Below are 53129 nucleotides of genomic sequence, written 5' to 3' on the forward strand. Positions count from 1 at the left end.
GCAAAATTATATTAATAAAATTATATCAGCATACTATTAGAATTCTATTGACAACTACTAGCTGGACTGAAGAATATATATTCTTATATTCTTCGGAATATGCTGGCAAAGTATGAAAATAAAGAAGAGTTGGACAAGTATATAGGCATGATAAATAGAAAAGGATTTAGAGTTAGATTTACAGATTATAAGCAAAAAGCAGTATATTAATGCTGATAGTGAGCTCATGGCGAGATCTATATATAATATTTTTTAAGTATTCTAAAGAAAAAACTAAAGTGAAAATTATTATGAGTGAAAAAATTATAACAGAATTTTTATATTAAAAAGAACACAAAAACACCTTTGCAGGTGTTTTGAGTCCTTTAAGCTAATTTTTTAGTATTAGACATAATTTTATTGAATTCTTCTGTTCTAAGCCTGTCTTCTTCTACTTGTTCAGGGGTAAGTCTTAAGGAAGGTATAACATTTAATATATCATGAACATTCATAGTTCTATTTATATTTAATTTTTTTGAAAATACCATATTCGCAGATCTATTAGAAGTTATAGCAGAGCTTAAATCTTTGCAGATACTTATATGTTCAAATTCATATAAATTCAAAGAATCTTCATTCATATCATATAAATAGATATAATCTATATCATCATAAAAGCCATCGTATTTATTTGCCAGTTGTAGTTTCTTATTTCCTTTATCATCAGTAATTATATTATTATGCATATTATCTTCTATAGAAATAATATGCAAATAACCTCTGTATTCAAAGTCAATCACAGGACCAGAAGATAAATGATGATACTTTTTTAAAGGTTGATAAACCTTAGAGGCTGTTATAACATCTTTGCTTTCAAGTAAAGATAAAATTTGATGTCCTTTCCCATCTATATTATCTTTTTTTATAGCCACTTTCTTAGCTTCATTAAATGATAGTGTTTCTAAGTTAGGTATATCAACCCAAGATATCATATCTAAACACTCATTTATATCATGTTTATCATTATTTAAATAAGCTTGTACAAATCTACTGCCAATTTCATTATAACTTCCATTTGATTCAATATAAGCTCCATTAATTTTATTACTTAAATCTTTAAAACATAGTAATGCTGATCTACTCATAAATTTCCATCTCCCTTTAATTAATTATATTTAAATTGTTTCCAAGAAAGATATATTTTAATCAACAGTAAGATGATTTTTTTGTAAATAGTTTTAGTGTAAATTGTTACTATACTTCATATTATTTATATATTAAAAAAGATTTTAATTTTTATATAAGTATAGATGTTAAAAAATAAATTTTAAGAGTACTTAAAGCTTTCATTACCCTTTAATGTAAGAAGTAATGTCTACAATCCTTTAGTAGAAATGTAGTATATAAAAGAGAAAACTGATATAATATTAATTAAAAATTTAGAGAAAAATTATATTTAATTTTGAAAAAAGACTAATTAAAAGGAATATTTTTTGAAGAATAAAAGCCTAAGGATAATTGCTAGATTAGTTAAGAAGCATGGAATTCTTGAAAGTGGTGAGAATATGGATTATATGGATTATGCAATAGAACAGGGAGAAAAAGCTTTAAAAAATGGAGAAATCCCAATTGGAGCAGTTATTATAAAAGATGGTATAATAGTTGGAACAGGATATAATAAAAAAGAAATGAATAATGACCCCACTGCCCATGCAGAAATAATAGCAATTAAAGAAGCTTGCAAGACTATTGGTGATTGGAGGCTTAATGGGTGTGAAATGTATGTAACTTTAGAGCCATGTCCAATGTGTACAGGTGCAATACTTCAAAGTAGATTATCTAGAGTTTATATAGGAACTTTCAATAAGGATATGGGTGCTTGTGGTTCTGTTGTTAATTTAGTCGATAATAGAAGTTTAAATAGTTTTGTAAACACTATTTGGACTTATGATGATAGATGTAGTGAACTATTAAAAAGGTTTTTTTACATTAGAAGAAAAAGATGAGGGAGGAAATTATGAATCCAGTAGCATTTAATTTGTTTGGTTTAGAGATAAGATGGTATGGAATATTAATTGGATTAGGAGTTATATTATCATTAGTCTTAACCTGGTACAATTGTAAAAGAAAAAATTTAAGTTTTGATTTAGTAACAGATTGTTTTTTATGGGCTTTTCCATTTGCAATAATAGGGGCTAGATTATATTATGTAGCATTTGAATTTGATAGTTATAAAGATAATTTAGTAGATATAATTAATATACGTCTAGGTGGATTAGCTATTCATGGTGGGTTAATTGCTGCTTTCATAGTAGTATTTATATTTGCAAAAGTTAAGAAAATGAATTTAATAGAATATGTGGATGTTGTAGCTCCAGCAATTATATTGGCACAAGCAGTTGGTAGATGGGGAAACTTTATGAATAGCGAAGCTCATGGGGGACCTGTTAGTGAAGAATTTATAAATCATTTCCCCAATTTTATTAAACAAGGAATGTATATAAGAGGGGTTTATTATCATCCTACATTTTTATATGAATCAATGTGGAACTTATTAGTTTGTGTAATATTACTATTTATTTTGTATAAAAAGAATGAAAAACAAAGAGGTATAGTTATATGTAGTTATGTATCATTATATTCTTTAGGTAGATTTTTTGTTGAAGGATTAAGAACTGATAGTTTGATGTTTATGGGACTTAGAATAGCACAATTAGTTAGCATTATTGGTGTAGTTGCAGGGATTATTGGAATAATAGTAATTAATATGAAAAGCAAGAAACTGAGATAATAAGATAGATTATTAAGATAATAGGTAAACAAAGCACCTTTTAAAGAAAATGTTTCTATTGAACAAGAATAATATTTATGCTAGAATGGAAAAGTATCAGAACTGAATAATTAGTTTTGATTAGACATATATTATAAAAGTTAAGTAGAACATGGAGAGATGTCCGAGTGGTCGAAGGAGCACGCCTGGAAAGCGTGTATAGGGGCAACTCTATCGGGGGTTCAAATCCCCCTCTCTCCGCCAATGCCGTGCTAGATGGGGAGTTAGCGGTGCCTTGTAACCTGCAATCCGCTATAGCAGGATTGAATTCCCCAGAGAGGCTATAATGAATATGGTCTGACCCATGCAAGTGGTGTTGAGAGTCGGGTCCCACGCAACGGAACCCATGAACCTCGTCAGGTCCGGAAGGAAGCAGCGATAAGTGGTCCATTTCGTGTGCCGTGGATCAACCTGGCTTGAGCTAACTACATGGGTAACGCATACGATTTATAGTCGAACTGGGGTGCACGGTTCATAATTTTGTTAGAAGTGCTTTTCTTAGTAAAAAGGAAAGCTTTTTTTATGAGAAACAAATTTTTAAGGTTACTCTTCAATAGGATTAACAATATAGGACAAGAAAGAGAGGGAATCCAATTTACTTTGGATGCCCTCTTTTTCTCATAAAATGTAATAAAGATTATTACAGATTGTTTTTATTAATAATAAATGTAAGTCTAAAAAGTTATACAACTCTTCTAGCATGCCAAACAGTTCCTAAGTCAGCAATTTTAACAACATCACCAGTATGAGGTGCATGTATAACCTTTCCATCTCCAATGTAAATTTGAACATGTCCAGAAGATGGGAAAATTAAATCCCCAGGTTGTAAATCACTACTAGAAACTTCATATCCTTCATTAACTTGTTCATAAGTAGTTCTTGTTAAGGATACACCTATTTGACCATAACAATATTGAACTAAGCCTGAACAATCAAAAGTATCAGGACCATAGGCTCCATACACATAACTTTTACCAAGTTGTTCACATGCTTTGTCAACTGCTTTTTGCCCTTGAGTGTTGTACCAGTAACCATTAGAGTCAATATAATAACTTCCGTTATCATCAGAGACTACTTGACCCTTTACCATTTCACCACTTGTCGTATTGAGATAACACCATTTATCTTGGTACTGAATCCAACCAGTTTTCATGGAACCATCATCATTTAAATAATACCATTTACTATTTGTATCTTGAAACCAACCAGTTTTCATAGAACCATCATTTGTTAAGTAATACCATTTACCAGAAAGTTGAACCCAGCCAGTCTGCATAGCACCTTGATCATTTAGATAATACCACTTACCATCTAACTTTAGCCAGCCAGTTTGCATAACACCACTTGCGTCCATGTAATACCAGTTATCTGGATGAATCCAACCAGTTTGTTTTGCACCATTAACATAGTAATACCATTTACCATCTAATTTTGTCCAACCGTTTTCATTAATTGTATTGTTAATGGTGGCTTGTTTAACATTTTGAGTAGTTGAATTAACAGTAGCACTTACTTTAGTAGATGGTAACATAGGAATAGAAGTTATACCTAAAACTAAAGATGTTGCCATTATGATTTTTAATTTCTTATTCATAATATCACTCCCCCGAATAATAATTTTTTTGATTACTTGAAATTTGTAAGTGTAAGGCTATATAACTCATATTGAGTGTTAAAAAGTTTGGGTACATTATAATTAATAATAATTTAGATATAATAGCTTTACATATTTTTATTTTTACATATAAATCAATAAATGTAAACATATGTGGACTAAAAAAGAAAAAAGTGGGAATAAACAGAAATTGCATAGATAAATCTTCTGTTTATTCGATAAAACATATTATTAATTCAGACAAGCTGATATAAAATTTAAATATCCAACTTAAATATTTAAATTTTGGGATTTGGGAGAGTATATCTTTTGATAGAAATTGTATAGAATTCTAAAATATTGTATTATATTTATAGAGAATTAAGAAATAGAAATTAATTAGTAGCGCAGTAGAAAAAAACTAATTGCTAAATAGCAGGGATAGGTGGGTGATACTTTTGTATTCTATTATTTTAGTTGAGGATGATTTTATGCAAAGGGATATTTTAAAGAGAATGATTAATTCAATGTATGAATTTGTAGAAATTTATGAAGCAGATAATGAAAGTGATGCTTTGGATATAATTAAAAAATATAATATTAATATGTTTTTAATAGATATTAATTTAAAGGAATCTTCAGGATTGGAACTTGCAATAAACATTAGAAAAATATACAAATATCAATTTAGTCAAATTATTTTTTTGACATCACATGTAGAATATATAACACAAGCATTTAAACAAACTCATTGTTATGATTACATATTAAAACCATATAACAAAAAAGAAGTCCAAGCTATGCTAAATAAAATTATAATGTATGAGAATGAGCATTTAAATAATATTGAGAATGAGGAAAAGGACAAAGAAATTATTATAACTTTAAAAAATGGTATATATTTGAGTATAAAGATAGATGATATTGTTTTTATAGAGGTGAAAGGGAAAAATTGTGAGATAAATACTATTAATAGGATATATGATGTTAATAATATTAGCCTGAAAAAAATGATAAAATTAATTGATTGTAAATACATAATTCAGAGCCATAGAGCATTTATTGTAAATAGAAATTATATACATAAGATAGAAAAGTTAGATAATAAGTTAAGTGTTATACAATTTGATAATTATTCTAAAACTGCTCTTTTAGGGTATAAGTTTAAAGATTGTATTCTATCTGAGTTTAAAAAGGGAAAAGTAGAAATATGTTAACTGATATATTTATTTGTGTTGTTGATACCTGTTTTGATGTATTTATGATGGTTTATTTGTGGATAATTTTAAATAAAATAGATAACAATAGATTTAAATTAATAAGTATTGCAATTATTTCTTCTGTACCCTTTCATTTAATTGATATGTTTCAATTAAATTTTGTAACTTTAAGTATGTTGGATACTATAGAAGGTATAAAAGATATAATAATAATAAAAGTTTTATTTAAGAAAACCTTTAGAGAGGTAGTATTTAATTATTTCACTGTATCGTTTATAGGATTGTTTTGGGAGTTAGTAATAACTGCAATTGTAACTTTTTTTGTTGATAATTATATAATAGAAAAATATGTTGTAGGATTATTATTTATAAGCAGTTTATTCATTTTTTCAAAGACAAATTGGATAAATGAAAAATTTAATTTAATAGATATAAAAAGCAATGTTCTAAATTATTTTATATCATCATCTATTATATATTATTTTATATATAAGGTTATTTGGTATTATGATAATAAAATTATATATAATAATTTATTCATTTTTATGGGAGCATTTGGTGCAATGGCTGTTTTTCAAATTATTACATACTTTAGTGTTTCTAAATTAATAAAGGAGAAAGAAACATTAAAGATTTCAAATGAATATAACAATATTATTAATGAAATAATTCAAGAAATAAAACAAAGACAACATGATTTTATTAATTACAAAAATACAATAATGGGAATAGTAGCAGTTCTTGATGATAAAGATGTGAAAGCAGCAATAAATAATTATATGAAAGACGAAGAAATTTATGATAATAAAATAAATGAACTTATATATATAGATAATGTAGTTATTAGATCTATAATATATAGAAGTATAACTAAAGCAAAAAAATATAATGTTAAAATGAAATATAAAATAGAAAATAATGTTTTAGATAATATATTAAGTTATAATGAAATATCTAATGTATTAGGAAATTTATTGAATAATGCTTTTGATGAAGTGTTAAAAGATGAATGTGATAAGAAGAATATTGAAGTAAATATCTTCAATTTGGAAAAAACATCTCATTTAATAATTAAAAATCAAGTAGTAAATTCAAATGATATTAACTTGAATAAAATATTTGCAAGAGGTTATTCTACGAAAAATTCAATGGACACAAGAGGATATGGTTTATATAATGTTCAGCAAATAGTGAAACTACATAAAGGATATATAAAATTAAATATTGAATGTGAAGAAATTACTTTTGATATTTATTTTAATAACCCTTCAAGTATTAGTTCTTCTTAAATCTATAAGGTTTTATAAAAAACAACATACTTTTAGGAATAAACAGAAATTTTTACACAAGAGTTCTGTTTATTCCTATTTTTTTCACTTTTGTGTTACATATATTTACAAATAAAATACAATATGTAATTATAGGATTGTAAAGTAAATGATTTAGATAAATAAAGGACAAGCTATTAATAGAAAAACAATTATTTACTAATACAATAATCATTGAAAGGAGGTGAAAGAGATGAGAGAACTAAGAATTGAAGAGCAAAAAAATATATGTGGTGGAACAACATGGTGGTTTACTGATAATACTACAGGGTGGTATTACACTGATGAAAATGAAAATAGAATAAAAAGCACATATTATGGTCTTAAGGATCAAAAACATGACTTAACTCGTCTAAGACATCGCAATTAAAATTAATAAAATATAATCATTTGAAAGAAGGTAAAAAATATGAGAGAACTAAGAATTGAAGAGCAAAAGAATATATGTGGTGGTAAAGTAAATTATGTATTTGAAGATTATACTAAAAATCTTCTTCACGAAAGCTTAAGTTTTGATAAGCTATATAAAATAAGAGAAAAATTAATAGCTGAAGGCCATAGTGTAAGTGGTATTTGGGAGGAATAATATCTAAAATACTTAATTGAACCATTGCTAAAAAAGCTGTCTCATATGAGTCAGCTTTTCTAGTAATGTTTTTAAAATAATAAATTTTAAATATATTATAAGGAGTAAATATGAATATTCTAAGAAAATATTGGTGTATTAAACAACACGATATAACAGACTGTGGCCCAGCTTGTGTATGTACTATTGCAAGAAAATATGGATTGAAAATTTCTATTTCTAAGTTAAGAGAAATTGCTGGAACAGATACAGAAGGAACTTCTGTTTATGGAATTGTTGAAGCAGCTAAATGTTTAGGGTTTTCTGCTAAAGCTGTAAAGGTTTCTAATAATGAAGAGATATTTGAAGATTTAAAAACTCCTTTAATTGCACATGTAGTTATTGATAATATATTATTACACTATGTAGTAATATATAAAATTACTAAAGAGAGCATTTTGATTGCAGATCCAGGAAAAGGAATTATTAAATATACACCTAAAGAGTTTTTTCATATATGGACTGGGGTATTAATTTTAATAGTTCCAACAGTTGATTTAAAAAAAGGAGATCAGACTAAAGGTATTTTTAAACGATTTTGGGGATTGGTTAAAGTTCAAAAAACATTATTAATAAAAGTATTTATAGCATCTTTATTAATAACAGGACTTGGTATAATCGGATCATTTTATTATCAATTTCTAATAGATAATATATTGCCAAATGGGTTAACACAAAAGTTATTATCATTATCTATAGCAATGCTTTCACTTGCTGTATTTAAAGTTTTAACTGAATTTTTTAGAAGTGTACTTCTTATACACATGACTCAAAATATAGATATCCCTTTATTATTAGGTTATTATAATCACATAATTAATCTGCCTATGAAGTTTTTCAGTACAAGAAAGGTTGGTGAAATTGTTTCTAGATTTAATGATGGATTTAAAATAAGAGATGCAATTTCATCAGTAACATTAACATTAATGATTGATGTTTTCATGGCAATTGTAGGAGGGATTATTTTATATATTCAAAGTTCAAAACTATTTCTTATTTGTTCAATACCAATATGTTTATATTTAATTTTAGTATTTGGATTTAAAAACAAATTAGAAAAGGTAAATAGAGATGTTATGGAGCATGAGGCAGTATTGACATCTTATTTAGTTGAATCAATAGAGGGAATAGAAACTGTAAAAGCTTTTAATGGAGAGAAAAGAGCAGAAATAGAAACAAAAAATAGATTCATGAAATTTATGAAAAGCTTATTTAAGCATGGATATACATATAATCTTCAAAATACATTAATTAATACTGTTAAAGGTATTTTTGGTATATGTATTTTATGGATTGGAGGTATTTTTGTTTTAAAAGGAGAAATAACAATTGGTGAATTAATAAGCTTTAATGCATTACTTGCATATTATATTGGGCCAATGGAAAGATTAATAAATTTACAACCTCAGCTACAAAGTGCAATAGTAGCAAGTGATAGATTAGGTGATATATTAGATTTAGAGTTAGAAAAGTCAAAAGATGAAGCAAAAAAAATAAGCCCTAAATCATTATCAGGAAATATAGTGTTAAAAGATATTAATTTCAGATATGGAGTAAGAGAATTAGTTTTAAAAAATATAAATATAAATATAAAATCAGGAGAAAAGATAGCATTAGTTGGGGAAAGTGGATCAGGAAAGACTACAATTGCAAAGCTTTTAATGGGATTTTACGAAATAGAAAAAGGCGAAATTATATTAAATGGGGATAATATAAAGGATATAAATAAAGATACATTGAGAAATAAAATTAGCTATATATCACAAGAATCATTTTTATTTTCGGGGACAATAAAAGAAAATTTACAGTTTGCAGATGAAAATTTGACTGATGAAGATATGATATCTGTTTGTAAAAATGTAGAGATACATGATTATATAAATAAACTACCATTAAAATACAAAACTCCTTTAATTGAACGAGGTAGTAATTTTTCAGGAGGACAAAGGCAAAGGTTAGCAATAGCTAGAGCTTTATTAAAAAAGCCTGATATATTAATAATGGATGAGGCAACATCTAATTTAGATTCTATAACGGAAAAAGCCATACAGAAAACATTAGAAGAATGTTCTGGTAATGTAACTTCAATAATAATTGCTCATAGATTGAGTACTATTATGAAATGTGACAAAATATATGTTATGGATGATGGAGAAATAGTTGAAGAAGGTAGTCATATAGAGTTACTACAAAAAAACGGATATTATTATAGGTTATGGAGTGAACAAAGTATTAAAGAATCAGACAAAATTATGCCAGTACCTATTAGTAATTTCTAAAGTGGACATGGCAAGTTTAAATTCATCAAAATCCTTTCCTAATATAAATAATTTCACTAAATATAAAAGATAGTAGATAAATTTGCATCCTTACAAATCTATCTACTATACTTAGTTATAAAAATTTATCTTCTTATTAAGTTAACAAAATTATATTTAAGACTATCTTCAGCATTAATTTTTTCATCAGAAGATTCAACAATAGTCCATTCATTAAAGTCAATGATAGGGAAATAAGTATCTCCTTCAAAATCTTTATTTACTTTAGTTAGATAAAGTTTTTTTGCATAAGGGAATAGTAAATTATAAATTTCTCCTCCACCTATTATAAATGCTTCTTCTTCAGAATGTTCATATCTTTTTATAACTTCACCTAAGTTATGTAATATAGTTACTTGGTCAGAATCAACTGTATAGCTAATATCCCTTGTTATAATAACATGATGCCTATTAGGAAGTACTTTTGGTAAAGACTCAAAAGTTTTTCTTCCCATAATAATTGTGTGGTTAGTAGTTATTTCTTTAAATCTTTTAAGATCTTCTGATATGTGCCATAAAAGTTTATTGTCTCCACCAATTATGTTATTTTCAGCTTTGGCAACTATTATAGATAGCATTAAACCGTTACCTCCATTTTTATAGATTCATGATGTTTATAATCTTCTAATTTAAAATCATCTGGTGCAAATTCATAAAAATCTTTTATATCAGAATTTATCCAAAACTTTGGAGCATCATAAGCATCATTTTCTCTTGTTAATTGTAGTTTTAATCCTTCAACTTGGTTATCATATATATGAGCATTATTAATTACATGAGTTAGTAAACCAGGCTTTAATCCAGCAACTTGAGCTAACATATGTGTTAAAACTGCAAATTGACATGTGTTAAATGGAACTCCTAATCCCATATCGCCTGAACGTTGGATGAGCATACAGTTAAGTTTTCCATCAGTTACATCCCATAAAGTAAGGAAACAACATGGGGCTAGGTTCATTTCTGGTAAGTCAGACCAATTCCATAGATTAATCATCATTCTTCTGTCTTGAGGATTATTTTTTAGAGCTTCAATTAAATTATCTATTTGGTTAAATTTCTTAACTTGATATCCATAAGCTTTTCCTATTGTTCCATCTTCACCTTCCCATTCATTCCATACCTTAACATTCATATTCCTAAGTTCTTCAACAATATTAGATTGTTTTTGGTATATCCAAAGCATTTCTTTTATAGATGTTTTGAAAGCAACAAATTTAGTTGTTAATATAGGAAATTCTTTTTGTAAGTCAAATTGCATTATTTGATGTGGTAATTTGTAAGTAGCTACTGCAGTTCTGTTTTTATCATAATATCCATTTTCTAAAATATCTCTAACTATGGATAAATATTTTTTATCATAAATACTCATAAAAGTATCCTCCTCTAAAAATTTCTTTTATAATTATAATACTTAAATACAAAAAATAATATGTAATTTTGAAGTTTTACTTAAATGTTATTTCACCAGAAAATACAGGCTTTTCATTTCCAAGACTATCCTTAACGATTAGAGTACCATCTTCAGAAAGTCTTAAACATGTTACAAGTTCTTCATTATTACAAGTTATAAGCCTAGCTTTTTTACCAAATAGATTAGAGTTTTCTCTGCAAATTTCTATGGTTTCACTTATGTTTTCATTGTGGACAAATTGCTTATATAATTCTTCAAAGTTATTTAAAAATGCTGATAAAATTTCATTTCTATTGAAAGTTCTATCTAATTCTATCTTTAGGGATGTTGCTATTTGAGATATTTCTTTTTCAAAACTTTCAATATTTACATTTAGACCTATTCCAACAATTAAATAATCTACTGTTTCTAAATCGCATTTAAGTTCTGTTAATATTCCGCAAAGTTTTTTGTCATTTAGAATAATGTCGTTTGGCCATTTTATTTGTAAACTGCCTCCAAGGTTAGATAAAGTTTTATGCATAGCTGCAGCAGTTACCTGGGTGATTTTTGGACATTCTGTTGGAATAATATTAGGCCTTAGAATTAAAGAAAACCATAGTCCACCTTTTGGTGACACCCAAGGTCTTTTAAACCTTCCACTACCTCCTTGTTGAATCTCAGAAACTATAATAGTTCCATCTAAAGCTCCTTTAGAAGCTAGTTCTTTTGCTTTTATATTTGTTGAATCTATTGTGTCAAAATGAATTATATCTTTCCAAAGATTAGAGTTTTGGAGTAATTCAAAAACTTCATTTGAGTTTATTATATCTGGTATAGAAATTAGTTTATAACCTTTATTTGAAACACCTTCAATTATATAACCCTTGGATTTTAAGTTTTTAATATGCTTCCAAATTGCAGCTCTAGAAATATTTAAACTTGAACTTAAATTTTCTCCAGATATATAATCTTTAGCTTGTTTAAGTTCATTTAAAATCTTTTCTTCCATTGAATTCACCTTCCTAAAAGAGATTATAGCATAAAACTAAAAATATATTGTAAACCGATGTATAAATATATGGTTGACAATTGAAAGCCTTTATATTAACATTAAGTTATATTTTACAAATAGACTAATAGATTGGGGCGATAATATGAAAAAGAGGATAGATTTAAGAAAGCAAATTATATGTGCAATATTTGCTGGAGTAATGGCTATATTGGCACAAATCGCAGTTCCATTACCTTTCACCACAGTTCCTATTACAATGGTAACTTTTGCAGTGACACTTGTAGCGGTAGTATTAGGGGGAAGACTTGGAGCAATTTCGGTTTTAGTATATATTCTTCTGGGAGCAATTGGAATTCCTGTATTTGCTGGATTTAAGGGAGGATTTCAGACACTTATAGGAGCAACAGGTGGATATTTAATTTCATTTCCTATAGTAGCAGCTATTATTGGATACTTCTCATACAGATATAAAAAGAATTATTTAATCATCTCATTAGCAAGTATTTTTGCTTTTACAGTATGTTATTTTATAGGAACAGTACAACTTATGTTTGTTGCAAACTTAGGTATAAAAGCTGCATTAATGGCGGGAGTAATTCCTTTTGTTATATTTGATATTATTAAAGTAATTTTAGCAGTATTTATAGGCGTTAGGCTTCAAAGTAGTATAATGCAAACAAATCTTTTAAAAGCATAAAGTTAAGTCTTTGATTATTTTTGTTAAGTAAAAGCTATCTCAATAAAAAGTTATTTGTTGAGATAGCTTTCATATTAAAATTAATTAAACTATATAATAGACATTACCACATATTATCATGTACATACTTGCCCCACCAAGTATAGTTTGTCCAGTTGCTTGTCATATCTAGCCATGCATTAGCAGAGTCATTACCAGTCCAAGACCATGCTAAGAAACCAATTTTATTAGCTTTACAATAGCTTATCAAGTGAGCAACATCAACCTTGCATCCTAAATTGTTATTACCATTATTAGAGTTATAACCAAATTCACCTATTATTATTGGAATTTCTTTATTTTTACAACTACTTAAAAAGGAGTCTATTTTACTATTGTCATTCCAAGAACCATACATATGAATGCTAAAGATAACATTTTTATTGCTATTAACATTATATATATCTTTAGCATATTTTAAGATATCTTGAGAATCTTGTCCCCATCCACCTGAATCAATTACTATTGTTCCACCGAAACCTGAAGAACGTAGTTTACTAACAGAATCTTTATAACCATCTCTCCATACAGTACTATTTTCTGGACCCCATTCATTAGCTATATTTAACCATGCACTAGGATGTTTTTTCATAACATTCATTACATCACTTCTTAACCAATAATCTAAACATTTTTTTAATGATGTTGTATCCATACCCCCAGTAGCATCATGAAGTTCAACAATTGGTTTAAGATTTAACTTATCACATTTTGTAAGATATTCGTCAAGTCTTGAAGTTGATCCTTTAGTTTCCCAAACGATACGAACAGAATTAAATGTTTCACTTTTTATTTTGTCTAAGGATGAGTATGATTGACTATCATACCAAGCTGCTGGTACATTGACACCTCTAATCCATGAACTATCTTCTGTAGCATGAGAAATTTGTGGATTGGAAATTAAAATTGTAGTAACTGCAAGAGTTACTCCGAGAATTAATGATTTAACTTTTTTATTCATAAATATTCCTCCTTAATTTTATTTTCAACTAATTATAACAAATAAATTTTACAAATAATAGATTATATCCTAAAATAAAAAAGATATGTCTTAAAATTAAAGTGTTTAAGAATATTATAATTTACGAATAAATTTGAAGGCTTTAGTATTTTTGCTTGGAATAATTTGTTGAATTGTGACCGGAAATATCTGAGTATGATTAAATTATCTTTTAGAAGGTGATTTCATTAAGCTCTTTTACAGATAGACCTAAGTTCCTAAGCAATTTTCTATCACTACAAGTACCTTCATTAGAATAAGTTGTAAGTAAACTTCCAGAAATGGTTGCATTAGCTTTATCACCACATATTTTTTCTCTTAGTTTATTTGCTGAAATAAAAAGTTCTTCTTTTGGTTGAAAGTATAATTTTAATGCATCATCTTTTGTAATTACATATCCATTTAAAACTTTTTCAGCAAATTTCTCAGAATAAAACATTTATTTATCACTCCAATTCAAATTAATATATATAAATGTTATCATTTGCTTGGTGAATTGTAAACTTAATAAATAGATATAGGTTTACGATAGTGAATCTTTATTATAAGTTTTTCTATTCTATTTTTAAATTGAATAAATTTTTTAGAGTTTAGACTTAAATTATGTATTATAAATCTCATAACATGTATTTAGAACAAATATATTAAATATATCTCAATTGGTGTATAATAAAAATTAAAGTATTTAACATTATAGAGAGGTGAAAGGCCTTGGCGTATACAGCTTTATATAGAGAATGGAGACCAAAGAATTTTGAAGATGTAGTTGGACAAGAACATATAACTACTACATTAAAAAACCAGATATTAAATGATAGAATAGCTCATGCTTATCTTTTTTGTGGAACTAGAGGTACAGGAAAAACCTCTACAGCAAAAGTTATGGCAAAAGTATTAAATTGTCTAAGTCCCGAAAATGGGGAACCTTGTAATGAATGTGAAATGTGTAAAAAGATAAATGAAGGATTAGCTATTGATGTAACAGAACTAGATGCTGCATCAAATAATGGGATAGATAGAATAAGAGATATTATAGATGATTCTAAATATCCACCACAAGAAGCTAAATTTAAAATTTATATACTAGATGAGGTTCATATGCTTTCAATGGGGGCAGTTAATGCATTTTTAAAGACATTAGAAGAACCACCAGCTAATGTAATATTTATTTTAGCAACAACAGATCCTCAAAAGCTTCCTATAACAATTCTATCAAGATGTCAAAGATTTGATTTTAAGAGAATAAGTAATAAGAATATTACAGATAGACTTAGAAAAATTGTTAAAGCTCAAGGTGTACTTGCAGATGATAAAAGTCTAGATTTAATAGCTAGGGTATCAGATGGAGCTATGAGAGATTCATTAAGTATATTAGATCAAGCTATAGCTATGGGAGATGGAAGTGTAGACTATAATTCACTAATTGGAATGCTTGGACTTGTTACTAATGAATATTTATTTGGAATAACATCAGCAATAGTAGAAAGAAATATTGAAAAGGCTATGTCTACTATAGAAAAGATAGTTTTTGCAGGAAAAGATGTTCATTTATTTATTAAAGATTTGATAACACATTTTAGAAATTTACTTATGATTAAGGTTACTAATAATCCTGAAGAAGTATTAGATATGTCCTTAGAAAATATAACACTTATTAAGGAACAAGGATCTAGAATAAGAGTTGAAGAAATAATGAGAGATATAAGAATACTTCAAGAAGCTGAAAATAATGCAAAGCTTAGTAAACAATCTAGATTATATTTAGAATTAGCAACTATAAAAATGTGCAAAATAGAATATGATACTTCAAATGAGGTTATATTAGCTAGAGTGAATAAGCTTGAAGAAGCATTAAAAAGTGGAAAAGTTAAAGTTGTAGCAGCAACAGCAGCTACTTCTCATGAACTTAATAAAGCAACAACTAAAGCATCTTCAAAAGGAAATGAACCAACTACAGCAAATAAAATAGTTTTAGAAGAAAATAAAGATTCTAAAACTTCTATAGCAGATGTTCAAAGAGCTTGGAAAGATATATTAGAAGCATTTAAGGCTAGAAGAGCTATGGTTATATATGCATCAATAGTTACAGGAAAACCTGTGGCGTGTAAAAATGGTATATTAACTATTCAATATGATGATCAATATGCATTTAATAAACAGAGAGTAGAGAAAACTGATAATCATAAGATAATAAATGAAGTAGTCTCTGAAGTTATGAGAGAAAATATTAAAGTTAAGTTTAGTGTAGAAGGGGCAGGAGAAGAAGATAGAAAACCTGAGGACATATTAATTGATGCTCTTGGAGAATCTCTTGTTGAAATAATAGATGAGTAAAATGTTATAAATCTGTAATAGAATTGTTTTATAAAATGCTATATAATAGAAAAATAGATAACTATTAAGGAGGAATTATTTATGGCAAAAGGTGGATTTGGTGGCTTCGGTGGAGGCAATATGAATAACCTAATGAAGCAAGCACAAATGCTTCAAAAGCAAATGCAAGAAGCTCAAAAGGAAATTGAGGTTGCAGAATTTGAAGCTTCAGCTGGAGGCGGTGCTGTAACAGTTCGTGTTAGTGGAAAGAAAGAAGTATTAGGAATTAATATAAAACCTGAAGTAGTTGATGCTGATGACGTTGAAATGTTAGAAGATTTAGTACTTAGTGCAGTAAATGAAGCATTAAGAAAAGCAGATGAAGAAACTACAAATAAGATGGGTAAATTAACAGGTGGAATGAACATGCCTGGTTTATTCTAAAACATGAACATTTGAAGGCATACAAGATTGATTCTTGTATGCCTTATTTACTAGAAAAATGAAATTAATCTGCTTGGAGACAATGAAAGGGATGAACAATATGGATTTTTATCCAGTAGCGATAGAAAAATTAATAGAAGAATTTGCAAAGCTGCCAAGCATTGGACAAAAGACAGCACAAAGATTGGCTTTGCATGTTTTGAATTTACCAGAAGATGAGGTTAAGGAATTTGCAGGAGCATTAGTTAAAGCAAGAGGAACAATTAAATACTGTTCAATATGTGGCAACTTTACGGATAAAGATCCATGTTCTATATGCTCAAATCCTAATAGAGATAATAGTATAATATGTGTTGTTGAGCAACCAAGAGATATAATGACTATGGAGAAGGTTAAGGAGTTTAATGGTACATATCATGTTTTACATGGAAACCTATCACCTATGCAAGGAAGGGGACCTCAAGATATAAGGATTAGAGAACTAGTTTCTAGGATGAAGGAAGAGGTTAAAGAAGTTATACTTGCAACAAATCCTAATATAGAAGGAGAAGCAACTGCTATGTATATTTCAAAAATTTTAAAACCACTTGAGGTAAAAGTAACAAGAATAGCTTCAGGATTACCTGTAGGTGGAGATTTAGAATATGCAGATGAAGTCACTTTATCAAAGGCTCTAGAAGGTAGAAAAGAAATATAAAAGGAGGGCCCAATAAAAAAATGGACCCTTTAATAGATAGATGGGAGTTTTAGAAGTTTTGTTTGATAATGAGTGAAAAGCTTCTTATACAATTAATATATGTAGATATATTTAAAATGTTACTATAAATTACCATAAATGTATAAAATAATTAATTTGTGGCAAGGCTCTAAATAAACTATTTGGAGGCATGTTATGAATAAAAAGAATATTATTGAATATGTTATTGGTATGATTAATAAGAATAAAACAAATGATGAATTAATTATTGAAATTGAATATGCTTTGCTTGAAATAGAAACTGCAAGAAATATTTTTAACAATGTAGAAGATCCTAGGCTTATTGAAGTTGCAATATATTCAGAAGAGGTTGCAATGAAGAGATTTGAACATTTGTTAGCAGTAGCAAAGGAGAGAAAAATTTCAGTAAGTTATGAATACATTGCTGATAAGTTTTTAGAACTAGCAGAATAAAAAGCTTTAGGGGGAGAGAAACATGGAATTATTACAATCTGCAGATAGTCAGTTAATTTTATATGGAATAATAGGAATAGTAGTATTATATTTAGTACTTAAACTTTTCAAATGGCCATTAAAGATATTATTAAATGGTATATTTGGAGTTGTCCTTTTATATATAGTGAATTTAATAGGCGCTTATTTTAACTTTTACATAGGAATTAATCTGGTAACAGCATTAATTGCAGGTACCTTAGGTATTCCAGGTGTCATTGTACTAATAATATTCAAACTATTTATGTAAATATAGAGTCTTCAAAATAATTAAAGTTATTTTGAAGACTTTTTTTATTTCTTCAGAATTCATTAAGAAATTTTTAAGATGTTACTTACAGAAATATTAAGCTTTAAATATTAGTATTGGATATAGAGATTAGGAGGTAAAATAATGAATGTTTTAGAAGTTAAAGGGGTAAAGAAAAAATTAGGAAAAAGAGAAATAATAAAAGGTTTAAATCTTTCAGTAGAAGAAGGAGAGATATTTGGATTCCTAGGACCTAATGGAGCAGGAAAAACTACTACAATAAGAATGCTTGTAGGGCTTATTGCACCAAATGAAGGTGAAATATCTATTTGTGGACATAACGTTCAAAAAGATAAAGAAGAGGCTTTAAGAAATGTTGGAGCTGTTGTTGAAAATCCAGAACTTTATAAATATTTATCTGGAAGAGAAAATCTTATGCAAATAGCAAGGATAAGAGGGGTATCTAAAGAAGAAGTTCAAGAGCTTATTGACCTTGTAGGATTAAAAGATAGAATAAATGACAAAGTTAGAAAGTATTCTTTAGGAATGAAACAGAGACTAGGTCTTGCAGCTGCTCTAATTGGAAATCCTAAATTATTAATTTTAGATGAGCCTACAAATGGGTTAGATCCAACTGGAATATTAGATTTTAGAGATATTGTTAATAAAGCTGCTAAAGAAAAAGGCATATCTGTATTTATTTCATCTCATATTTTAAGTGAGGTACAAAATCTATGTGATAAAGTTGCTTTTATTAATAATGGAATTATACAATCAGTAGAAAAAATTAGTGATAATAATGTTGAAACAGAATTAGATAGTTTAACACTAAAGGTTTCAAATGATGAAGGTAAAGCTATAACATTATTAAAAACATTAGGATGTGTTAAGGATGCACAGATTAAGGAAAATGAAATTCATATAATAATAGATTTTGGAAGTACAAATATTGTATTAAAAGAGCTAATAAGCAAGAATATAGAGATTGAAGAGATATATAGAAATAGAAGTGAATTAGAACAAAGGTACATGGAACTTGTGGAAGGGGGAATGAGATAATGATTTTTAAATTAATAAAAAATGAATTGATAAAATTATTAAGTAGAGGAAAAACATGGGTAGTATTTGGTCTATTCTTTGTACTTATTGGTGGAACTATATTTTTAAGTTACAATAGTTCAAAAGATTCTGAGTATAGAAATTCTCCACAGGGGCAAATTGAATCTTTGAATAAGCAAATAGATTATGCTAATGAAAGAATAAAAAATGCAGAAAAAAGCACTGAATCATGGGCACAAGAAGAAATAATAAATGGCAAACAACAAATAGAACAAGCTAATCAATCTATTAAAATTCAAGAAGACCTTCTAAAAAATCAAGACGCTATTGATGGATGGAAAAAGAGTTTATTAGATGAAAAAGAAAAGATACAAAAATCTTTAGATAGCAAAAATGGAGATGAGGAGAGTACTTCATATCAAAAAAATAGATTAGAAGTAATAAATTATTACTTAGATAATGATATTAAACCAGTAGAAAATTGGAAATTCAATGCTTTTAATTACTTAAAAGATATTATTCAATCTCTAGGGTTAATAATATTAGTATCAGGAATTGCTGTATTTATGAGTGATATGGTATCTGGAGAATCTACACCACCTACTTTAAAGTTTTTATTAGTTCAACCTATATCTAGAGGAAAGGTAATTTTATCAAAATTTATATCGGTTGTTATTACTGTTGTAGGAATGATATGTGGACTTGAACTTATAGCTTTTGGAATAGTTGGTGTTATAGGTGGATTTGATGGAGCTAATATTCCACAGATAATTCATACAGCATATCAATTTGATTATTCAAATTTAGATCCAACAGGAAATCCTATGTTAAGTGAAGTTGTAAATAGTGGAATAACAGCCACAAGAGGTGGAGCGTTATTACAAATTTTTGGAATGCAAGTTTTATTTATTATAGCATGTTGTGCATTTGTATTCTTAATATCGGCTATATTTAAGAGCAGTATGACAACAATGGCTTTATCTGTAATAATATCAGTTGCAAGTACAATGGCATGTATGGTGTCAGGAAAGGTTGGTAAAATAGCACATCTAATATTCTTAAATTATGGAAGAACTGATGGGGTAATTGATGGCAGTATTTGTCGAGTATTTAATAATCCAAATTTCAACATAAATTTAGGCATTGGATTAATGTTAGGAACCATTATATGTTCATATGTGATTGCACATATTGTATTTAGTAAAAAAGATATATTAATTTAGTTTGAATTGCATGTCATTGTAAAAAGTGATGTGCGATTCTTTTTTTTATTCATATTTTAAAAATAGAGGAATAGAATTATTCTATAATTATTCTCATGGTTTTATATGTAAGTACATTGTGATATAACTATAAATATATAAACAAAATGAGGAGATGATTATATGCCAGCAGGAAATGGGGTTAATTGTAAAGATTGTCCTGAAATGAAAAGTGGAGAATGTAGTGGTGATGATGTAGGATGTTTGTGTTATAAATGTCCAAGAAAATTAGCACAATGTATGTGTGTGAAATATTGCAGGGAAACTGAATCTGTATTATATTTTGAAAAATAGTGTGGATAATTATTAAATTAATATAAAAAAATATATTATAAAGAAAATATTGACATAATAGTTGAAAGATATTATTATATTAATTAATTATTTAAATAGTGAAAAATATCCAAAAATAATCAAATATTACTTAAGATGTGTAACAAAGGAGTTATGAGGCAAATTGGCATTATAACTCTTTTTATTATAGTTACACTTAAGGAGATTTTGTCACAAATTAGAGTTTATAACTTTAAAGTTAAAAGTTTTATAAATAAATACTAAATAATAAGGGGGAATAAAAAATGAAAATTAAAAAAGTATTAATGGTATTAACCTTGATGCTGACAGCGACAATGGCTGTTTCATGTGGTGGGGGTGCAGGCAGTAGTTCATCAAGTAGTAAGGAAAAAACAGATTTAACATCTTCAGTTATTACAACATATGAAGCTACTGATATGAGTAAAAATCCTGAAACAGCTAAAAAAAGAAAGGATACATTAATAATTGGAACAGAAGCTCCTGATGGGGTACTTAATCCTTTGTATGCAGAGAGTATGAATGATGATTATATTACTGATACTTTGTATGAGAATTTATTGAATACTACAGAAAATGGGGAAGTAGAGGATAATTTGCTTGAAAGTCATAGTATATCTGATGATGGTTTAACATATACTTTTAAATTAAAGAAAGATTTAACATGGTCTGATGGAAGCAAAATAACTTCAAAGGATATAGCATTTGCTACTAAAATAGTATGTGATGGAACATATACAGGACCTTTAGATTTTGTAACAGGAAAAACAAAAATAAAGGGTGGTAGAGATTACAAAGAAGGAAAAGCAGAAGATATATCAGGAATTCAAGTTGTAGATGATGAAACTATAAAAATAACTTTAGAAGAAAAGAGTTCATCTGCTATATATGATTTAGGAGTTTTTAGACCTATTCCTGAAAGTTATTATGGAAAGTACTATAAACATGGAAATACAGATGGATTAAAGGAAACATATAAAAAGCCAGGACCTGTATCTGGTGCTTATAAGTTGACTTCTTACAAAGAGGGGCAAGAAATTGATTTGGAAGCAAATTCTGAATATCATAAAGGAACACCAAAAACAAAGAATCTTATATATAAGGTTACTGAAGAAGATGTACAAATTCCAATGTTACAATCTGGAGATATAGATATGGTTAGTCCTACTGTTTCAGAAGACAATGTAGAGACTATTGAGGGATTAGGATATATGTCATATAAGCTATTTCCAACTAATGGATATGGTTATATAGCATTTAATGAAGCTAAGCCTATATTTAAAGATAAAGCTGTAAGACAAGCGCTAGCAACTGGTTTAGACAGAGCTAAAATAGTTAATTCAGTATATGGAAAATATGCAAGTGTTATAAATGTGCCACAATCTAAAGCATCATGGGCATATGCAGATGGGGATAAAGATTATGCATTTGACATGGATAAAGCTAAAAAGATGTTAGATGATGCTGGCTGGAAGGCAGGATCAGATGGAATAAGAGAAAAGGATGGCCAAAAGCTTGAGATTAACTTTACAGGAACTACTCCAAATTCAGTAGTAGATGCACTTTTATCAGTAGCTACAGATAATTGGAAGGAACTTGGAATTAAGTTTACTAGTGAAAAGATGGACTTTAATTCAATGACAGCAAAACAAAAGACTGGTAATTGGGATATGCTATTCATGGCATGGGTATTAACAGCAGATCCAAATGATAGTCCTATATATGGAACAAATGGATCACAAAATAAAACTTCATATTCAAATTCTAAAATTGATGAGATATATAAGAAAATAGCATCAGAATCAAACAAAGATAAGCAAAAAGAACTATTCAAAGAATTGTATAAAGAATTGAATGAAGATTTACCATATATCTATATGTATCAAAGAAATGATATGTGGGCATATAACGGAAGAGTTAAGGGATTAGATGTTTCTCCATATGTACGTTATACTTATAATCTTTACAAGGTGTCTGTAGAAGATTAATGTAATTAATAAAAGTTTATTAAAGGCATCTATTAAAGGTGTCTTTAATAGATTAAGTATACTAATTTGGGAATGGAGAATGTTATATGATACAGTATATTATAAAAAGAATATTGAAAATGATACCTATAATGTTTATTTTATCCATAATATTTTTTGTTATAGTAAATTTAACACCAGGGGATTTTGTTGATACAAAGGCTAATCCTAATATGAGTGCAGAAAAAGTTGAAGAACTTAAGGAAATTTACGGGTTTGATAAACCAGTGCCAGTTAGATATGTTAATTGGGCTAAAAAGGCTATTTTAATGGATTTTGGGGATTCTTTAAAATATAAGGAACCTGTTAGTAAGGTTTTAGGAGATTATGTTTGGAATTCATTTTATTTAGCTTTTATGGCATTTATATTATGTTTGATTATAGCAATACCTATAGGAATTATATCAGCAGTTAAGCAGTATTCAAAGTTTGATAAAACGTTTACGGTGTTGACGTTTATAGGAATATCACTTCCATCATTTTTCATAGCTTTAGTTTCTATAAACATTTTCTCATTAAAACTTGGGATTTTTCCAGTAGCAGGAATGAGTACTGCAGGAACTAATTATACAGGAATGGCTAAGTTCATGGATATTTTAAAGCATATGTTTTTACCAGTTGTTACACTTACCATATTAAATATAGGAAACTATATCAGATATGTTAGAACTTCAATGCTTGAAGTTATTAGACAAGACTATATTCGTACAGCAAGAGCCAAAGGATTAAAGGAAAAGATAGTAATATATAAACATGCACTAAGAAATGGGCTAATACCAATAATTACATATATAGGATTAACCATACCATCACTTTTTGCTGGAGCTATAATAACAGAAACAATATTTGTTTGGCCTGGAATTGGTAAGATTGGTTATGATGCTATCGTTAATAGAGATTACACACTTGTTATGGGATTCAACATGTTTATGGGCATATTGACCTTGATTGGAAATTTGCTTTCTGATGTTTTGTATGCAGTGGTTGATCCACGAATTAGATTGAAATAGGAGGAAGGCTAATGGAAAGTTTAGTTAATGAAAAGCAACAAGAAATAATATCACCTTCAAAGATGGTGTTAAATAGATTAAAAAAGAATAAGTTAGCTATGATTGGTTTAATACTTATAATAGTTATCGTTCTATTTAGTTTTGTTGGGCCATTTTTCATGAAGTATGGTTATAATACTCATACAGATGATTTAAAAATGCCACCAGGAAGTGGACATGTATTAGGGACTGATTATTTAGGAAGAGATATGCTAACTAGATTAATGTTTGGAGGAAGAATATCTATATTAGTTGGAGTTGTAGCAGTATTAATAGAAACTATAGTAGGTACTTTAGTAGGTGCTATAGCTGGATATTATAAAGGAAAAGTGGATTCTATTTTAATGTCTATAACAGATATTTTCTTGGCACTTCCTTTTTTACCTATAATATTGGTTTTAGGTAGTGTATTATCAGACCTTAAGGTAAGTGCTTCTCTAAGAATTGTATTTTTAATTTTCATAATAGGAATATTATCTTGGCCAACTATTGCAAGACTTGTTAGAGGTGAAATTTTATCCTTAAGAGAACAAGAATTTATGCAAGCAACAGAAGCGTTAGGGCTTAGAGATAGAAGAAAAATAATAAAACATTTAATTCCAAATGTTATTCCAGTAATAATAGTAAATGCAACTCTTGGAATAGCATCAGCAATCTTAACAGAATCAGCTTTAAGTTACCTTGGAATGGGAGTTGCAGAACCTGTACCTTCATGGGGAAATATGATTACTATTGCAAATAATCTTCCTGATTTTAAGAATAGACCATGGCTTTGGGTACCACCAGGTATATGTATATTAGTAATTACTATGGGTGTAAATCTTTTAGGTGATGGACTTAGAGATGCATTAGATCCAAAGATGAAGAGATAGGGGGAAGAGGTATGAGCAATAATTTATTAGAAATAAAGAATTTAAAGACCTTTTTCAAAATAGAAGCTGGAACTGTTAAGGCTGTAAATGATGTTTCATTTGGGGTAAGAAAAGGTGAGACAGTTTGTATAGTTGGAGAATCAGGTTGTGGAAAGTCAATAACTGCTATGAGCATTATGGGATTGGTTTCAAAGGATAATGGTAGTATCGAAGATGGAGAAATATTATACAATGGTAAGGATTTATTAAAATTGTCAGATGAAGAAATGCGAAAAATAAGAGGTAAGGATATTGCTATGATATTTCAAGAACCTATGAGCTCTTTAAATCCAGTATTCACAATTGGATTCCAAATTTCAGAAAGCTTGATTATTCATGAAGGGATGGATAAAAAGGCTGCAAGAAAGAGATCTATAGAGCTATTAGAAGAGGTAGGAATACCTAGGGCAAATAAAATAGTAGATTCATATCCACATGAATTATCTGGGGGAATGAGACAAAGAGTAATGATAGCAATGGGACTTTCATGTAATCCAAAGATACTAATTGCAGATGAGCCAACAACAGCATTAGATGTTACTATTCAAGCTCAAATTTTAGATCTTATGAGAGGTATTAAGGATAAATTTCAAACATCTATACTTTTGATTACTCATGACCTTGGTGTTGTTGCTGAAATGGCTGATTACGTTGTAGTTATGTATGCTGGTAAAGTTGTGGAAGAGGCTCCTGTTATGGAGATATTTAAGAAAACTTCCCATCCATATACTATTGGATTGTTAAAATCAAAGCCAAAGTTATCGGAAAGACAAACAGAACTTTATTCAATACCAGGACAAGTTCCAAATCCAGTAGGAATGAAAGAGTGTTGCTATTTCTGTGATAGGTGTGATAAAGCAATGGATATATGCAAAACCTCTATACCTAGTTTGAAACTTATTGGTGAAAATCATAAGGTTGCATGTTGGTTATATGATGAAGGGATTGCATCAAAGGAGGAAAAGAAATAATGGCAGAGGAAGTAGTATTAAAAGTAGAAAATTTAAAGCAATACTTTCCTATTATGGGTGGCTTTTTTAAACATAGAGTTGGAGATGTAAGGGCTGTTGATGATATTTCTTTTGAAATAAAGAGAGGAGAAACCTTAGGAATTGTAGGGGAATCTGGTTGTGGAAAATCTACTACTGGTAGAACTATATTACAATTACTTAAACCTACAGCAGGTAAAGTGTATTTTAAAGGACAAGAAATAAGCGATATGAAAAAAACAGAACTTAGAAGTCTTCGTCCTAAGATGCAATTAGTATTTCAAGACCCATATTCATCATTAAACCCAAGGATGACAGTGGGTCAAATAATTGGAGAAGCTTTAATTGATCATAAATTAGTATCAAAAGGTGAATTAAGAAAAAGAGTTATTGATATAATGGGGCAATGTGGTTTACCTGAGTATTATATAGATAGATTTCCACATGAATTTTCTGGAGGACAAAGACAAAGAATAGGAATTGCTAGAGCATTAGCTTTAAATCCTGAATTTATAGTTGCAGATGAACCAGTTTCAGCATTAGATGTTTCTATACAAGCACAAATAATTAACTTATTAGTAAAACTTCAAAAGGAAAAAGGATTTACATATATGTTTATATCTCATGATCTTTCAGTTGTTGAACATATATGTACTAGAGTTGGAGTAATGTATCTTGGTTCCATGATGGAACTTGCAAATAAGGAAGAATTATTTGAAAACCCAATGCATCCATATACTAAAGCTCTGCTATCAGCAATTCCTGTTCCAGACCCAACAGCAAAAAGAGAAAGAATAATTTTAAAAGGAGATATACCATCTCCAGCCAATCCTCCTAAGGGATGTAAGTTTCATACAAGATGTCCATATGCAAGTGATATATGTAAAAATGAAGTTCCAGAGTATAGGGAAATAGTAAAGAATCATTTTGTAGCTTGTCATAAAGCAAATGAGGTATAGATTATGAATCCTTTCAGTATAAAGAGATTTGAAAAAATAGAAGATAAAGAAAAAAGAAAAGAAGAATTGCAAAAATTGAAGAAAGAAAATTTAGGGAATAAGGATATTTTAGCTCTTATGATAGCTTTATTTCAGCTAGTTCTTCCATTTGTCTTAATTATTGGAGGAGTGTATTTTTTAATTATACTTTTTATGACAAAAGTATGGATGAAATAATATAAACGGGAATATTTTTAATTATTAGAACTATTTTGCCTAAAAGTAATAGGAAAAAGTTCAAGTGATGCATAAATAGAAAAAGAGCTCTATACAAATTATTAAAATTTATTTGTGTAGAGTTCTTTTACCCTTTGTTCATAAATAATTATATTTTCATCTTTATACTTCAACTCAATTAAATTAACATAAATATAATAATTGATTTCACTAAATGTTATTTTGAAAAACTTTTAGTAAGTGAATTAACTAACAATGAAAAGCTACTTACCACATTCTCTTGCTGTTTCTTAGACATAGATTGAAAAGCTTCAATCTCAACTTGCTTTAGTTCTTCAAGTAAAGAAGTAGCAAAAAGTAACCCTTTTTTAGTAAATTTAATGACTTTATTTCTACGATCATTCATATTCGTTTCTTTAACTATATAATCATTTTTTTCAAGTCCAGATAATATATCTGAAACAGTTTGTTTTGGCAAAAATATTTTTTTACAGATTTCACTCTGTGTACAATTTGGAACTGTATTAATTATATATAGTGTAAATAGGGTATTTTCTTGTATTCCATGTTCATTAGCCCAAATATGATATATATTATTTATTAGAAACCAAGATTCATAATAACTATCTATGTACTTAATAATATTTTCTTTATCTCCCATCTAATTAACACTCCTTTCTAAATAGTTAATTAATGACTTGTTCCACTTAAATTTAAACCAACAACTCCTAATATAATTAGACCTATAGATAATACCTTCATAATACTTATACTTTCTTTAAATACCAATATTCCTATTGTTGATAGTATAACTATTCCACTTGCAGACCACAATGCATATGCTATACTCATATCTATTTTTTTTAATGCCATTGATAGAAATGTAAAGCATAGTATATAACCTAAAAATGTTCCTATAGCTGGGACTATCTTTGTAAACCCATCAGATATTTTCATTAAACTTGTTGCTAGAATTTCAAATCCAATTGCAAGAATTAAATAAACCCAATGCATATAAAAAACCTCACTTTATAATAAATTTAGTACGAGTTCGGACTTAATTTCATTATAACTTACTATTTTTTTATTGTCAAAAAATAGATAATACAATTAGGAAAAAGTAATATGTAAAATTTTACTTGAATTAAATTTTATTGGACTGTTGAGTTTAAAAGCCAATACTTCTGCTATAATTTGACACAAAATTAAATTAATTAGATTTTATTTAGAATTTATGTTTACAAATTAACTTAATCACCCCTTTATATATTATGAAAAATAAAATTTAAGGAGTGATTCATATGGATCAAGCAGTATTAAAAACTCAGCAATGGTTAAATAAAAATTATTTAGGAAAAAATGGATATATACAAGTATCTGAAGATGGAGCAACTGGATGGGGAACTATGAAAGGCCTTATATCAGCATTGCAAATAGAATTGGGTATATCTTCACCAAATGGCAATTTTGGACCTGCAACAGCTACTGCATTTAAAGGGTTATCAGCTAGTTCTACTCAAACAAATCAAATTTATATTTTACAAGGAGCTTTATATTGCAAAGGATATGATCCCCTTGGATTTACAGGTAAGTTCACTACTGGAACACAATCAGCCATTAGAGCTTTACAATCTGATGCTGGGTTAACTACTGTTGATGGCATTGTAAATAGTGTCTTAATGAAATCATTATTATCAATGGATGCATTTAAGTTATTAAATTATGGTGAATATCATGGGGATGCTAAAATTAGAACAATTCAACAAAATTTAAATCGTGACTATTCTTCTAATCAATATTTTGCAAAGGATATAGGACTAGTTCCTTGTGATGGGATTTATGGTAGATCCACTAATAAAGCATTACTTTATGGATTGCAAATTGAAGAAGGTATTACTGGAAAAACTGGAGGTGTTATTGGAGCAGATGGAAATCTTGTTATACCAAATGGATTTTTTGGATCTACGACGAAAGATAAGTGTCCGATAATACCAAATGGAACCACTAATCCTAAATTTATATACTTACTACAATATGCTTTATATTGTAATGGGTTTGATTCAAATGGTTTTAATGGACACTTTGGTGATGGGACTATAAAGGCAGTAAACGACTTTCAAGCATTTGCATGTCTGGGAGTTGATGGAACTGCAGGACAAAAAACTTGGGCTTCATTATTAGTAAGTACAGGCGATCCTTCAAGAAAAGGAACTGCTTGTGATTGTTCTACCACCTTAACACCTGCTAAAGTCAACACTTTAGTGAAGAATGGTTATAAATATGTTGGTCGATATCTAACAGGTTCATACGCTATGACAGTTTCTGAACTTGAAGTTATTTATTCTGCTGGTTTATCTGTATTTCCTATATTTGAATATGGTAATAAATTATCTTATTTTAACAAACAACAAGGTATTGCAGATGGGAAAGCTGCTTATACTGCTGCTGATAACCTCGGTTTTAAATTGGGTTCATTAATATACTTTTGTGTAGATTTTGATGCTGTTGATGAAGATGTAACAAAGGCTATAATTCCCTACTTTAAAGGAATTCAAGAAGCATTCTCCGTATTAGGTAATCCTTATGGCATTGGAGTATATGGTCCTAGAAATGCATGTAAAAGAATTGCTAAAGAAGGGATTTCTTTAAGTAGTTTTGTATGTGATATGTCAACAGGATTTAGTGGAAACTTAGGCTATTCACTTCCAGGAGATTGGACTGTTGATCAAATTTCAACAATTAAACTTGGTAGTGGAGATGGTTATATAGAAATTGATAATGATATATTCTCTGGTAAAAACTATAATCCTGCTATTAACTCAGCAGACTGGAGAACAGATGCTATAAATCGTGGGTGGGGTCCAATAACTATAGAAGAATATTTCAAAAGAATGGGAACTGTCTTACAAAATTCTATTTCTAATTCAGTAACAACATTATTAAATAATACTAATGATTCATCTTCTTTTGATTGGACTCCTGGAAAATCTGATTATGTATCTTTAGCTAATGCATTAATCAATAATACAACTTATTCAATTTGGATAGGTGATATAAGATATGACACTACTAAAACTGGTTCTATGAGAGTTTATAAAAAGGTTAATGCACAAGGAACACTAAAAAAAATAGATGAATATAAACTTAAAAAGTTTTCAGATGTAGGAAAAAGGTTTGAAAAAGGTACATCAAGTGCCTTAAAGTTAGAGTTCCTAAAAAAGGTTAATGGGCTTATTATTGACAGAATTGCTGCTATTGGAGGTACACTTGTAGGAACAATTTCTGATATGATAGACCTTGAAGAAAAAGGATATGTTCATTCAAATAGAGATTGGGCTATTGCTTTTGGTACTTGTCTTGTTCAAAATGGATTAGTTACATGGGCAGCTGCTATTTTTGGTGCTAGTATATCAGCAATAATCGCACCAGAATTTCCAATTGTTGGTTCACTGGTTGGAGGTGCTGCAACTGCTATTTTTGGATATGCTGTATCAAAACTATTAGGAGCTGCAGAATTAGAACAATTCATTACTAACAAAATTGAATGGATTTTAAATCAATTATTCTAGTATAAAAAATCGCCTATTAATAGGCGATTTTTTATATCAATTTCTTTCTTTTTTAAACTTTAAGTAAAACTTATTAAATTTAATTATTGTAGGTGTAAATAAGTAAGAGAGGATTAATAAAACTATAGCTGGTGTTAACCCATCTGTTCGTGTTCTTTTTGCAATTATTACCCCTAAAGCTGCACATAAAGAAATAAATGCTGATATTAATTGTTTATTAACTTTTACTGTTTTAAATCCTTTTTTTATTTTCTTTCTAACATTTTTTATTATAGCAATGATCAAAAAAATATAGGTTAATATACTTATAGTAATTATTAAATAAGCTTCCATTACATTTAATTTTTTTACAAAAATTATCATAGAAAAACAAAAATATAAAATTGAACTACCAAAACAAGTTACACCTGTATATAAATCTATTAAGAATTCGAGCTTTTCGGCAAAAATATACAAAATTAAAGAAATTAAATTGTAAGGGATCATTATAGTAAAAAATCTACTTGCCATAATCCAAAAACTTTGTTCATTATGCATTAAACTTATGTTATTGCCTATTGCTATATTATAAAACCCAACCATACAAAAATTTGCAAAATTAGCAATGAAAATCAACCTTAATATCAATGAGCGTATTTCTTTCTTTTCTTTTTTATCTGTGTAAATTTCTATAAACTCTTTATTTTCTTTCATTTTTATTATCAATTCCTTATCCCTACACAATTTCTTTTAAATAACTAATTCCACTTATACATTCTTTATCATAATTATTTTTTCCATTTTGTGTTGATGTGATTTTAGTATTTAAGGCAACTACAAAACCATTACTTGTTTCATAAAAGTACCAATCTTTTTCAAGTGATTCATACTTTAATTTATTTTTATCTATATTAGAATATCTGTCATATACAACATAAGAATCTTTTTCCTCAAGATTATTTTCAGTTTCTTCCATTGCCTTTACTTCTTCTTTTTTATCTATATATGATTCATTCTGCACTATTGTATTGTCATTAGAATTATTTTCTGCTTTTTTGCTACTACAACTTATACATAAAGTTGCAATAAAAATTAGAGTTAATAATTTTATTTTTTTCATATTTGTTCTTTCTCCCTACATTGACAATATTTTTTTATTTATGTTTACAATTAGCTCCTTAAATCCTTTATATATTATGAAATTCAAATTATTAAGGAGGATTTAAAAATGGGATATTTAGCAATTAATATGTCTGGAAAAGTAATGAATGTATACACCTTATCTGGTGGTAACGACGTTCAAGTAGGTAGAATCTACCACAAGGAGAGATTTTCCTGTTTAGGGAGAATCCCATATAAAGGTGCAACTGAAATTCAATTTTTAAATTCATCAGGACAATATGTAACTGGTTATTGCTGGCCTGACACTAATCAAGCAAATGATTGGACAAACTACAGATTTTCATCTGGAATTTATCCATGTAGTGGATTTATGACTGATGCTCCAGTTGGTCTTTATAATTCTGTTGGTACATTTATAAAGACTATTCCAGTAGGTTCACTTGTAGTCCTTTGTAATGATGGATATACTGAAATTGGAAGTTCAAATAAGGATTGGATGAGAATCAAACATGTTGTGCTTCCTTATGCTAGTGGACTTTTAAGTGATGTTGACTATGGAGCATTTGTAGAGTGTAAAATACGATACAATTCTACTAACACTCCTGTATATGGAGATTGGAATTAGCTTATTAATACCAAGCTATCAATATAAACTTATTAAGGTAAATTTTATCATAAAATGAGGTTAATTGAAATAAATAATTATATTTAATACATATTGATTTATTTTTTACTTTTAAAGCAATTATAGATTCTATAAGTTATGACTATTAATACTAAAAATTTAATCCATCTATTTAAGATAATAAATCCTGTATATCACTTGGGTCACCAATAACAATTTTCTCCTCAATATTATTATCATTACTAGTATCATTGTTAATTTTTTACTTTTGCTCTGTATTATGTTATATTTATTGCAAACTTAATTTACAATGTTAATTTTTTATAAGAAGGGTGATTTCATGAAAAAAATATGTTAAAAATTTTCTGTTCTGTATTAACCATGTCTTTAATCTTAAGTTCAACTTCTGTATTTGCAGTTACTAACTCAACACAAAATATTGCTAATTCATTGTCAAATGATGAGAAAACTTCTTGGTATTTCTCTAATAGTGTTGTTACAAGCACAGGCTTAAACTCACTTCTCTCTGAGGATATTGCAGTTCAACTATGTGGGCAATTTGGGGGGATCTTCCACTTTATGAGGATTGTTCTAATGCAATAGCTACAGTTGCGACTAATGAATCTTTATCAGACATTTATGATAAAGTTGATTTCTATTATACTTATACTAACGATTATAGATTATCATACTACATTAAAAAAATGTAACCTACTATAGTAATCCAGAGTTAACACATTATATATCATCATCAATAGTTTATTACTATAGTAATTCTCCATATGAAAATTTGTAACTTACTATAGTAATGTAATTAGTTATAATAAATAAATGGATAAATATATAAAATTTTTTATTGGATTAGATGAAGATGGATGGATAAAATATACTGAAACAGTTGAATTTGGTCAGTATGCAAATGGTACACAATTGAAGATATTGAAAAGTATATTAATAACGAAGAATGCACTATTAGAGAATTTGTTGATTTCATGAAAAAGTATAATAAGATAAGAGAAAAATATCCCAATGAATTTTATAATTTCACTGATAATTAAATAGAACATATTACTGATTGTGCTAAATATTACTTTAGTGAAAAACTTTTAATTTTTTCAATTTACTTATTTTCACACTTCTCTATTAGAGTTATAATATACCAAAACAGTAAGTTTTTTATGTTTCATTCCTTGTAAAAAGTATCAACTTGATAATTTATAGGAGGGTTAAGTATGACCAAATTTAAAGAAAAATTTCACTTAAAAATAAATAGACTTGAAGAAGTAAAAATAAAAAGATTTGAAGAAATGGTTGCTGTTACACTAATACTGTTAGGCCCTATATTAATGTCAGCAAAATTATTGATAATTTTAGCACTAATTTTAGCTAGTGTTTTTACTTTGCGACGAACAATCACTAAAAAATAGTCATGATTTCGCTAAATATAACTTGGACTAAATCGCTAAAAGCGACGGCTTGGGTTATTGATTAAACGAAAGTTTATATGGAAAAAATAAGAAGTGAAGTTCTTTCTCAAGGAACTTCACTTCTCACATTTTACACACCTTTTAAAGGAGTGATGAAATGTATCAAATAATTGAAAAAATGATTAATGATCTAGAACTTCGTGGTCGTAGTAATGAAACCATTAAAATTTATGTCTATACTATTGAAAGCTTTTCTAGATTTTATAACAAGTCACCTGAATTATTAGGTGAACATGAAATCATTAATTATTTAGAGTATTGCATAAAAACAAAAAAATTATGCAAATCAACTGTAAATCTTATCAATTGTGCTTTGAAATTTTTTTATGTTGTGACACTTGAAAGATCCTGGAGTGAGTTAAGAATTCCAAAACTTAGGTGCGATAAGAAATTACCTAAATATTTAACTAAAGAAGAAGTAAAACTTTTATTAGAATCTACTACTTATTTAAAGCATAAAGCAATATTATCAACTATATATTCAGCCGGCCTACGCGTTAGCGAAGCTTTGAATCTAAGAATATCTGATATTATGAGTAATGAAATGAAAATCAGAGTTAGAAGTGGTAAAAGAAATAAGGAAAGATATACTTTATTATCTCAAAAAAATTTAGAATTATTAAGGGTGTATTGGAAGCAGTTTGGATATAAAAATTATTCTCCAGAGGACTACTTATTTATATCTACTCAAACAAAGAAAAAATTAACTAGCCGTTGTATCCAAATTTCTATGGATCGAGCAATTCAAATGGCTGGAATAATTAAAAAAGCAACTCCTCATACCTTAAGACATTCATTTGCAACACATTTAATGAATGATGGTATTGAACTAGTAAAAATTCAAGCATTAATGGGGCATTCTAACTTTAAAACAACCTCAATATATTTACATGTGCAAGACTATCAGATATTAAATCTAATAAGTCCTTTAGATAAGTTAGATTAGATTTATGAATTCACTTCAAAGTATTATGGAATTACATGGAGAAGCTTATACTAAATCAAGAAGATTACCATCTAATATTCTAAAAGCACTATATTCAATTAAAGATTGTAGAACTGCTGCGCTTGGCGGCCATGTATATGAATGTGATGAGTGTGGAGAAACTAAGATTTCATATAATTCATGTAGAAATAGACATTGCCCAAAATGTCAGGTTTATGCTAAAGAAATGTGGATTTATGAGAGAAGTAAAGAATTATTACCAACTCATTATTTTCATATTGTTTTTACTATACCAGAACAATTAAATTCTTTAACATTGTTTAATCAAAAGGAATTGTACTCTATTCTTTTTACTTCTATTTCCGAAACTTTGCTAGAATTAGCAAAGGATAAAAAATATATAAATGCTAATATTGGATTTACAACAATATTGCATACTTGGGGACAGAATCTGATGTTCCATCCACATATTCACTGCATGTACCTGGTGATGGATTAAATTTTGATAATACTAAATGGATAAAATCAAAAAAGAAATTTTTTATTCCTGTAAAAGTTTTATCAAGAAAATTTAGAGGAAAATTTCTATATTATTTAAATGAACTTTATCTAGCTAAAAAGCTTAAATTTCCTAAAAAAGTTAGCGAGTTAGCATCAAGAGATATATTTAATTTATTTAAGGATAATTTATATAAGAAAGAATGGATTGTCTACAGTAAAGCACCTTTTAGAAGTGCGGAATATGTACTTCAATATTTAGGCAGATATACTCATAGGATTGCAATATCTGATGATAGAATTATAAAAGTTGATAATGAAAAAGTAGTATTTAAATGGAGAGATTATAAAGATAAAAACAAAGAAAAAATGATGTCTTTAAAACCATCAGAATTTATTAGAAGGTTTACTATGCATATCCTTCCAGATAGATTTGTAAAGATAAGACATTATGGTATTTTAGCTAATAGAAATAAAAAATTAAAACTTAAGCGATGCAAGGAAATATTTAGGGTTAAACCTAAAGAATCAGAAAATTTATCGTCAGCGGAGCTGTTCTTTAAATTAACTGGAATTAAAATAGGTAAGTGTAAAAATTGTGAGAAGGGAAATTTAATAAAGATAGGCAAAATAATGCCTCGAAGTACTTTGCCACCATAAATAAAGTTAAAAGTAAATAGGTACTTATCTATGGGGAGGGGGATTTTATGTCCTAAAACAGAAAAATTTATATGATTTTAAAAAATAAAGCTTTTAAATATTAATAAATATATAAAAATATAAATATTGAAGTGATTTGTGAGTTTTTGAATTTCCATACGGGGCGGTTGGCTTTTAGCGACTTCGTTCAAGTAATTGATTGCGATATTGAGATGCCCATATTTAAGATATATTAATACTAAAAACTATTAATATATCTTAAATATGGGCTATTTTTCACTCTCAACATCGCAATCAATCCAACTCATTTTGCGTAATTGAAAAAAGTAACGGTTTTAAGCCATTTGTTAAATGTCAAAATTAAAAATTTTGTTTAGTATTTATAAATTTATATAAAAAAAGGGTAGATTTCGTGTTGCTCTACACGAAATCTACCCTTTTTATGTTATCCTAATATTATTTTTAAACCTAAATAATTATTATAATATATAGCAGTAAACTTAAAATCCAAATTTCTTTTAGTTCCTTAATATAAGATTAAGAATTGGTTATAACAAAGTATTGAATTGCGATGAAATTAGTAGTAAAATTAACAGAAAAGTTGTTTTTTCATAGTTACCTTGATGATATAATAAGTTTATTGATATTTTAATGATTCGAGTGAAAAATTAGCAGTACTTTCTATTGGGGATTTTAGTAAAGAGAGTATGGAATGATTAAATTCAATAATGTTTAAGAGTAGAGATAAAAATATCATTACTCTCATAATTATATAATGTAATTATTTATACAAGGTGATATTTACAAATGCAATAAGTAAAGATTATAAGGGGGATTAATTAGAAATGATTAGAGTATTAACAAACGATGGGTTAGAAACCTCAGGTATTGAAAATTTGAAGGCAGCAGGAATAGAGGTTGTTAATGATCATATTGATCAAGAAAAGCTTGGGGAAGCATTAAAAGAATTTGATGCATTAGTAGTTAGGTCAGCAACAAAAGTAACTAAAGAAGTTTTAGAAAAAGCAGAAGGCGGAAAGCTAAAATTAGTTGTAAGAGCTGGCGTAGGAGTAGATAATATAGATTTAGTTACAGCAGATGAAAAAGGTGTTACAGTTAAAAATACACCAAATGCAAGTTCAGATTCAGTTGCAGAGCTTGCAATTGCTCATATGTTTGCAGTAGCAAGATTTGTTAATATTGCAAATGTGACTATGAGAAATGGCGAATGGAATAAGAAAAAGTATGAGGGGATAGAACTTGGAGGAAAAACTTTAGGAATAGTCGGTATGGGGAGAATCGGTAGGTCTTTAGCAAATAAGGCTACTGCTTTAGGAATGAAGGTAGTTTATACAGATTTATTTGGAAAACAAGATTCATTAACATATGATTTCCTTTCAATAGAAGAATTATTTAAAACTTCTGATTTCATTTCATTACATGTACCATATGATAAAAGTAAGGGAGCATTAATAGGAAAGAAAGAATTCGATTTAATGAAAGATGGAGTTTATTTGATAAATTGTGCTAGAGGTAAGGTTGTAGAAGAGGCAGCTTTAATAGAAGCACTTGATAGTGGCAAGGTTGCAGGTGCTGGAGTAGACGTATTTGAAGAAGAACCAACATTAAATGAAACTTTAGTAAATCATCCAAAAGTAAGTGTTACTCCACATATAGGAGCAGCAACTAAAGAAGCACAAAATAGAATAGGTGAGGAAGTAGTTTCTACAATAAAGACATTCTTTAACATCTAATAAAAGTTATAGGAGGAAATCAAGATGGCTATAGTTAGAGCTTTTAAAGCTATTAGACCAATTGAAGAATTAGCTTCAAAAATAGCTGCACTTCCTTATGATGTAATGAATAGTGAAGAAGCAAGAGAAATGGTAAAGGAAAATTCTTACTCATTTCTTCATGTTGATAGAGCTGAAATAGATTTAGATCCATCTATAGATATACATGATAAGAAGGTTTATGAAAAAGCAAGAGAGAATTTAGATAATAAGATTATTAATAAAGAATACACTCAAGATGAGCAACCATGTCTTTATATATACAGACAAATAATGAATGGAAGATCTCAAACTGGATTGGTGTTTTGTGCATCCATAGATGACTATATTAATAATAATATAAAGAAACATGAGTTTACAAGAGCAGATAAAGAACAAGATAGAATTAATCATGTTGATTATTGTGATGCTAATACAGGTCCTATATTTTTAACTTACAAAGAAGATGATGTAGCTTCAGAAGTTATAAAAGCATGGACCAAAAGAAAACCAGCATATGATTTTGTATCTGAAGATGGAATAAGTCATATAGTTTGGGTTATAGATAATGAAATTATAGTAAATGAAGTAATTGAGTTATTTAAAGATGTTAAAGCATTTTATATTGCTGATGGACATCATAGATCAGCTTCTGCTGTAAAGGTTGGTCTTAAGAGAAGAGAAGCAAATCCAAACTTTACTGGGGAAGAGGAATTTAATTATTTCTTAGCTGTGGCATTTCCAGATAATGATTTAATGGTAATGGATTATAATAGAGTAGTTAAGGATTTAAATGGATTAACTAAAGATGAACTTATAGATAAACTTAAAGAGAAATTCGTAGTAACAGAATCTAAAGATAATGAATCAGTTAAACCAAGCAAAAAGCATACTTTTGGAATGTTTGTAGAAGATAAGTGGTATGTTTTGGAGGCTAGAGATGGAATATATAATGAAAATGATCCTATAGATTGTCTTGATGTTGCTATACTACAAAATAATGTGTTAACTCCTATTTTAGGAATAGAAGATGTAAGGACATCTAATAGAATTGATTTTATTGGTGGAATTAGAGGTATCAAAGAACTTGAAAGAAGAGCTCATAAAGATATGAAGATAGCTTTCTCAATGTATCCAACAGAAGTTTCAGATATAATGGATGTTGCAGATATAGGAGAAGTAATGCCACCTAAGTCAACATGGTTTGAACCAAAACTTAGAAGTGGATTATTTGTTCATAAGTTAAGTTAATTTCTATTGAGAATATTAAGAAGGAATAAGGTGAGTATATTGTGAAGCCTTATTTCTTTTATTTTTGCAATTTTATATAGGTAAGGACATTAATAATATATGAATTGTTATAATAGATAAGATATTATATAATACTAGGGAATATATGAGTGAGGGATCTAATATGGTATTCATTAACAAAATAAAATGAACTTTGAGGAGTGACAATTTAATGAATATTGATTTTAATATGATTACTACAATCATTAGTGCTATACTTGGACTAATATTTATTTTGTTAGGATATGTAAAAATGAGAGAGAAAAAGGGTCAAGCAGTTTATATAACATTATTTGTAATAGGTATAGTTGCAGTGGCTTTTAATGTCGTTAAATTTATTTTAATTTAAAAAAGTGTAGGACTAATTTATTTTAAATATAAATTAGTCCTATAAGTAAGAAGTATTTGCTCTATTCATTTAGTATAGGAAATTTACATATTATAAAAAGTCTATTTCCTTCAAGCGTTGAAGTTATACTTCCATCCATCTTTTCCATTAAACTTTTTACTATAGATAAACCAAGCCCTGTGCTTTGGTCCTTTCTTACTTTATCAGCCATATAAAATCTATCAAACATATGAATTATATCTTTTTCTTCAATACTTGTAGATATGTTTGAAACTGTAAAAATAACTTTATCATCAAATTTTTCTAGAGTTAATGCTATATCTTTTTCTGCATATTTTAATGTATTAGAAAGTAGATTATCTATTATCCTTTCTATACTGTCTTTATTCCCCATTATGAAAATAGGTTTATCTGGAATGGTTATCTGTGGTATCAAACCTTTATTTTCAAATGATTCATATAGAGATAAAACTTCATCGCTTACTAAGTTGCTCAAATTTATCTTTGATAAATTTAATTCATAGTCTACATTTTCTATTGAAGCTAATTCAAAAAAGTCATTTATAAGTATATTTAATTTATTAGTTTTATTTTTCAGTATATCTAAAGCTTCATCTTTACTTATTTCATCCTTTTGGAGTAATTTTAGATACCCTATTATTGAAGTTAATGGGGTTCTTAAATCATGGGACATATTTGATATTCCCTGTTTTAATGAGTTTTCAAATAACACTTTTTCTTGTTCATTCCTCTTATAAAGTTCTAAATACTCATTAATTTCAAATGCTAAATTTTCTATATATTTATCTTGCATTTCAATATTTATTTTCTTATTAGTTTCACGTAATCTAAATTCTTTAACTTGCCAAGTTATCTTTTCTATTTGCTTCCTATAAGAAAATAATTTAATAAAAATTGCTACTGCAAATATAGAGATCATTAATAAAATAATAACTAATAAATACATCTTAAGTCTCCTATTATTTAATATCTTTATGTTTTATATATAACAAACTGCCACCAATAGTTATAATAAAAGTTATGCTAGATGAAATTAAACTTTTTATAATGCATGAGCTAGGAGAAAATGGAGCAATTCCGTCTAAACCTGCTGTATGTGGCATATAAAAGAATATTTTTGTTATAAAGTAGGGATGTGAAGTAGCTAATAAAAAGCTTGCAATTAATATTATTGGTGAAGTAATTGTAAAAAGAGTACTTTTTGTTATCACTGCTACTATAACAATTATGAATATTGTAGCCATATTATATAGTATTCCTACAACTAATAATCTAATTAAGTATAAATTATTAACATCTAAATTCCCCCAAAATCCATGATTTAAAGAAGCATAGATAACTAAAGGAATTGTATAAATTAATTCTAGAAGCAAAGAAAATAGTGTGAAGACTATTAGTTTACTTAATAAAACTGTATTTCTTGTATATCCATAAATGAAGGATTTACTCATGTTACTATTTTTAAAGTCTTTGACAATAAACTCTACAGCTAATAATGCAAACATAAAGCTAATTATTGTGATAAGCTGAAATGAGTAAGATATTGAATTAAGTCCATTTATAGAATCAGGGGAGGTTATTTTCAACCTTTGAGTATGATTATCCCATTCAATCATTAAATAAAATCCAATTAATAAAGATAAAAGTATCATTCCAGCAAAATATTTACTTTTTCTTAATTTATAAAATTCTCCCCTAATTAAATTACTCATTATCTGTACCTCCAACTAGCTTTGTGAAATAATCTTCAAGTGACTCACCCATTTGTAGTATTTCTTTCACCCCTATATTATGTTTGGCTAAAGATAAAGTAATCTTTTCAGCATCTATTTCATCATAAATCCTTATTATATTATCTGGAAAAACTTCATAGTCTTTAATTTTCACTTCATTTTCTAAAATATAGGATACATCAGAACAATCAGTTACCTTTAAATGAAGATAGGATTTACATTTCTTTTGAAGATCATTTGCAGTCATTTCCTCAATTAAGCTTCCATTGTTTATAAATCCATACCTATTTGAAATGTGAGTAAGTTCTGATAATATATGGCTTGAAATTAGTATAGTAATTCCTCTTTCTTTGTTTAATTTAAGTAATAGTTCTCTTATTTCTCTTATTCCTATAGGATCTAGTCCATTTATTGGTTCATCTAAAATTAGAAATTCTGGGTCACTTAATAAGGCCATAGCTATTCCTAACCTCTGTTTCATTCCTAGTGAGAAGTTTTTAGTCTTTTTTTTGCGCACATCATTAAGGCCTACTAGATTTAATGCTTCGCCAATGCATTTAGTTCCTGGAATTCCTCTTTGAATTTTAATAAGTTCAAGATTCTCTTTTGCAGTCATATTAAGGTAAATGGCAGGGGACTCAATTAATGTACCCATTCTGCTTCTTGCTTTTACAATATCTTTGTCTTTGGTATGTCCAAATAGTTCAATTTCTCCTTCATTTGCTATAACAAGGCCTGCTATTACTCTAATCATAGTAGTTTTACCAGCCCCATTCTTTCCTATAAAGCCATATATATCACCTTTTTTTATATTCATAGACAAACTATTTAAAATTTTATGTTTTCCATATGATTTTGTGATATTATTAGTCCTTATTACATATTCATTCATTTTTAGTGCCTCCTTATAAATCATGCTTTTATAATAAAGAATGTTTAATAAGAAAACTTTACCAAAGTCTTTCAAAAGTATTAAATTTTCTCACACATTAATTATTTCTTTAATTTATATCCCATTGCCCAAACTGTTTCTATATAGTCTTCACCATTATTAGAACTAGATAATTTATTTCTTAATCTACTCATATGCACATTAACCGTGTTATCATCACCTAAAAAATCTTGCTCCCATACACTTTCAAAGATATTAGATTTGCTAAAGACTTTATTGGGATTAGTTAATAATAGTTGAAGTATTGCAAATTCTCTTACAGTTAAATTAATAATAGTTTGTCCTACTATTACTTCTTTGCTTTCTGTATTTAAGTTTATATTTTTGTAACATAGGACATTGCTGGTAGGTTTATTACCTGTAGAGAATTCTAAATATCTTCTTAGATTAGAATTAACTCTTGCAATGACTTCATCTACATCAAAAGGCTTGCATATGAAATCATCAGCTCCTTTTTCTAATAATTCTAATTTAGTGCTTTTTGATGTTTTAGCACTTATTACAATTATGGGAGCTTTAGTAATTTCTCTTATTTTGACTATAACTTCTTCTCCACTAAGTCCAGGAATCATCAAATCTAGTAAAATCATATCCCAACTTTCATTTTCTATACACATTATCGCTTCTGTTCCAGAAAATGCAGATTTAGCTTTATAACCTGCATTTTCTAAAACTGTGTAAAGTAGTTTGTTAATATCATTCTCATCTTCAATTACCAAAACTTTAGCCTTTCTATCCATAGCTATTCCCCCCATAAATTTTATTTGTCATTGGAAATTGTAATTAATACAATTTCTGATCTACTTCCAATTCTAATAGCAGGCCCCCATAACCCATAACCTGAAGAAACTACAAGATTAGTATTATCAAATTTGCCATATCCATAATCTAGAGGGAAAATTGCATGTGTAACAAAGTTTCCAGGTATAATTTGTCCTTTGTGTGTATGGCCTGAAACTTGAAGGTCTATATTATTCCCTTCAGCTTCTTTTATATTCTGAGGATTATGATCTAATAAAATACTAAACTTACTATCATTTAAGTTAGAAGTAATATCCTCTAAGGCGGGTCTTTTATCAGCCATACGATCAGCAGTTACATCATCTCTACCTAATATATAAAAATCATCATTTATTAATGTTGCCTCATTTCTTAAAACATGAATACCTTGTTCAGATAATAGATTACTTAGTTCATCAACTTTTCCTGTATAAAAATCGTGGTTACCTGTGGCAAAGTATGTGCCATAAGTGCTCTTTATACCTTTAAGGTGACTAAACATATCATCTTTAATGATTGGATCTAAATCTCCATCTACAAGATCTCCAGCAATTAAAACAACATCAGCATCTAATTTATTTAACTCAGTTTTTAGTCTATCTAATCTGCTATTTCCTATTGAATAACCTAGATGAATATCTGATACTAAGGCCACTTTCAACTTACCATTTTTTAATGGCTTTTCAGTTGTTATATTATATTCCTTTACATAAGGTGAATTGGCAAAAAAAGTTCCAATTCCTACTATTAGTGTAGTTATAACTAGTGATACTATGTAAAAGTCTAATCTTTTATTTCTAGATTTTAATATTTTAGTCAATATAAATGCTATAGGAAATAGTAATAAAATATAAACTAAAAAAGCTAAGTAGTATGAACTTACAAAAGCAAGAATTTTATTTAGTGCATAAGGAAATGTAGATTTAAAAATTTCATATATTAAAAAAGAAGTAGAAATAAAAGTGAATACAATCCAGTATGCAACTTTATTGAATTTCTTTAGTTTAGTAACAGATTTAAGGATTCTACTACCTATTAAAAAACTTAATAAGCAATACAATATAGTTATAATTATGAATATAAACATATAATCCTCCTAGCTTAAAAGTATTTTTATATGAAAAGAAAGGCGTTGACCCATAGACATAATCATGAGTTAACGCTTCTTTAAATTACATGGATAAAATCATTTCTTTTAATAATGCAGTTGAGTTTTTTACTGCAATTGGAGTGAATTTTTCAAAATCCATATGTGCTCCATTATTAGCATTGTCAGAAATAGATCTTATTACTACAAAAGGTATACTATTTAAATAACATACATGAGCTATGCTTGCACCTTCCATTTCACAAGATAAAGCATTAAACTCTTTTTCAAGCCATTGAATTTTTTCTACACTTGCTACAAACTGATCTCCAGATACAATTCTTCCAATAAATGTGTTTATATCTTTAATAGAGTCACAAGCCTTTTTAGCTAATTCTACTAATTCTGTGTCACATTTAAAATCAAAAGTATTCATTCTTGGAATTTGTCCATGAGGATCTCCAAAAGAAGTAGTGTCCATGTCATGTTCTACTAAGTTATCAGCAACTACAATATCTCCAGGATAAATTTCTTTACCTATTCCACCAGCAACACCAACATTTATTACTTTATCAACTTTATATTCAGAAGCAAGAATTTGTGTGCATACAGCTGCATTAACTTTACCTATACCACAAACTACAGCAACTACATCTTTACCCCATAACTTACCTTTATTAAATGTCATGTTGGCTTTTGTTTTCTTTTCTTCAAGAGACATATCTGTAAGTAAAATTTCTAATTCTTCGCTCATAGCAGCGATTATTCCTAAAGTCATATTATATAAACCTCCAAAAAAATTAGGCTAACTTTATGTAGCCTAAAATATTTTTAATATTTATATTTTAACAAAGTTAAAAGATAAATACTATTCTATTTCCTCAAATAAGAATATTTTCTTGTTTGGGTTTAATGTACTTACGAGATGTTCTTCGTAGTTTAAAGTAAATTTTTTCTTTAACAATATAATAATAGGTACACATATTACTGTTGATATTACAAGGTTTAGAATTAAGCCAGTCATTCCAGAAGGAATATATACTAAAAATGCAAGGACATTATTTGAGAAATGACCAAATATAGTTAAGTATATAGATTTTGTTTTATAATAAATATAACCCAAAACAATCCCAAGTAGAAATGCGTTTATTCCTTGTTGAAGATTTAAATGTGCAAAAGCAAATAAGAAAGCAGAAATAGGAAGAGCTATCTTAGGAGAATACTTTTTTAGTAAACCTCCAAGAATTATTCCTCTAAAGACTACTTCTTCTACAATAGGAGCATAAAAACATGCACTAATTATTAAATATAAAAGATTATGTTCAAGTAACTCTGAAGTTTCATTTAAAACTTCATTTTCAGGAAGTAGTGATACAAGAGGATATATATATGCATCAAATAATAATCTAAAAACTAATATTAGCAGAATGATAAAAAGTAGTAATTTTTTATTAACTTTTTTGTAGGTATTCTTTTTCCATCTAAGCTTTCCAAATGTATTTGTTAATATGAATATAAGAAGTGGAATAGATATAATTTCAACAATTCCTATAACAGTATATTTGCCTAAAACTGGATTATCTCCAAGAATAATAGAGGAGAATATTGTGAAAAATATTGTTAGCAAAAACATTATGCATAAGGCACCTAAACCTTTCCAAAAACCTAATTTAAATTGAAAGCTTTCATTTTCTACATTTGCTAATGGGTTTATAATCAAATTGAATATTTTTTTCAAAGAATAACCTCCCTAAGTTTGTTGTTTGACTTTAATTATATACAAAACATAGAGTGTTTGTATATAATTTTTATGCCAAACTATTGTTTTAATAAAGGATATAAAATAAAATATATGAGAAAGAAGGTGGTTATTATATGAGTATGTTACAACATTCTTTATCTAGAACAGAATTGTTAATAGGAAAAGATGGTTTAGATAAATTAAAAAATAGCAAAGTAGTAGTGTTTGGTGTTGGTGGAGTAGGTAGTTTTACTGTTGAGGCTTTAACTAGAGCTGGTGTTGGTGAACTTATATTAATAGATGATGATACAATATGTTTAACTAATTTAAACAGACAAATACATGCTACATATGACACTATAAGTAAAGTGAAAGTTGAAGTGATGAAGGAAAGAATTCTTTCAATAAATAAAAAGTGTATTGTTAAAACACATCAGGTGTTTGTAAATAAGGAAAATATACCAGAACTTATACCAGATGATGCAGACTATGTAGTTGATGCAATAGATACAGTTTCAGCAAAAATTGCATTAGTTGAATATTGCAATGAAAAGAACATTAGAATAATGAGTTCTATGGGGACAGGAAATAAGTTTGATCCAACTCAGTTTAAAGTTGCAGATATATATGAAACTAAAATATGTCCTTTAGCTAAGGTTATGAGACGTGAGCTTAAAAAGAGAGGTGTAGAAAATCTTAAGGTAGTGTATTCTGAAGAAATGCCAACAAAACCTAAGGTTGAAGATGTAGTTACATGTAAAACAGGATGTGTTTGTACTGGAGGTACTAAAAAATGTGCAGCTAAAAGGCAAATACCAGGAAGTATATCCTTTGTCCCACCTGTTGCTGGAATGATTATAGGTGGAGAAGTTATAAAGGATATAATAGGGGTGAATTAATTGAGAAAGAATATATATGGTAATATTCTACAGAATATATATTCTTGTATGGTAATATTCTTCACCATATATATGGTGAAGAATATGCTAACTAGAAAGATTAGTTAATTTAAGACTTCCATTTTTCTTCTAGAAATCTAGATAAAGCTGGACTAGCATTTAATGACTTACATAATGATTTATAATCTTCTAATTTATTAGAAGATTCTTTACCTGTCCTTTGAGCTCTAATCATAAGATTTTTTGGAGTTTCTAGAGGAGAAATATATTCTACTATAGAAACATTATATCCCTTGGCTTCAAGCATAAGACCACGCATACCATCAGTTAAAGCATCTGCCATTCTTGCTTTTAATATTCCATACTTTGTTATTGATTTGAATGGCTCATAATTATACTGACTAAGTAATTCTCTATGGCAGCAAGGGACAGCGATGATAAGATCAGATTTAACTTTTATTCCAAGGGCAAGAGCCATATCAGTAGCTGTATCACAAGCATGTAATGACATAACCATATTTATTTTTCTGTTTGGTTTGTAATCTTTTATGTCCATTGCAAGAAATTCCATATTTCTATACTCAAGTTCATTAGCTATGGATTTAGAGGTTTTTATTACTTCTTTTGAAATATCTATACCAATAAAATTACACTTTACTTTTTTTACTTCAGTTAAATAGTAATTTAAAACAAAAGTTAAATATGATTTTCCACATCCACAATCTAAAATAGTTAGAGATTTATCTTTAGGAAGTGCATCTAATTCCTTATCAATAAGTTCAACATAATGATCAATTTGGTTGTACTTTCTAATTTTATCATTTAATATTTTACCGTCTTTGCTCATAATTCCTATAGCTTTTAGAAGTGGATTAGCCTTTCTAACTTTTATTAAATAATTTCTATTTAATAAAGTAGAGGTATCATCATGTTTATCTGTATCTTCAATTTGTTCGTTTTCTTTAGTTGTCATTTTTACGTTTTTGTTATCAGCAGTAATTGTTATGACACTACCTCTTTCACAATAAGTTAATGTTAAGGAGTCGTATTGTTCTGCTTCTTTACATATGTTATTTAGAAGGTCTTCTATAGAGTAGGATGAACTTATTCCATTGAAGTTATAATTTATTTTATTATTATCATATAGACCAATTCCTTTGAAATTTTTTAATCCAGTTGTATATACAACATTTATACTTTTAAATAAATCATTATTTTCAACAAATTTATTTTTGAGTCCTAAAAAGAAAAAATTCAGTTTAGATATATTTTGCTTATTCAAATTATCACCTATCCTTTATAATAAATTTATACCATAAACTAATATAAGCATAATAGAATTAAATAGCAATAGTAATCATAGTATTGCTGAATTATTAAGATATAATATATAATTATAGTTACAAGATGGAAGTGGGAGATGACTTTATGTTGCAAGAACAATGTGTAAGCATTGCAGGAAGCTTAGACAATAAACAAGATTATGTAATAAGAGATAAAAATAAAATAAATATTGGTAGATTTACAATTATAGATTTAGATGAAGAAAATAAAAAATGTAGCATTAAGTTAAAATTCTATAGAGATGATGACTATGAATTGTTGAAAGAAACATTAAACTTAATATTAAAGGCTATATTTAAAGATATAAGCATAAATAAAGTAAATGTTTATGTTGCAGATACAATAATGACATCAGTATTTTTAGACTTAGGATTTACTCTAGAAGGAGTATTTTTTGATAATATTTATTATCAAGGGGAATATCATAATGAAATAGCTATGGGAATAACTAGAATAGATTACAATGTAGGAAAGAGAAATAATCTAGCGGAATTATATTCTCAAAATATTATGATAAAGTTATTAACACCTGAAGATGCAGAAGTGTTATTGAAGTATTGTATTGATAATCGAGAACATCTAAGAACATTTGAACCAATGAGAGATAATGGATATTATACATTAGAAGCTCAAAGGGAAATATTAAGTGAGAGTTATAGACAATTTTTAACTGGTACTACTGTGGATTTTGGAATCTTTAAGAATGAAAGGCTTATAGGAAAATTAAAGATATCTAATATAGTTAATGGTATATTTAAAAGTGCTACAATAGGATATTCTATAGATAAAAATGAGCAAGGTAATGGATATATGAAGGAAACTGTGAAATTAGCCATAAAATATGCTTTTGAAGAATTACAGCTTCATAGGTTAGAAGCATCTGCGTTAGTAGAAAATACAAAGTCACAAAATGTATTAAAGGCATGTGGATTCAAGGAATTAGGTATAAATGAACAATATCTATTTATAAATGGGAAGTGGAGAGATCATATAACTTATTATATTACGAGTAAACATATGAAAGGAATGGGATAATGAATATAGAGCTTAAGCATGATGAGATTGTTTCTAAAGTTTTTAACAATAATATTGTATTGGTAAATTCTGATAATAAGGAAAAGATACTTTTTGCTAAAGGTATTGGTTTTGGCAAGAAACCAGGAACTGCTATAAAAAAAGGAACTCAGGTAGATAAGATATTCACTATAGAAGATAATGATAATAGAGCTAATTTTTACGACATAATTGATAAGGTTGATAAAGAATTTTTTGCTTTGTGTGAAGAATGCATATATGAAGTAGCAAAACAAATAAATAAGGAATTAAATGAGAGTATACATGTAGGACTTATAGATCATTTATTCTTTGCAGTTAAGAGGATGAAAAGTGAAGAAGTGATTGAAAATCCTTTTTTAGTTGAAATTGAAACATTATATCCAAAAGAATTTAGTCTTGCCAAAATGGTTGCAGATAGAGTTGCAAAGTATGCAAAAGTTCGTATGCCAGATGATGAAGTTGGATTTATCGCATTACATATACATTCAGCAATAAACAATGGAAATCTATCAAAAACACTTAAGAATAATTATTTAGGTAGCACTATAGTCGAACATGTAGAAGATAGGTTAAATATAGAAATTGATAGAAAATCTTTAGATTATGCTAGATTTTTAACTCATATTAAGTTTGCAGTACAAAGAATATTAGAAAATAAAAATGTTGATAATCAATTAGGGGAAATTATCAAAAATACATATAAAGAATCTTATGAAATAGCAAAGGAAGTTGCTGATATAATAGGTAATGAATTAAAGGTTAAAGTAAAGGATGATGAGGTGACTTTTTTGACGATTCATATCGAACGTTTTAGGATATCTTTAAATCAATAAAAAAAATCCTATTAAACCTTTACAAAGAGAAAATGATATGGTATTATTATGTCATAAATTAATAAGTAAGGTGTCACTGGTAATGCAGGCAAGACTTAATATAACTAGATGTGTTTTGCATATTAAAAAATGTGTAGGGCATAATAAGTTATTATTGAAGTCTTTTTTTATTACTTAAAATCTGATATCTAAGCTGGCCAGCTTAATATAAAGAACCCTTTACTAAAAATTTTTATTAATATTTATAAAGATTTGGAGGAATTATCAATGCTTAAATTTTTACAAAGAATAGGTAAAGCAATAATGTTACCAATAGCAGCTTTACCAATAGCGGGTATATTACTAGGAATAGGTGGAGCACTTTTAGGAATAGCAAAATTAGACAATCCACCATCTGTATATGGACCACTTATATCTTTTGTTACAATTCCAGCTATTACTGCAATTTTAACTGTAATGAATGATATCGGTAACATTATTTTTGGGAACCTTCCATTGTTGTTCGCAGTAGGTGTTGCAGTAGGATTAGCTAAAAAGGATAAAGGTACAGCAGCATTAGCAGCAGTATTTGGATTTATAGTAATGAATCAAGCTATTTCAACTTTACTTGGGTTAGGTGCAACTCAACTTGGAGTTTTAAATGCAACTAATATTACAGACCCTGGCAAAGCTGCATATGCAACTTATGTTACTAAAAGCCTTGGTATATTTACATTAAATATGTCAGTTTTTGGTGGTATTATAACAGGTATAATTACATCAATATTACATGATAAATATCATACAATTCAATTGCCACAAGTTTTAGGATTTTTCTCAGGTTCTAGATTTGTACCAATAATAACATCTCTTACTATGGCAATAGTTGGAGGAGTATTAGCTTTTGTATGGCCAGTAGTTCAAAATGGTATTGCAGGTGTAGCTGACTTAGTTAGAGCAGCTGGTCCTATAGGAACATTCTTCTATGGAATTATAGAAAGAGCATTAATTCCATTTGGATTACATCATGTATTCTATACTCCATTCTGGTTTAGTTCATTTGTTGAAGGTAAGGTATTAGTTAATGGTGCATGGCAAACAATTGCTGGTGCAAATACAGCTTATTTTGCTCAATTATCAAGTATGGGAGACTTAGTTGGAGCATCATCTGATACTATGTCAACAGTAGTTGGTGGTACAACAAGATTTATGGCAGGTAAGTTCCCATTCATGATGTTTGGTTTACCAGCAGCAGCTTTTGCAATGTATAAAACAGCTAAGCCAAGCAAAAAGAAAGTTGTTGGATCATTATTAATATCAGCTGGTGTTACAGCAATGCTTACTGGTATTACTGAACCAATAGAATTTACATTCTTATTCGTTGCTCCAGTATTATATGGAGTTCACTGTGTGTTAGCTGGGTTATCATTCATGTTAATGGATATATTAAACGTATTTGTAGGGATGACTTTCTCAGGAGGATTGATTGACTTCTCATTATTTGGGATACTTCCAGCAGGAGCAGGAGTTCCAACTCATTGGTACATGATTGTATTAGTTGGTTTAGTTTATGCAGTGATTTACTACTTCTTATTCTACTTCATGATTACTAAATTGAACTTAAAGACTCCAGGTAGAGAAGATGATGAAGAAGAAACAAGACTTTATTCAAAGGCTGACTACCAAAAAGCAAAAGGACTTAATGCAGATTCAGCAGATGGTAAAGTTGGAAATAAAGGAACTCAAAATGAAATAGTAGAAAAGGCACCTTTAGTTTTAGCAGCATTTGGTGGGGCTGAAAATATAGTAAGTGTAGATGCTTGTATAACAAGACTTAGAATTGAAGTTGTTGATAAGTCAAAAGTTGATAAAGATGAATTAAAGAGATTAGGAGCTGCAGGGGTAGTTGAAGTAGGTAATGGAATGCAAGCTATCTTTGGAGCAAAAGCAGATAGATATAAGAGTGAAATTAATTCAATATTAGGAATTGATTAATTAAATTATACATAGATAAACTTTGAACCTAATAATAAATTACCAAGACAAGTTTTAGTTAAAAAACTTGTCTTGGCTTTTTATATGATTAAAGATACTTTTATATGAATTTTAAATAACAAAAAGCTTTCTAATGACACAGAAAGCTTTTTGTTATTATTATATGATATAGTTAACTATTGGCGTTTCACCTGCAACAGAGTCTATGTTTTCTATTGGGTCGATAGAAGTTAGAATATCTGGATTAGTTATTAAAACAGGAGTCATTAATGAGAAACCTTTACTTTTAATAAATTCTCTATCAATTTTTATTATTGGAGTACCAGCTTTAACCTTAGCTCCTTGTTGAGCTAGCTGCTCAAAGCCTTCACCATTTAGTGAAACAGTATCAACACCTATATGAACTAGAAGTTCAATTCCATTGTCTAAAGTTAATGCAAAAGCATGCTTTGTATTAAATACTAAAGCTAATTCACCATCTGCTGGTGCTACAACTACATCTCCAGTTGGATCTATAGCAACACCATCCCCAGCCATCTTTTGTGCAAAAACAGGATCAGGTACTTCTGATAAAGGTACCACCTTTCCATTTACAGCTGCAACTAATTGAGGTGCTTTTTTTTCTTTATTATTTCTCTTTTTAAAAAATCCAAACATAAGGTCATCCTGTAAAAACAGGATTACTCACATCCTTTCATCATTTATTACTTTATTTTCAAAATATAAATAGAAAGTTCACTAAAATAAAAAAAGGCATAAATTTTTTCTACAAAAAATTTATGCCTGATTTAACAGTTACACATCTATATTAATATTATATTATTTGGGAAATTGTATGTCAACTAAATTCTTTAAATAAAGCATATTAGATAGTGATTTATTTAAGAGTTCATTTACAATAATGTAGAATATTTTTTATATATAATATGTAGGAATTTTGAATATATATTTAGAATAATTATTTTGAGGAAACTATGAAATATTTGAAATACAATTATATAGATAAATTATGAATTAAGACATGAATAATTTATCTATATAAGGGAATTTGATAGAAACTAATCCTAGTGTGTCGATATGCGTAATTTGATGTAATAATTAGAATTATAAAGAAATATGATAATTATATTCCTAAACAAGATATAAAAGAATGAGAACAAGTATTATATGTGTTAAGATAGAATACGTCGCCAAGGAGCGCAGCCAATCAAGTTTGAAAAGATAAATAAAAAACTTGTTGACATGTGTAGAATAAGGTGATAAGATAAGAAAGTCGCTTGAGGGCGGCAAACAAATTGGTCTTTGAAAATTGAACAGATTATATAAGTTAAAAACCAGCAATTCTTTTAGAGTAAGTTTTTTGAGTAGATTAAACT

General features: G+C 28.2%; 56 protein-coding genes, 1 tRNA gene, 1 other RNA gene and 1 pseudogene. 38 read left to right on the forward strand and 21 right to left on the reverse strand.

The features are described 5' to 3' along the window. Positions 1 to 365 precede the first annotated feature (365 nt). Positions 366 to 1124, reverse strand: a complete 759-nt coding sequence (locus NNC19_RS16200; RefSeq protein ID WP_310939715.1) for a hypothetical protein — start codon at positions 1122 to 1124, stop codon at positions 366 to 368. 420 nt (positions 1125 to 1544) lie between these two features. On the opposite strand from NNC19_RS16200, the gene NNC19_RS16205 reads away from it, so the two are divergent. The 4 genes from NNC19_RS16205 (at position 1545) to ffs (ending at position 3280) form a co-directional block, all read left to right on the forward strand. Next, positions 1545 to 1985, forward strand: a complete 441-nt coding sequence (locus NNC19_RS16205; protein WP_310939768.1) for a nucleoside deaminase — start codon at positions 1545 to 1547, stop codon at positions 1983 to 1985. Positions 1986 to 1996: 11 nt separating this feature from the next. Beyond that, complete coding sequence (gene lgt / locus NNC19_RS16210) at positions 1997 to 2770, forward strand: prolipoprotein diacylglyceryl transferase (RefSeq protein WP_310939716.1); 774 nt, start codon at positions 1997 to 1999, stop codon at positions 2768 to 2770. Between the two features lie 153 nt (positions 2771 to 2923). After that, positions 2924 to 3013: transfer RNA gene (locus tag NNC19_RS16215), tRNA-Ser, on the forward strand. Positions 3014 to 3016: 3 nt separating this feature from the next. Then, positions 3017 to 3280: signal recognition particle sRNA large type (gene ffs, locus NNC19_RS16220), an RNA gene on the forward strand. A 211-nt stretch (positions 3281 to 3491) separates the two neighbouring features. On the opposite strand, the gene NNC19_RS16225 is transcribed toward ffs, so the two are convergent. Then, positions 3492 to 4403, reverse strand: a complete 912-nt coding sequence (locus tag NNC19_RS16225; RefSeq protein ID WP_310939717.1) for an NlpC/P60 family protein — start codon at positions 4401 to 4403, stop codon at positions 3492 to 3494. A gap of 458 nt (positions 4404 to 4861) precedes the next feature. On the opposite strand from NNC19_RS16225, the gene NNC19_RS16230 reads away from it, so the two are divergent. From NNC19_RS16230 to NNC19_RS16250, 5 genes are all read left to right on the forward strand, one after another. Next, on the forward strand, positions 4862 to 5620 hold the full coding sequence (locus NNC19_RS16230) for a LytTR family DNA-binding domain-containing protein (RefSeq protein WP_310939718.1): 759 nt from the start codon (positions 4862 to 4864) through the stop codon (positions 5618 to 5620). Beyond that, positions 5614 to 6912, forward strand: coding sequence for a GHKL domain-containing protein (locus NNC19_RS16235; protein ID WP_310939719.1), 1299 nt, complete (start codon positions 5614 to 5616; stop codon positions 6910 to 6912). Before NNC19_RS16230 ends, NNC19_RS16235 begins: the two co-directional genes overlap by 7 nt. Before the next feature lie 232 nt (positions 6913 to 7144). Next, on the forward strand, positions 7145 to 7321 hold the full coding sequence (locus NNC19_RS16240; protein ID WP_310939720.1) for a hypothetical protein: 177 nt from the start codon (positions 7145 to 7147) through the stop codon (positions 7319 to 7321). Between the two features lie 39 nt (positions 7322 to 7360). Further along, positions 7361 to 7537 carry a hypothetical protein gene (locus tag NNC19_RS16245; RefSeq protein WP_310939721.1) on the forward strand — a complete coding sequence of 59 codons (177 nt, stop codon included), beginning with the start codon at positions 7361 to 7363 and terminating at the stop codon, positions 7535 to 7537. A 110-nt stretch (positions 7538 to 7647) separates the two neighbouring features. Next, a complete protein-coding gene (locus tag NNC19_RS16250; protein WP_310939722.1) occupies positions 7648 to 9855 on the forward strand; it encodes a peptidase domain-containing ABC transporter in 2208 nt (735 codons plus the stop codon). A 125-nt stretch (positions 9856 to 9980) separates the two neighbouring features. On the opposite strand, the gene NNC19_RS16255 is transcribed toward NNC19_RS16250, so the two are convergent. The 3 genes from NNC19_RS16255 to NNC19_RS16265 all read right to left on the reverse strand — a co-directional run bounded on the left by NNC19_RS16255 (position 9981) and on the right by NNC19_RS16265 (position 12296). Then, positions 9981 to 10472 carry a dihydrofolate reductase gene (locus NNC19_RS16255; protein WP_310939723.1) on the reverse strand — a complete coding sequence of 164 codons (492 nt, stop codon included), beginning with the start codon at positions 10470 to 10472 and terminating at the stop codon, positions 9981 to 9983. Beyond that, positions 10472 to 11263, reverse strand: a complete 792-nt coding sequence (locus tag NNC19_RS16260; RefSeq protein WP_310939724.1) for a thymidylate synthase — start codon at positions 11261 to 11263, stop codon at positions 10472 to 10474. Before NNC19_RS16260 ends, NNC19_RS16255 begins: the two co-directional genes overlap by 1 nt. A 76-nt stretch (positions 11264 to 11339) precedes the next feature. Then, a complete protein-coding gene (locus NNC19_RS16265) occupies positions 11340 to 12296 on the reverse strand; it encodes a biotin--[acetyl-CoA-carboxylase] ligase (RefSeq protein WP_310939725.1) in 957 nt (318 codons plus the stop codon). 145 nt (positions 12297 to 12441) lie between these two features. On the opposite strand from NNC19_RS16265, the gene NNC19_RS16270 reads away from it, so the two are divergent. Continuing rightward, entirely contained in the window at positions 12442 to 12996 is a 555-nt protein-coding gene (locus NNC19_RS16270) for a biotin transporter BioY (RefSeq protein WP_310939726.1), read from the forward strand. 103 nt (positions 12997 to 13099) lie between these two features. Here NNC19_RS16270 and NNC19_RS16275 read toward each other — a convergent pair whose 3' ends face one another. Continuing rightward, complete coding sequence (locus NNC19_RS16275) at positions 13100 to 13996, reverse strand: cellulase family glycosylhydrolase (protein ID WP_310939727.1); 897 nt, start codon at positions 13994 to 13996, stop codon at positions 13100 to 13102. Between the two features lie 211 nt (positions 13997 to 14207). Then, positions 14208 to 14474: a hypothetical protein gene (locus NNC19_RS16280; RefSeq protein ID WP_310939728.1), complete on the reverse strand. Its 267-nt coding sequence runs from the start codon at positions 14472 to 14474 to the stop codon at positions 14208 to 14210. Positions 14475 to 14746: 272 nt separating this feature from the next. Here NNC19_RS16280 and dnaX point away from each other — a divergent pair, with 272 nt between their 5' ends. From dnaX to NNC19_RS16350, 14 genes are all read left to right on the forward strand, one after another. Then, positions 14747 to 16369, forward strand: coding sequence for a DNA polymerase III subunit gamma/tau (gene dnaX, locus NNC19_RS16285; RefSeq protein WP_310939729.1), 1623 nt, complete (start codon positions 14747 to 14749; stop codon positions 16367 to 16369). An 81-nt stretch (positions 16370 to 16450) separates the two neighbouring features. Next, positions 16451 to 16792, forward strand: a complete 342-nt coding sequence (locus NNC19_RS16290; RefSeq protein ID WP_310939730.1) for a YbaB/EbfC family nucleoid-associated protein — start codon at positions 16451 to 16453, stop codon at positions 16790 to 16792. A 100-nt stretch (positions 16793 to 16892) separates the two neighbouring features. Beyond that, positions 16893 to 17489, forward strand: a complete 597-nt coding sequence (gene recR, locus NNC19_RS16295) for a recombination mediator RecR (protein ID WP_310939769.1) — start codon at positions 16893 to 16895, stop codon at positions 17487 to 17489. Between the two features lie 195 nt (positions 17490 to 17684). Next, positions 17685 to 17963, forward strand: coding sequence for a DUF2508 family protein (locus NNC19_RS16300; RefSeq protein ID WP_310939731.1), 279 nt, complete (start codon positions 17685 to 17687; stop codon positions 17961 to 17963). A 22-nt stretch (positions 17964 to 17985) separates the two neighbouring features. Beyond that, positions 17986 to 18252 (forward strand): pro-sigmaK processing inhibitor BofA family protein, encoded by a 267-nt coding sequence (locus NNC19_RS16305; protein ID WP_310939732.1) that lies wholly within the window; start codon positions 17986 to 17988, stop codon positions 18250 to 18252. A 144-nt stretch (positions 18253 to 18396) separates the two neighbouring features. Further along, positions 18397 to 19311 (forward strand): ABC transporter ATP-binding protein, encoded by a 915-nt coding sequence (locus tag NNC19_RS16310; protein ID WP_310939733.1) that lies wholly within the window; start codon positions 18397 to 18399, stop codon positions 19309 to 19311. Next, positions 19311 to 20534, forward strand: a complete 1224-nt coding sequence (locus NNC19_RS16315; RefSeq protein ID WP_310939734.1) for an ABC transporter permease subunit — start codon at positions 19311 to 19313, stop codon at positions 20532 to 20534. The genes NNC19_RS16310 and NNC19_RS16315 overlap by 1 nt, the downstream gene beginning before the upstream one ends. Before the next feature lie 162 nt (positions 20535 to 20696). Continuing rightward, complete coding sequence (locus NNC19_RS16320; protein ID WP_310939735.1) at positions 20697 to 20867, forward strand: hypothetical protein; 171 nt, start codon at positions 20697 to 20699, stop codon at positions 20865 to 20867. A gap of 284 nt (positions 20868 to 21151) precedes the next feature. Beyond that, positions 21152 to 22873 carry an ABC transporter substrate-binding protein gene (locus tag NNC19_RS16325; protein WP_310939736.1) on the forward strand — a complete coding sequence of 574 codons (1722 nt, stop codon included), beginning with the start codon at positions 21152 to 21154 and terminating at the stop codon, positions 22871 to 22873. Between the two features lie 86 nt (positions 22874 to 22959). After that, positions 22960 to 23922, forward strand: a complete 963-nt coding sequence (locus tag NNC19_RS16330; protein ID WP_310939737.1) for an ABC transporter permease — start codon at positions 22960 to 22962, stop codon at positions 23920 to 23922. Positions 23923 to 23933: 11 nt separating this feature from the next. Continuing rightward, positions 23934 to 24833 (forward strand): oligopeptide ABC transporter permease, encoded by a 900-nt coding sequence (gene opp4C / locus NNC19_RS16335; protein ID WP_310939738.1) that lies wholly within the window; start codon positions 23934 to 23936, stop codon positions 24831 to 24833. 11 nt (positions 24834 to 24844) lie between these two features. Next, positions 24845 to 25843, forward strand: coding sequence for an ABC transporter ATP-binding protein (locus tag NNC19_RS16340; RefSeq protein ID WP_310939739.1), 999 nt, complete (start codon positions 24845 to 24847; stop codon positions 25841 to 25843). Then, on the forward strand, positions 25843 to 26820 hold the full coding sequence (locus NNC19_RS16345; RefSeq protein ID WP_310939740.1) for a dipeptide ABC transporter ATP-binding protein: 978 nt from the start codon (positions 25843 to 25845) through the stop codon (positions 26818 to 26820). Before NNC19_RS16340 ends, NNC19_RS16345 begins: the two co-directional genes overlap by 1 nt. Positions 26821 to 26823: 3 nt before the next feature. Further along, positions 26824 to 27036, forward strand: a complete 213-nt coding sequence (locus NNC19_RS16350) for a hypothetical protein (RefSeq protein WP_310939741.1) — start codon at positions 26824 to 26826, stop codon at positions 27034 to 27036. A 217-nt stretch (positions 27037 to 27253) separates the two neighbouring features. Here NNC19_RS16350 and NNC19_RS16355 read toward each other — a convergent pair whose 3' ends face one another. Both NNC19_RS16355 and NNC19_RS16360 read right to left on the reverse strand, forming a co-directional pair. Continuing rightward, complete coding sequence (locus NNC19_RS16355; protein WP_310939742.1) at positions 27254 to 27697, reverse strand: MarR family transcriptional regulator; 444 nt, start codon at positions 27695 to 27697, stop codon at positions 27254 to 27256. A 29-nt stretch (positions 27698 to 27726) separates the two neighbouring features. Beyond that, on the reverse strand, positions 27727 to 28050 hold the full coding sequence (locus tag NNC19_RS16360) for a multidrug efflux SMR transporter (RefSeq protein WP_310939743.1): 324 nt from the start codon (positions 28048 to 28050) through the stop codon (positions 27727 to 27729). A gap of 287 nt (positions 28051 to 28337) precedes the next feature. Between NNC19_RS16360 and NNC19_RS16365 the strand changes: the two genes are divergently transcribed. Continuing rightward, complete coding sequence (locus NNC19_RS16365; RefSeq protein WP_310939744.1) at positions 28338 to 30605, forward strand: glycoside hydrolase domain-containing protein; 2268 nt, start codon at positions 28338 to 28340, stop codon at positions 30603 to 30605. A gap of 36 nt (positions 30606 to 30641) precedes the next feature. Here NNC19_RS16365 and NNC19_RS16370 read toward each other — a convergent pair whose 3' ends face one another. Both NNC19_RS16370 and NNC19_RS16375 read right to left on the reverse strand, forming a co-directional pair. Continuing rightward, complete coding sequence (locus NNC19_RS16370) at positions 30642 to 31298, reverse strand: hypothetical protein (protein WP_310939745.1); 657 nt, start codon at positions 31296 to 31298, stop codon at positions 30642 to 30644. A 22-nt stretch (positions 31299 to 31320) separates the two neighbouring features. Further along, positions 31321 to 31704: a hypothetical protein gene (locus tag NNC19_RS16375; RefSeq protein ID WP_310939746.1), complete on the reverse strand. Its 384-nt coding sequence runs from the start codon at positions 31702 to 31704 to the stop codon at positions 31321 to 31323. A gap of 108 nt (positions 31705 to 31812) precedes the next feature. Between NNC19_RS16375 and NNC19_RS16380 the strand changes: the two genes are divergently transcribed. Then, positions 31813 to 32331, forward strand: coding sequence for a hypothetical protein (locus NNC19_RS16380; RefSeq protein WP_310939747.1), 519 nt, complete (start codon positions 31813 to 31815; stop codon positions 32329 to 32331). Between the two features lie 338 nt (positions 32332 to 32669). Here NNC19_RS16380 and NNC19_RS16385 read toward each other — a convergent pair whose 3' ends face one another. After that, positions 32670 to 32837, reverse strand: a complete 168-nt coding sequence (locus tag NNC19_RS16385; protein ID WP_310939748.1) for a hypothetical protein — start codon at positions 32835 to 32837, stop codon at positions 32670 to 32672. A 42-nt stretch (positions 32838 to 32879) separates the two neighbouring features. Between NNC19_RS16385 and NNC19_RS16390 the strand changes: the two genes are divergently transcribed. The 8 genes and pseudogenes from NNC19_RS16390 to NNC19_RS16425 all read left to right on the forward strand — a co-directional run bounded on the left by NNC19_RS16390 (position 32880) and on the right by NNC19_RS16425 (position 39333). Then, complete coding sequence (locus tag NNC19_RS16390; RefSeq protein WP_310939749.1) at positions 32880 to 33041, forward strand: hypothetical protein; 162 nt, start codon at positions 32880 to 32882, stop codon at positions 33039 to 33041. A 121-nt stretch (positions 33042 to 33162) separates the two neighbouring features. Continuing rightward, on the forward strand, positions 33163 to 33327 hold the full coding sequence (locus NNC19_RS16395; RefSeq protein WP_310939750.1) for a hypothetical protein: 165 nt from the start codon (positions 33163 to 33165) through the stop codon (positions 33325 to 33327). Between the two features lie 236 nt (positions 33328 to 33563). Continuing rightward, the gene (locus NNC19_RS16400; protein WP_310939751.1) at positions 33564 to 33758 is read left to right on the forward strand and encodes a hypothetical protein; all 195 of its coding nucleotides are present in this window, start codon (positions 33564 to 33566) and stop codon (positions 33756 to 33758) included. Positions 33759 to 33915: 157 nt separating this feature from the next. Further along, a complete protein-coding gene (gene xerA / locus NNC19_RS16405; protein ID WP_310939752.1) occupies positions 33916 to 34764 on the forward strand; it encodes a site-specific tyrosine recombinase/integron integrase in 849 nt (282 codons plus the stop codon). Between the two features lie 25 nt (positions 34765 to 34789). Continuing rightward, a pseudogene (locus NNC19_RS16410) lies at positions 34790 to 35922 on the forward strand (IS91 family transposase). A gap of 845 nt (positions 35923 to 36767) precedes the next feature. After that, on the forward strand, positions 36768 to 37676 hold the full coding sequence (locus NNC19_RS16415; RefSeq protein WP_310939753.1) for a D-2-hydroxyacid dehydrogenase: 909 nt from the start codon (positions 36768 to 36770) through the stop codon (positions 37674 to 37676). A gap of 24 nt (positions 37677 to 37700) precedes the next feature. Continuing rightward, positions 37701 to 38945 (forward strand): DUF1015 family protein, encoded by a 1245-nt coding sequence (locus NNC19_RS16420; RefSeq protein WP_310939754.1) that lies wholly within the window; start codon positions 37701 to 37703, stop codon positions 38943 to 38945. Positions 38946 to 39156: 211 nt separating this feature from the next. Beyond that, complete coding sequence (locus NNC19_RS16425) at positions 39157 to 39333, forward strand: hypothetical protein (protein WP_310939755.1); 177 nt, start codon at positions 39157 to 39159, stop codon at positions 39331 to 39333. A gap of 61 nt (positions 39334 to 39394) precedes the next feature. Here the strand turns inward: NNC19_RS16425 and NNC19_RS16430 are convergent, their stop codons facing one another. From NNC19_RS16430 to NNC19_RS16460, 7 genes are all read right to left on the reverse strand, one after another. Next, the gene (locus tag NNC19_RS16430; protein ID WP_310939756.1) at positions 39395 to 40300 is read right to left on the reverse strand and encodes a HAMP domain-containing sensor histidine kinase; all 906 of its coding nucleotides are present in this window, start codon (positions 40298 to 40300) and stop codon (positions 39395 to 39397) included. A 13-nt stretch (positions 40301 to 40313) separates the two neighbouring features. Then, positions 40314 to 41066, reverse strand: coding sequence for an ABC transporter permease (locus NNC19_RS16435; RefSeq protein ID WP_310939757.1), 753 nt, complete (start codon positions 41064 to 41066; stop codon positions 40314 to 40316). Beyond that, on the reverse strand, positions 41059 to 41979 hold the full coding sequence (locus NNC19_RS16440) for an ATP-binding cassette domain-containing protein (RefSeq protein WP_310939758.1): 921 nt from the start codon (positions 41977 to 41979) through the stop codon (positions 41059 to 41061). The genes NNC19_RS16435 and NNC19_RS16440 overlap by 8 nt, the downstream gene beginning before the upstream one ends. Positions 41980 to 42080: 101 nt before the next feature. Then, on the reverse strand, positions 42081 to 42779 hold the full coding sequence (locus tag NNC19_RS16445; RefSeq protein ID WP_310939759.1) for a response regulator transcription factor: 699 nt from the start codon (positions 42777 to 42779) through the stop codon (positions 42081 to 42083). A gap of 20 nt (positions 42780 to 42799) precedes the next feature. Continuing rightward, entirely contained in the window at positions 42800 to 43906 is a 1107-nt protein-coding gene (locus NNC19_RS16450) for a metallophosphoesterase (RefSeq protein ID WP_310939760.1), read from the reverse strand. An 85-nt stretch (positions 43907 to 43991) separates the two neighbouring features. After that, the gene (locus NNC19_RS16455) at positions 43992 to 44684 is read right to left on the reverse strand and encodes a 5'-methylthioadenosine/adenosylhomocysteine nucleosidase (protein ID WP_310939761.1); all 693 of its coding nucleotides are present in this window, start codon (positions 44682 to 44684) and stop codon (positions 43992 to 43994) included. Between the two features lie 90 nt (positions 44685 to 44774). Continuing rightward, on the reverse strand, positions 44775 to 45644 hold the full coding sequence (locus NNC19_RS16460; protein WP_310939762.1) for a type II CAAX endopeptidase family protein: 870 nt from the start codon (positions 45642 to 45644) through the stop codon (positions 44775 to 44777). A gap of 143 nt (positions 45645 to 45787) precedes the next feature. Between NNC19_RS16460 and NNC19_RS16465 the strand changes: the two genes are divergently transcribed. Further along, entirely contained in the window at positions 45788 to 46546 is a 759-nt protein-coding gene (locus tag NNC19_RS16465) for a tRNA threonylcarbamoyladenosine dehydratase (protein WP_310939770.1), read from the forward strand. Between the two features lie 109 nt (positions 46547 to 46655). On the opposite strand, the gene NNC19_RS16470 is transcribed toward NNC19_RS16465, so the two are convergent. Continuing rightward, a complete protein-coding gene (locus NNC19_RS16470; RefSeq protein WP_310939763.1) occupies positions 46656 to 47828 on the reverse strand; it encodes an SAM-dependent methyltransferase in 1173 nt (390 codons plus the stop codon). Between the two features lie 146 nt (positions 47829 to 47974). On the opposite strand from NNC19_RS16470, the gene NNC19_RS16475 reads away from it, so the two are divergent. From NNC19_RS16475 to NNC19_RS16485, 3 genes are all read left to right on the forward strand, one after another. Next, entirely contained in the window at positions 47975 to 48925 is a 951-nt protein-coding gene (locus NNC19_RS16475) for a GNAT family protein (RefSeq protein WP_310939764.1), read from the forward strand. Further along, positions 48925 to 49779, forward strand: a complete 855-nt coding sequence (glcT, locus tag NNC19_RS16480; RefSeq protein ID WP_310939765.1) for a glucose PTS transporter transcription antiterminator GlcT — start codon at positions 48925 to 48927, stop codon at positions 49777 to 49779. The genes NNC19_RS16475 and glcT overlap by 1 nt, the downstream gene beginning before the upstream one ends. A gap of 267 nt (positions 49780 to 50046) precedes the next feature. Continuing rightward, complete coding sequence (locus tag NNC19_RS16485) at positions 50047 to 51753, forward strand: PTS transporter subunit EIIC (protein WP_310939766.1); 1707 nt, start codon at positions 50047 to 50049, stop codon at positions 51751 to 51753. 159 nt (positions 51754 to 51912) lie between these two features. Here the strand turns inward: NNC19_RS16485 and NNC19_RS16490 are convergent, their stop codons facing one another. Beyond that, entirely contained in the window at positions 51913 to 52410 is a 498-nt protein-coding gene (locus NNC19_RS16490) for a PTS glucose transporter subunit IIA (protein ID WP_310939767.1), read from the reverse strand. Between the last annotated feature and the right edge of the window lie 719 nt (positions 52411 to 53129).

The organism is Clostridium sp. SHJSY1 (genome assembly GCF_031626875.1).
In the GTDB taxonomy this organism is placed as follows: domain Bacteria; phylum Bacillota; class Clostridia; order Clostridiales; family Clostridiaceae; genus Clostridium.

Excerpts from the sequence above, each read along its gene's own strand:
- NNC19_RS16200 (WP_310939715.1), bottom strand. The coding sequence starts at position 1,124 with ATGAGTAGATCAGCATTACTATGTTTTAAAGATTTAAGTAATAAAATT.
- NNC19_RS16205 (WP_310939768.1), top strand. The coding sequence starts at position 1,545 with ATGGATTATATGGATTATGCAATAGAACAGGGAGAAAAAGCTTTAAAA.
- lgt (WP_310939716.1), top strand. The coding sequence starts at position 1,997 with ATGAATCCAGTAGCATTTAATTTGTTTGGTTTAGAGATAAGATGGTAT.
- NNC19_RS16225 (WP_310939717.1), bottom strand. The coding sequence starts at position 4,403 with ATGAATAAGAAATTAAAAATCATAATGGCAACATCTTTAGTTTTAGGT.
- NNC19_RS16235 (WP_310939719.1), top strand. The coding sequence starts at position 5,614 with ATGTTAACTGATATATTTATTTGTGTTGTTGATACCTGTTTTGATGTA.
- NNC19_RS16240 (WP_310939720.1), top strand. The coding sequence starts at position 7,145 with ATGAGAGAACTAAGAATTGAAGAGCAAAAAAATATATGTGGTGGAACA.
- NNC19_RS16245 (WP_310939721.1), top strand. The coding sequence starts at position 7,361 with ATGAGAGAACTAAGAATTGAAGAGCAAAAGAATATATGTGGTGGTAAA.
- NNC19_RS16250 (WP_310939722.1), top strand. The coding sequence starts at position 7,648 with ATGAATATTCTAAGAAAATATTGGTGTATTAAACAACACGATATAACA.
- NNC19_RS16255 (WP_310939723.1), bottom strand. The coding sequence starts at position 10,472 with ATGCTATCTATAATAGTTGCCAAAGCTGAAAATAACATAATTGGTGGA.
- NNC19_RS16260 (WP_310939724.1), bottom strand. The coding sequence starts at position 11,263 with ATGAGTATTTATGATAAAAAATATTTATCCATAGTTAGAGATATTTTA.
- NNC19_RS16265 (WP_310939725.1), bottom strand. The coding sequence starts at position 12,296 with ATGGAAGAAAAGATTTTAAATGAACTTAAACAAGCTAAAGATTATATA.
- NNC19_RS16270 (WP_310939726.1), top strand. The coding sequence starts at position 12,442 with ATGAAAAAGAGGATAGATTTAAGAAAGCAAATTATATGTGCAATATTT.
- NNC19_RS16275 (WP_310939727.1), bottom strand. The coding sequence starts at position 13,996 with ATGAATAAAAAAGTTAAATCATTAATTCTCGGAGTAACTCTTGCAGTT.
- NNC19_RS16280 (WP_310939728.1), bottom strand. The coding sequence starts at position 14,474 with ATGTTTTATTCTGAGAAATTTGCTGAAAAAGTTTTAAATGGATATGTA.
- NNC19_RS16290 (WP_310939730.1), top strand. The coding sequence starts at position 16,451 with ATGGCAAAAGGTGGATTTGGTGGCTTCGGTGGAGGCAATATGAATAAC.
- recR (WP_310939769.1), top strand. The coding sequence starts at position 16,893 with ATGGATTTTTATCCAGTAGCGATAGAAAAATTAATAGAAGAATTTGCA.
- NNC19_RS16300 (WP_310939731.1), top strand. The coding sequence starts at position 17,685 with ATGAATAAAAAGAATATTATTGAATATGTTATTGGTATGATTAATAAG.
- NNC19_RS16305 (WP_310939732.1), top strand. The coding sequence starts at position 17,986 with ATGGAATTATTACAATCTGCAGATAGTCAGTTAATTTTATATGGAATA.
- NNC19_RS16310 (WP_310939733.1), top strand. The coding sequence starts at position 18,397 with ATGAATGTTTTAGAAGTTAAAGGGGTAAAGAAAAAATTAGGAAAAAGA.
- NNC19_RS16315 (WP_310939734.1), top strand. The coding sequence starts at position 19,311 with ATGATTTTTAAATTAATAAAAAATGAATTGATAAAATTATTAAGTAGA.
- NNC19_RS16320 (WP_310939735.1), top strand. The coding sequence starts at position 20,697 with ATGCCAGCAGGAAATGGGGTTAATTGTAAAGATTGTCCTGAAATGAAA.
- NNC19_RS16325 (WP_310939736.1), top strand. The coding sequence starts at position 21,152 with ATGAAAATTAAAAAAGTATTAATGGTATTAACCTTGATGCTGACAGCG.
- NNC19_RS16330 (WP_310939737.1), top strand. The coding sequence starts at position 22,960 with ATGATACAGTATATTATAAAAAGAATATTGAAAATGATACCTATAATG.
- opp4C (WP_310939738.1), top strand. The coding sequence starts at position 23,934 with ATGGAAAGTTTAGTTAATGAAAAGCAACAAGAAATAATATCACCTTCA.
- NNC19_RS16340 (WP_310939739.1), top strand. The coding sequence starts at position 24,845 with ATGAGCAATAATTTATTAGAAATAAAGAATTTAAAGACCTTTTTCAAA.
- NNC19_RS16345 (WP_310939740.1), top strand. The coding sequence starts at position 25,843 with ATGGCAGAGGAAGTAGTATTAAAAGTAGAAAATTTAAAGCAATACTTT.
- NNC19_RS16350 (WP_310939741.1), top strand. The coding sequence starts at position 26,824 with ATGAATCCTTTCAGTATAAAGAGATTTGAAAAAATAGAAGATAAAGAA.
- NNC19_RS16355 (WP_310939742.1), bottom strand. The coding sequence starts at position 27,697 with ATGGGAGATAAAGAAAATATTATTAAGTACATAGATAGTTATTATGAA.
- NNC19_RS16360 (WP_310939743.1), bottom strand. The coding sequence starts at position 28,050 with ATGCATTGGGTTTATTTAATTCTTGCAATTGGATTTGAAATTCTAGCA.
- NNC19_RS16365 (WP_310939744.1), top strand. The coding sequence starts at position 28,338 with ATGGATCAAGCAGTATTAAAAACTCAGCAATGGTTAAATAAAAATTAT.
- NNC19_RS16370 (WP_310939745.1), bottom strand. The coding sequence starts at position 31,298 with ATGAAAGAAAATAAAGAGTTTATAGAAATTTACACAGATAAAAAAGAA.
- NNC19_RS16375 (WP_310939746.1), bottom strand. The coding sequence starts at position 31,704 with ATGAAAAAAATAAAATTATTAACTCTAATTTTTATTGCAACTTTATGT.
- NNC19_RS16380 (WP_310939747.1), top strand. The coding sequence starts at position 31,813 with ATGGGATATTTAGCAATTAATATGTCTGGAAAAGTAATGAATGTATAC.
- NNC19_RS16390 (WP_310939749.1), top strand. The coding sequence starts at position 32,880 with ATGTGGGCAATTTGGGGGGATCTTCCACTTTATGAGGATTGTTCTAAT.
- NNC19_RS16395 (WP_310939750.1), top strand. The coding sequence starts at position 33,163 with ATGGATAAATATATAAAATTTTTTATTGGATTAGATGAAGATGGATGG.
- NNC19_RS16400 (WP_310939751.1), top strand. The coding sequence starts at position 33,564 with ATGACCAAATTTAAAGAAAAATTTCACTTAAAAATAAATAGACTTGAA.
- xerA (WP_310939752.1), top strand. The coding sequence starts at position 33,916 with ATGTATCAAATAATTGAAAAAATGATTAATGATCTAGAACTTCGTGGT.
- NNC19_RS16415 (WP_310939753.1), top strand. The coding sequence starts at position 36,768 with ATGATTAGAGTATTAACAAACGATGGGTTAGAAACCTCAGGTATTGAA.
- NNC19_RS16420 (WP_310939754.1), top strand. The coding sequence starts at position 37,701 with ATGGCTATAGTTAGAGCTTTTAAAGCTATTAGACCAATTGAAGAATTA.
- NNC19_RS16425 (WP_310939755.1), top strand. The coding sequence starts at position 39,157 with ATGAATATTGATTTTAATATGATTACTACAATCATTAGTGCTATACTT.
- NNC19_RS16430 (WP_310939756.1), bottom strand. The coding sequence starts at position 40,300 with ATGTATTTATTAGTTATTATTTTATTAATGATCTCTATATTTGCAGTA.
- NNC19_RS16435 (WP_310939757.1), bottom strand. The coding sequence starts at position 41,066 with ATGAGTAATTTAATTAGGGGAGAATTTTATAAATTAAGAAAAAGTAAA.
- NNC19_RS16440 (WP_310939758.1), bottom strand. The coding sequence starts at position 41,979 with ATGAATGAATATGTAATAAGGACTAATAATATCACAAAATCATATGGA.
- NNC19_RS16445 (WP_310939759.1), bottom strand. The coding sequence starts at position 42,779 with ATGGATAGAAAGGCTAAAGTTTTGGTAATTGAAGATGAGAATGATATT.
- NNC19_RS16450 (WP_310939760.1), bottom strand. The coding sequence starts at position 43,906 with ATGTTTATATTCATAATTATAACTATATTGTATTGCTTATTAAGTTTT.
- NNC19_RS16455 (WP_310939761.1), bottom strand. The coding sequence starts at position 44,684 with ATGACTTTAGGAATAATCGCTGCTATGAGCGAAGAATTAGAAATTTTA.
- NNC19_RS16465 (WP_310939770.1), top strand. The coding sequence starts at position 45,788 with ATGTTACAACATTCTTTATCTAGAACAGAATTGTTAATAGGAAAAGAT.
- NNC19_RS16475 (WP_310939764.1), top strand. The coding sequence starts at position 47,975 with ATGTTGCAAGAACAATGTGTAAGCATTGCAGGAAGCTTAGACAATAAA.
- glcT (WP_310939765.1), top strand. The coding sequence starts at position 48,925 with ATGAATATAGAGCTTAAGCATGATGAGATTGTTTCTAAAGTTTTTAAC.
- NNC19_RS16485 (WP_310939766.1), top strand. The coding sequence starts at position 50,047 with ATGCTTAAATTTTTACAAAGAATAGGTAAAGCAATAATGTTACCAATA.
- NNC19_RS16490 (WP_310939767.1), bottom strand. The coding sequence starts at position 52,410 with ATGTTTGGATTTTTTAAAAAGAGAAATAATAAAGAAAAAAAAGCACCT.